Origin of the sequence: Actinoplanes regularis (genome assembly GCF_900188005.1) — a bacterium.
Classification (GTDB): domain Bacteria; phylum Actinomycetota; class Actinomycetes; order Mycobacteriales; family Micromonosporaceae; genus Actinoplanes; species Actinoplanes regularis.
On the sequence record NZ_FZNR01000011.1, the window covers coordinates 112555 to 170225 of the forward strand.

General features: G+C 69.7%; 48 protein-coding genes, 1 tRNA gene and 1 pseudogene (1 of these 50 running past the window's edge). 29 read left to right on the forward strand and 21 right to left on the reverse strand.

The features are described from left to right. Positions 1-218: 218 nt before the first annotated feature. Both CHC09_RS26750 and CHC09_RS26755 read right to left on the reverse strand, forming a co-directional pair. Positions 219-596, reverse strand: a complete 378-nt coding sequence (locus CHC09_RS26750; protein ID WP_089295967.1) for a phage holin family protein — start codon at positions 594-596, stop codon at positions 219-221. A gap of 92 nt (positions 597-688) precedes the next feature. Next, positions 689-2713, reverse strand: coding sequence for a hypothetical protein (locus CHC09_RS26755; protein WP_089295968.1), 2025 nt, complete (start codon positions 2711-2713; stop codon positions 689-691). 365 nt (positions 2714-3078) lie between these two features. Between CHC09_RS26755 and CHC09_RS26760 the strand changes: the two genes are divergently transcribed. The 4 genes from CHC09_RS26760 (at position 3079) to CHC09_RS26775 (ending at position 7839) form a co-directional block, all read left to right on the forward strand. Beyond that, positions 3079-3396 (forward strand): WXG100 family type VII secretion target, encoded by a 318-nt coding sequence (locus CHC09_RS26760; protein ID WP_089295969.1) that lies wholly within the window; start codon positions 3079-3081, stop codon positions 3394-3396. 25 nt (positions 3397-3421) lie between these two features. Continuing rightward, entirely contained in the window at positions 3422-3715 is a 294-nt protein-coding gene (locus tag CHC09_RS26765; RefSeq protein ID WP_089295970.1) for a WXG100 family type VII secretion target, read from the forward strand. Positions 3716-3994: 279 nt separating this feature from the next. Then, complete coding sequence (locus tag CHC09_RS47850) at positions 3995-7477, forward strand: SseB family protein (protein ID WP_239138622.1); 3483 nt, start codon at positions 3995-3997, stop codon at positions 7475-7477. After that, positions 7474-7839, forward strand: a complete 366-nt coding sequence (locus CHC09_RS26775; protein ID WP_089295971.1) for a hypothetical protein — start codon at positions 7474-7476, stop codon at positions 7837-7839. Before CHC09_RS47850 ends, CHC09_RS26775 begins: the two co-directional genes overlap by 4 nt. A gap of 209 nt (positions 7840-8048) precedes the next feature. Here the strand turns inward: CHC09_RS26775 and CHC09_RS26780 are convergent, their stop codons facing one another. From CHC09_RS26780 to acs, 4 genes are all read right to left on the reverse strand, one after another. Then, positions 8049-8963: an alpha/beta fold hydrolase gene (locus CHC09_RS26780; protein WP_089295972.1), complete on the reverse strand. Its 915-nt coding sequence runs from the start codon at positions 8961-8963 to the stop codon at positions 8049-8051. Between the two features lie 59 nt (positions 8964-9022). Further along, positions 9023-9433 carry a hypothetical protein gene (locus CHC09_RS26785; protein WP_239138619.1) on the reverse strand — a complete coding sequence of 137 codons (411 nt, stop codon included), beginning with the start codon at positions 9431-9433 and terminating at the stop codon, positions 9023-9025. Positions 9434-9565: 132 nt separating this feature from the next. Beyond that, positions 9566-11959 (reverse strand): immune inhibitor A domain-containing protein, encoded by a 2394-nt coding sequence (locus CHC09_RS26790; protein ID WP_179277300.1) that lies wholly within the window; start codon positions 11957-11959, stop codon positions 9566-9568. Between the two features lie 249 nt (positions 11960-12208). Continuing rightward, positions 12209-14194, reverse strand: coding sequence for an acetate--CoA ligase (acs, locus tag CHC09_RS26795; protein ID WP_089295975.1), 1986 nt, complete (start codon positions 14192-14194; stop codon positions 12209-12211). A 200-nt stretch (positions 14195-14394) separates the two neighbouring features. Here acs and CHC09_RS26800 point away from each other — a divergent pair, with 200 nt between their 5' ends. Together CHC09_RS26800 and CHC09_RS26805 are read left to right on the forward strand one after the other, a co-directional pair. Next, on the forward strand, positions 14395-15126 hold the full coding sequence (locus CHC09_RS26800; protein WP_239138618.1) for a Fic family protein: 732 nt from the start codon (positions 14395-14397) through the stop codon (positions 15124-15126). A gap of 33 nt (positions 15127-15159) precedes the next feature. Further along, the gene (locus tag CHC09_RS26805; protein WP_089295977.1) at positions 15160-15636 is read left to right on the forward strand and encodes a PH domain-containing protein; all 477 of its coding nucleotides are present in this window, start codon (positions 15160-15162) and stop codon (positions 15634-15636) included. Between the two features lie 469 nt (positions 15637-16105). Here CHC09_RS26805 and CHC09_RS26810 read toward each other — a convergent pair whose 3' ends face one another. Both CHC09_RS26810 and CHC09_RS26815 read right to left on the reverse strand, forming a co-directional pair. Then, positions 16106-16909 carry an HAD family hydrolase gene (locus tag CHC09_RS26810; protein WP_089295978.1) on the reverse strand — a complete coding sequence of 268 codons (804 nt, stop codon included), beginning with the start codon at positions 16907-16909 and terminating at the stop codon, positions 16106-16108. A gap of 305 nt (positions 16910-17214) precedes the next feature. After that, positions 17215-17580, reverse strand: a complete 366-nt coding sequence (locus tag CHC09_RS26815; protein ID WP_089295979.1) for an STAS domain-containing protein — start codon at positions 17578-17580, stop codon at positions 17215-17217. Between the two features lie 204 nt (positions 17581-17784). Between CHC09_RS26815 and ssd the strand changes: the two genes are divergently transcribed. The 7 genes from ssd (at position 17785) to CHC09_RS26855 (ending at position 23263) form a co-directional block, all read left to right on the forward strand. After that, a complete protein-coding gene (ssd, locus tag CHC09_RS26820) occupies positions 17785-18855 on the forward strand; it encodes a septum site-determining protein Ssd (RefSeq protein ID WP_089295980.1) in 1071 nt (356 codons plus the stop codon). Next, positions 18852-20051 (forward strand): TadA family conjugal transfer-associated ATPase, encoded by a 1200-nt coding sequence (locus tag CHC09_RS26825; protein ID WP_089295981.1) that lies wholly within the window; start codon positions 18852-18854, stop codon positions 20049-20051. The genes ssd and CHC09_RS26825 overlap by 4 nt, the downstream gene beginning before the upstream one ends. Continuing rightward, complete coding sequence (locus tag CHC09_RS26830; RefSeq protein ID WP_089295982.1) at positions 20048-20845, forward strand: hypothetical protein; 798 nt, start codon at positions 20048-20050, stop codon at positions 20843-20845. Before CHC09_RS26825 ends, CHC09_RS26830 begins: the two co-directional genes overlap by 4 nt. A 301-nt stretch (positions 20846-21146) precedes the next feature. Beyond that, positions 21147-21905: a type II secretion system F family protein gene (locus tag CHC09_RS26840; protein ID WP_089295984.1), complete on the forward strand. Its 759-nt coding sequence runs from the start codon at positions 21147-21149 to the stop codon at positions 21903-21905. 327 nt (positions 21906-22232) lie between these two features. Continuing rightward, positions 22233-22388, forward strand: a complete 156-nt coding sequence (locus CHC09_RS26845; RefSeq protein ID WP_275407911.1) for a DUF4244 domain-containing protein — start codon at positions 22233-22235, stop codon at positions 22386-22388. An 87-nt stretch (positions 22389-22475) separates the two neighbouring features. Next, positions 22476-22838, forward strand: a complete 363-nt coding sequence (locus tag CHC09_RS26850; protein ID WP_089295986.1) for a TadE family type IV pilus minor pilin — start codon at positions 22476-22478, stop codon at positions 22836-22838. A gap of 14 nt (positions 22839-22852) precedes the next feature. After that, on the forward strand, positions 22853-23263 hold the full coding sequence (locus CHC09_RS26855; RefSeq protein WP_089295987.1) for an Rv3654c family TadE-like protein: 411 nt from the start codon (positions 22853-22855) through the stop codon (positions 23261-23263). A gap of 276 nt (positions 23264-23539) precedes the next feature. Here CHC09_RS26855 and CHC09_RS26860 read toward each other — a convergent pair whose 3' ends face one another. Next, a complete protein-coding gene (locus CHC09_RS26860; RefSeq protein WP_089295988.1) occupies positions 23540-26014 on the reverse strand; it encodes a DEAD/DEAH box helicase in 2475 nt (824 codons plus the stop codon). Positions 26015-26072: 58 nt separating this feature from the next. On the opposite strand from CHC09_RS26860, the gene CHC09_RS26865 reads away from it, so the two are divergent. The 6 genes from CHC09_RS26865 to topA all read left to right on the forward strand — a co-directional run bounded on the left by CHC09_RS26865 (position 26073) and on the right by topA (position 34219). Continuing rightward, complete coding sequence (locus CHC09_RS26865; RefSeq protein ID WP_089295989.1) at positions 26073-26429, forward strand: STAS domain-containing protein; 357 nt, start codon at positions 26073-26075, stop codon at positions 26427-26429. Then, positions 26426-26866, forward strand: coding sequence for an ATP-binding protein (locus CHC09_RS26870; protein WP_089295990.1), 441 nt, complete (start codon positions 26426-26428; stop codon positions 26864-26866). The genes CHC09_RS26865 and CHC09_RS26870 overlap by 4 nt, the downstream gene beginning before the upstream one ends. A 516-nt stretch (positions 26867-27382) precedes the next feature. After that, complete coding sequence (locus CHC09_RS26875; RefSeq protein WP_089295991.1) at positions 27383-29803, forward strand: sodium-translocating pyrophosphatase; 2421 nt, start codon at positions 27383-27385, stop codon at positions 29801-29803. Between the two features lie 102 nt (positions 29804-29905). After that, positions 29906-30436, forward strand: coding sequence for a hypothetical protein (locus CHC09_RS26880; RefSeq protein WP_089295992.1), 531 nt, complete (start codon positions 29906-29908; stop codon positions 30434-30436). After that, a complete protein-coding gene (locus tag CHC09_RS26885) occupies positions 30433-31200 on the forward strand; it encodes a hypothetical protein (protein ID WP_089295993.1) in 768 nt (255 codons plus the stop codon). Before CHC09_RS26880 ends, CHC09_RS26885 begins: the two co-directional genes overlap by 4 nt. Before the next feature lie 199 nt (positions 31201-31399). Next, positions 31400-34219: a type I DNA topoisomerase gene (topA, locus tag CHC09_RS26890; RefSeq protein ID WP_089295994.1), complete on the forward strand. Its 2820-nt coding sequence runs from the start codon at positions 31400-31402 to the stop codon at positions 34217-34219. Between the two features lie 53 nt (positions 34220-34272). Here topA and CHC09_RS26895 read toward each other — a convergent pair whose 3' ends face one another. Then, on the reverse strand, positions 34273-35571 hold the full coding sequence (locus CHC09_RS26895; RefSeq protein WP_089295995.1) for a D-arabinono-1,4-lactone oxidase: 1299 nt from the start codon (positions 35569-35571) through the stop codon (positions 34273-34275). A gap of 115 nt (positions 35572-35686) precedes the next feature. Between CHC09_RS26895 and CHC09_RS26900 the strand changes: the two genes are divergently transcribed. Continuing rightward, on the forward strand, positions 35687-36316 hold the full coding sequence (locus CHC09_RS26900; RefSeq protein ID WP_089295996.1) for a TetR/AcrR family transcriptional regulator: 630 nt from the start codon (positions 35687-35689) through the stop codon (positions 36314-36316). Positions 36317-36329: 13 nt separating this feature from the next. Here the strand turns inward: CHC09_RS26900 and CHC09_RS26905 are convergent, their stop codons facing one another. Further along, entirely contained in the window at positions 36330-37535 is a 1206-nt protein-coding gene (locus tag CHC09_RS26905; RefSeq protein WP_089295997.1) for an amino acid deaminase/aldolase, read from the reverse strand. A gap of 233 nt (positions 37536-37768) precedes the next feature. Here CHC09_RS26905 and tmk point away from each other — a divergent pair, with 233 nt between their 5' ends. Continuing rightward, entirely contained in the window at positions 37769-39835 is a 2067-nt protein-coding gene (gene tmk, locus CHC09_RS26910; protein ID WP_239138614.1) for a dTMP kinase, read from the forward strand. On the opposite strand, the gene CHC09_RS26915 is transcribed toward tmk, so the two are convergent. Next, the gene (locus CHC09_RS26915; RefSeq protein ID WP_089295999.1) at positions 39825-41045 is read right to left on the reverse strand and encodes an SGNH/GDSL hydrolase family protein; all 1221 of its coding nucleotides are present in this window, start codon (positions 41043-41045) and stop codon (positions 39825-39827) included. The genes tmk and CHC09_RS26915 overlap by 11 nt on opposite strands. Positions 41046-41242: 197 nt before the next feature. Here CHC09_RS26915 and CHC09_RS26920 point away from each other — a divergent pair, with 197 nt between their 5' ends. Beyond that, the gene (locus CHC09_RS26920; protein ID WP_089296000.1) at positions 41243-42289 is read left to right on the forward strand and encodes an endo-1,4-beta-xylanase; all 1047 of its coding nucleotides are present in this window, start codon (positions 41243-41245) and stop codon (positions 42287-42289) included. Between the two features lie 64 nt (positions 42290-42353). On the opposite strand, the gene CHC09_RS26925 is transcribed toward CHC09_RS26920, so the two are convergent. After that, positions 42354-43553 (reverse strand): DNA polymerase III subunit delta', encoded by a 1200-nt coding sequence (locus CHC09_RS26925; RefSeq protein WP_239138613.1) that lies wholly within the window; start codon positions 43551-43553, stop codon positions 42354-42356. A gap of 208 nt (positions 43554-43761) precedes the next feature. Between CHC09_RS26925 and CHC09_RS26930 the strand changes: the two genes are divergently transcribed. From CHC09_RS26930 to CHC09_RS26940, 3 genes are read left to right on the forward strand one after another with little or no spacing between them, the layout of a single operon-like run. After that, positions 43762-44088, forward strand: a complete 327-nt coding sequence (locus CHC09_RS26930) for a hypothetical protein (RefSeq protein ID WP_089296002.1) — start codon at positions 43762-43764, stop codon at positions 44086-44088. A 44-nt stretch (positions 44089-44132) separates the two neighbouring features. Beyond that, positions 44133-44429 carry a hypothetical protein gene (locus CHC09_RS26935; RefSeq protein ID WP_089296003.1) on the forward strand — a complete coding sequence of 99 codons (297 nt, stop codon included), beginning with the start codon at positions 44133-44135 and terminating at the stop codon, positions 44427-44429. Continuing rightward, positions 44429-45037, forward strand: coding sequence for a hypothetical protein (locus CHC09_RS26940; protein ID WP_089296004.1), 609 nt, complete (start codon positions 44429-44431; stop codon positions 45035-45037). The genes CHC09_RS26935 and CHC09_RS26940 overlap by 1 nt, the downstream gene beginning before the upstream one ends. A 192-nt stretch (positions 45038-45229) precedes the next feature. On the opposite strand, the gene CHC09_RS26945 is transcribed toward CHC09_RS26940, so the two are convergent. Further along, positions 45230-46852, reverse strand: coding sequence for a hypothetical protein (locus CHC09_RS26945; RefSeq protein WP_143232569.1), 1623 nt, complete (start codon positions 46850-46852; stop codon positions 45230-45232). Positions 46853-47008: 156 nt separating this feature from the next. Here CHC09_RS26945 and CHC09_RS26950 point away from each other — a divergent pair, with 156 nt between their 5' ends. After that, positions 47009-47851, forward strand: coding sequence for a PSP1 domain-containing protein (locus CHC09_RS26950; protein ID WP_089296006.1), 843 nt, complete (start codon positions 47009-47011; stop codon positions 47849-47851). A gap of 30 nt (positions 47852-47881) precedes the next feature. Here CHC09_RS26950 and CHC09_RS26955 read toward each other — a convergent pair whose 3' ends face one another. The 4 genes from CHC09_RS26955 to CHC09_RS26970 all read right to left on the reverse strand — a co-directional run bounded on the left by CHC09_RS26955 (position 47882) and on the right by CHC09_RS26970 (position 53302). Continuing rightward, on the reverse strand, positions 47882-48478 hold the full coding sequence (locus CHC09_RS26955; protein ID WP_089296007.1) for a recombinase family protein: 597 nt from the start codon (positions 48476-48478) through the stop codon (positions 47882-47884). A 435-nt stretch (positions 48479-48913) separates the two neighbouring features. After that, positions 48914-49252: a PCC domain-containing protein gene (locus tag CHC09_RS26960; protein ID WP_089296008.1), complete on the reverse strand. Its 339-nt coding sequence runs from the start codon at positions 49250-49252 to the stop codon at positions 48914-48916. A 9-nt stretch (positions 49253-49261) separates the two neighbouring features. Beyond that, entirely contained in the window at positions 49262-50056 is a 795-nt protein-coding gene (locus CHC09_RS26965) for a helix-turn-helix domain-containing protein (protein WP_089296009.1), read from the reverse strand. Between the two features lie 1701 nt (positions 50057-51757). Next, positions 51758-53302, reverse strand: coding sequence for a recombinase family protein (locus CHC09_RS26970; protein ID WP_089296010.1), 1545 nt, complete (start codon positions 53300-53302; stop codon positions 51758-51760). Between the two features lie 33 nt (positions 53303-53335). Between CHC09_RS26970 and CHC09_RS26975 the strand changes: the two are divergent. Further along, positions 53336-53563 (forward strand): annotated as a pseudogene (locus tag CHC09_RS26975) (regulatory iron-sulfur-containing complex subunit RicT); the annotation flags it as partial. Between the two features lie 22 nt (positions 53564-53585). Here the strand turns inward: CHC09_RS26975 and CHC09_RS26980 are convergent. Then, positions 53586-55376, reverse strand: a complete 1791-nt coding sequence (locus CHC09_RS26980) for a metallophosphoesterase (RefSeq protein WP_179277296.1) — start codon at positions 55374-55376, stop codon at positions 53586-53588. Positions 55377-55443: 67 nt separating this feature from the next. Here CHC09_RS26980 and CHC09_RS26985 point away from each other — a divergent pair. After that, a tRNA-Thr gene (locus CHC09_RS26985) sits at positions 55444-55517 on the forward strand. 231 nt (positions 55518-55748) lie between these two features. Here CHC09_RS26985 and CHC09_RS26990 read toward each other — a convergent pair. After that, on the reverse strand, positions 55749-56066 hold the full coding sequence (locus CHC09_RS26990; RefSeq protein WP_089296011.1) for a hypothetical protein: 318 nt from the start codon (positions 56064-56066) through the stop codon (positions 55749-55751). An 11-nt stretch (positions 56067-56077) separates the two neighbouring features. Continuing rightward, positions 56078-56368: a hypothetical protein gene (locus CHC09_RS26995; protein WP_143232571.1), complete on the reverse strand. Its 291-nt coding sequence runs from the start codon at positions 56366-56368 to the stop codon at positions 56078-56080. 681 nt (positions 56369-57049) lie between these two features. Between CHC09_RS26995 and CHC09_RS27000 the strand changes: the two genes are divergently transcribed. Beyond that, positions 57050-57671, forward strand: partial view of a helix-turn-helix domain-containing protein gene (locus CHC09_RS27000; protein ID WP_203833269.1) — the start only. It continues 794 nt past the right edge of the window; the window shows 622 of its 1416 coding nt (coding positions 1-622); the start codon lies at positions 57050-57052; its stop codon lies off the right edge, out of view.

Below are 57671 nucleotides of genomic sequence, written 5' to 3' on the forward strand. Positions count from 1 at the left end.
CGTATGTCCCAGGTCACGTGGCCAATCCGAACCCGCTGGCCTTTGTCAGCACGGCCGGCACCGCGTTGCCCGGCCAGCACCCGTCTCGTCCGGTCGGCGCCCGCGTGCGATTGGCCGGAATGCAATTCCCCGCGTACGGGAATGGCGTCGTCGCACCCGTATGCGGCTCAGCGGGCGCGATGGCCCGCTGAGCCGAGAGTGCTGCCGGTTGTCCGGGCTCAGTCGTCGCCGTCGGGGACGAGCATGTTGAGGAGCCAGCTGACGATGCCGACGAGCAGCGCGCCGAGGACCGCGGAGGGCCAGAAGCTGTCGACGTGGAAACTCAGGTCGAGCTGACCCGCGATCCAACTGGTCAACATGAACAGCAGGCCGTTCACGACCACCGCGATCAGGCCGAGGGTGAAGACGTAGAGGCCGCAGCCGATCGTTTTGATGATCGGCCGGAGGACCGCGTTCACCAGACCGAAGATCGCCGCGACCGCGAGGAGCGTGCCGGCCTTACCGGCTGCGGTGCCCGAGACCTCGATCCCGTCGATGACCAGAGTCGCGATCCACAGTGAGACTGCCGTGATCGCGAGCCGGATGATGATGCCCATGGCAGGGGATCGTGCCACGGCCGTGCCAGTGGTGGGTACGACACGCTGCGATCTTCATCCGGCCGCCGCCGGATATTCCGACATATTGCTATCTACTGCGCACCTATTGATCGGCTCGGATCCCCGATCAGGACCTTCTCCACAGGGGTGGGGGAGAGCGTCGCCCATCGAACCGCCTGCCGGTTGACGACGCCGATCATCCCGGGGCGCATCCGGGTGAGCAGGCGGCCGACCTCGCCGAGGTTGAGGGTGGTGCCGATCAGCTCGGCTTGATCAGCTCCCGTCGGTTGCAGCAGAACCAGGTCGGCCTTGACCGCCGTTGCCACGTCCCTGGCCCTGAACTCGTCCCGCAGGGTCAGCGTCGCCTCCCATGGCCGGCCCTCACGCCCGTTCCCGTTCCCGTTCCCGGTTCTGCTCCCGTTCCCGTTCCCGGACCCGTTCCCGGTTCTGCTCGCATTCCCGCTCCCGTCGCCGCTCCTGTCCCCGGGCGCAGCTCTCCCGATGCTTGCCGTGACTTCTTGACGGGTCGGCGCGGGACCGATGCCGCCGTTCGTACGCGGCCGCACGTCGTACACGCCGGAGGGTTGGGCGGTGATGGGCCCTGGTGAGGGCCCTGCCGCCCGCCTGAGGTCGAGGACGGTCAGCAGCGGCCGCAGCGGAGCCCCGGGCGGCATCTCGACGGAATGACCGGGTGGCGCCAGAAGGATGGAGTCGCTGGCGGCGGCCGTGCCGCGGGCGAACGGCACCCACTCCTGCGGCCGGCGAGTGCGCACCAGCACCCGTGCGCCGACCGCCAGCGCCCGAAACGCCAGCAACTGCGCGCACTGGAGCCCACCGACCAGCATCACCTGGGTCGGCTCGGGCCGGAACAAGCGGACCTGCAGCGGGCGGCCGTGCCGATCGCGGCCCACCACGACGCCGGCCCGACCGGTCGGCAGCACGAGCCGGCCGAACCGCTCGGTCGGGGACAGACGCCGTCTCGACGACCCCTGCGGCCCTGCGGCCGAGCCGCTCGCCGACGTGCCGTGGTGCCCGGATGGCCACCTCGAAGGTCCGTGTGGCCAGTCCGGCCCGGCCCGGGGCGGATCGCCGGACGTGCCGAGCGGCAGTGTCGCCGCAAGCCCCTGGAGATGTTCGCCGTCCCGCCGCCGGAGCCGGAGGCGCTCCCCGGCAGCCAAGGTGTGCAGGGCACCGGTCGCCATCTCCAGCAGGGCCGGGTCTGGGGCGGTCAGCCTTATGGAGAGGCTGATCAGCGGCCGATCGGTGGACTCGGGTCCCGGCAGGTCGGCGGTCAGCGCCACCGTGGTCGCCGCGACCGGAAGCAGGAGCAGCCGAGTCATCGACTCGGCGGACGGCGCAGCCCCGGCCTCGGGCCGGGCCTGGAACGTCACTTGGGACAGCTCGCCGGCCCGCAACCTCGTCCACTCCTCGCGGACGGCAGCGGGCGGATCGGCATACGCGAGATCGGTCAGCGTGCGCACCGCCGCGGCACGGTCCAGCGGCCGCGCGTTCAAGCGTTTGGCCAGCTTGCGCACCAGTCCGGTGAGGGCCCCACGCAGGTCTTCGTCCGCCCAGCCCTCGGCGCGCAGCACGCGGACCGCGAGAACTGCCCGGGCGTGCCCGAGCACCGGGCCTCCGGCGAGCGAACGGTAGGAGATCCCGACCGGGCCGTCCCCCGCCGTGATCGCAGGCGCGGGCGCCCCGGCCAGCAGGAGTTGAACCCGGCACGGTGGCCGCTCCCGGCCGTCCGCGGGTAACAGCTCCCAGGGCGCGGCCAGCTCGGGCTGGGCCTCGACCAGCACGCCGACCGGATCGCCCAGCTCGAGAAGCATGGTGAGCCCGAAGTCATCGGCGAGCATCGCGCCCGGACCGCCGGGGAGATCTGCCGACGTCATCTGAGTGCCCGGGGCGGCGAGGTCGAGCACCGTGGCGGCGGCCCGGCGGCGGATGCCGAACCGCAGAGCGGCGACGATCCACTCGAATGCCCAGCGCTCGCCGGTGCGCAGCCAGGTCAGCGTGAGCAGGAGGGCGGCGCCGACCGCGGTGAGGAGGAAGGTCGGACCGCCCACGACGGCACCGACCAGGACGAGGGCGGCGGCCGCCTGGGTGGTGATCACCTGATGGAGGCGAATGCCGAGGGTCCGCGCCGGGCGGGCCGTGGGCGTGCGGGCTGCTCGCCGTGTCGCCAGATCCGCTGCCACGCGCACCCCCTCGATCGCATCGATGGTCTTGCGCGGCTCATGGTAGGGCGAAATTCGGATCGGCCGCGCCCGTTGTCCACAACAGCGAGTTATCCACAGGCCAGGATTGGGGGGTTCCGCCGCCGTCCGCCCATCGCCTAGCGTCGAGCCCGGAACGTGACCAGGCGATCACATTGAGGTTCGACGCCTGGTCGCGAGCCCGATCAAACCCGATGACCAACGTCGATGCGTAAACCACTGCGACAAGCGTCGACAACAGAGACCAGGGGGTGATTTCAGAAATGGCGTACACCAAGGCGGACTCCGCGGCAATGAAGAGCGCCGCCGCGAAATTCGACCAGGCGAACGGCACGCTGCAGTTGATGCTGAGCACGCTGATGTCCGAGCTTTCGGTCCTCAGCGGGTCCTGGAAGGGCCTCGGCGCGAGCGCTTTCGAGCAGGTCAAGACGCAGTACGCGGCCGACCTGCGGAGCCTCAACAACGCGCTCGCCGAGACTGCCGAGTCGATTCGGGCGTCCGGAGCCGGCTACCACGCCACCGACTCCGACGCCGCCAGTCGTGTCGCCCGCAGCGGCGGCACCTTCACGCTGCCGCTCTGACTTCCCGCTTCCAGGAGGATTTCTCGTGAACGACGGAGTTCTGCTCGTCAACTTCGGCGCCCTGAAGCAGGCCGGCGCCGACATAGACAAGGCGCTCGGCACGCTGCGATCGCAGCTGGACCAGCTGGAACAGGACGCCGCGCCGCTGGTGGCGACCTGGGCTGGTGATGCCCGTGAGGCGTATGCGCAGCGTCAGGCCAAGTGGCGAGCCGCCTCGGCCGACCTGGAGGCCATCCTGCGCGGGATCAAGCTCGCGGTGGACGAGTCGGCGGCCGACTACGTGGCGACCGAGCGGGCGGCCACACAAAGGTTCCAGTGACGAGATGGTGTACCCGTTCGGGCGCTCCTTACGGCCCGATCCGGGTGGGTTGAGGTCGCCCGTTCGCGTGCTGCTCCGAGCGGTTGACACGGCTACCATCGGTTGTTGGATCATTGCGCCGGGCGATTGGACCGCCTGGAGCGGCTCGGCGCGGCCGTGGATCGGACATGTCCGGATACAACTCGGCCATCAGCGCACAGCCGCCCATTGTCATTGCGGTCTGGCCTTGTAGGTTATACGCGTTGAGATGGCTCAGTCGCACGTATGGGAGAGGTGGACGTGTCCGAGTGGGAGCCGGTTACGGACGCTGAGGTTGCGATGCGCGACGCGTTGCGTATCGACGACCAGGAGTCCTATTTCCGCATTCTCGCCGGTGTCGACCTTCTGTTGCCGGTTTCCGCCGACGCGCTCGCCGGTGTGGCGCCGCTCGGCTGGGGCACCTGGAGCACCGGTGGGCGCACACATGTGCTGGCGTTCACTTCGCAGGAGGCGTTGCACTCCTGCCTCTCCGACTACACCGGCTCGTCGCGCCGGGTGCCGTACCCAGAGCTCGCCAACACCTGGCCCAACCTGGAGTGGTGGCTGGCGGTAAACCCCGGCCTGCCGATCGAGGGCTACCTGCCGGCCTGGTTCGTCGCTCAACTCGCGCGAGGTGATCTGCGGCTTCCGACCCGGGGACCGGGGCGGGAAGTGCACACCACCTCCAAGATCCAGGAGCTGGGCGCGGCCGCGCTCGCGGCCAACCGGTCCGGTGACGGCTCCGGCGGCCCTACCTACGACAACTCGGCGACGGCGGCGGCCGCGCCGGGATATCCGGTTTCTCCCGCCGCGGCGTCGACTGCCGCCGGTGCTCCGGCCGGCCCGTCGGGCATGCCCGGTGTTCCGGGCGGTTCGGTGCCCCCTCAGGTCGATTCCGGCGGCGCGCCGCAGCCTGGTCCGCGGCAGCCAAGCGCTGCCCAGCCCGGACCGGTTCCCTCCGGCCTGCCGCGGCGTGATGCGCCGCAACCCGGCCAGACCCAGCCCGGCCAGCCTGGCCAGACCCAGCCCGTTCCGGCGGCTGCCGCGCAGCTCAACCCCGGTTCTGGTCCGGGCATCGTGCCCGGCGGGCCTCAGCCCGGCCCCGGCACCCTGCCCAGTGGGCCTCAGTTCGGTCCGGGCGCCGGCCCGCTGACGGCGCCCGTGCCGGGCGCTCAGCCGACGGGGTCCCCGATGGTCCAGCCGAGCGGCCCTTCGACGCGGGCGCCGAGCATGCCCACCCGGTCGGCCACGCCGTCGGGGCTGCCGATGCGGACCCCGGCCTCGGCGGATCCGTCCGGCCAGCCGGTCGCTCCCGTCGTTGCCTCGAGCCGCCCGGCGGAACAGGTTCCGGCCGCCTATCAGGCGCCGTCCATTCCGCGGGACTTCCCGGGCACCCCCAGCGCTCCGGCTGCTTCTCCGGCGGCCGCAAGCCTGCCCAGCCGGGTTCCCATGGGTAGCGGCACGGCCACCCCCGGCTGGAATTCCGACTCCATGCCCTTCGGGCCGGACAACGACCCGCGCGGGCCGTTGCAGGACCTGAACGCGCCGCTTCCGGTGCGCACCCCGATGGCGAACACTCCGCCGATTCCCGAGCACGTCAAGCCGTATGACCCGGCCGAGGCCCAGGTCGACCCGGGCTGGGCGGCGATCGGCAGCGGGCGTAACCCGAGCCTCACACCGCCCGCCGGCCCACCGGTCGGACCCGGCGTCGGCATGCCCGCTGGTTATGGCGCCGGCCTGCCCGCTGGGCAGGGCATGGGCGCGCCGGCCGGTCCGAGTGCCAGCTCGCTACCCACCCGGGGCGGCACCGACCTGCCGCGGCGTCAGCCCGGGCAGGCCGCCGGTCCGAGCCAGACGACGTCGTTCTCCGGATTCACCAACGCCCGGACGATGCCGGCGTCCGCGCCGGCTCCGAGCTTCCCGCAAGGTCCGGCATCGCCGCAGGCCGCCGCCGCGCAGGGTGGCCTGTCCGAGGCTGCGCCGGCCCTCGGTGCCCCGCTTGCGGGTGCGCCGGCTCCGGGGGCCCCGGCCGCGTCGGACGGGCCGGGTAACTCGCTGCCTCGCCGCCAGGTCACCCCGCCGTCGGAGCGGCCGTCCTCGATGGCGGCCGCGGCTCAGGCGATCACCGGTGGGCGGACCCCGGCTCCGGATCCGAGCCTCGCGCAGCGCGATGTTCCGACAGCGGCAGACCGGTTCGGTCCGTCCGGACCGCCTCCGGCGCTGCCGCGATCCGACTTCGGCCGTCCCGGCGGCCAGTCGGCCCCGCCCGCGCCGAGTGGTCGACCGGGTCTGCCCCCGCCGGTGATTCCGGGAGCTCCCGGTGCCGGCGCTGCTGCTCCCGGCCCTGTCTCGGGAGCGGGCGTTTCCGGCTTCGCCGCCCCGGGCAGCCCTGCCTCGGCCTACCCGGCATCGGGCGGTCCCACTTCGGCTTATCCGGCTTCTGGCAGTCCGGCCTCGGCCTATCCCGCGACCCCGGGAGATCCGGCGTCCGGCTACGGCGCCCCGACCGGTGCTCCGGGGTACGGAGCACCGTCCGCGTACGCCCCGGCCGCTCCCGGCCACAGCGCCCCCGTGGCGTCCGGCTACGGCGCTCCGGCGGCTCCCGGTCCCGTGCTCGGCATGCCGCCGCAGGGCAGTCCGGCCTCGGCGTACGCGAGTCAGGCACAGACGACCCGAATCCCGTCGGCCGTCTCGCCGGCACCGACCTCCGGCGCCTCCGGGCTCGGGGTCACCGGTTCCTCGACCGGTGGCGGCCCGGGCCGGGAAAGCCGGGTCCACGACAACTTCGTCCCGGCCAACGACACCGAGCGGGAGCTGCAGGACGCCGCCGACGCCGGCAACACCGACGTCTTCCTCTCCACGCTGCTGCTGGCGAATGTGCTGGTCCCGGTGGCCCACCACTCCCGGCCAGGCAGCGCGCCCGGGGAGTCCGGCTTCGCGTTCCAGCCGGAAGAGGTCGAGGGCGACAAGTACCTGATCGTCTTCACCAGCAAGGACCGGCTCTCCGAGCACCACAGTGAGCCGACCCGCACGGTGGGCGTCCGGTTCTACGAGCTGATCCGCAACTGGCCCGACCCGAACTGGTCGTTCGCCGTCAACCCGGGCACCCCGGTCGGCGCGAAGTACCCGGGCGCCCAGATCATCGCCCTGGCGAACTGGGCTACCGAGGCCGGTCTCGGTGCCGATCCGATCGAGGGGCCCGCCGTCGAGGAGCCGGGCGCCACGGTGCCGGCGCCCGAGCCGGCCAGCGACGAGGCGCAGCATGCCACGGTGATGCAGAAGACGATCGCCGCCGATCAGGTCGATTACTACCTGGACCGGGGCTATGACCGGGTGGCGGGCTTCGTGCACCGGGCCTCCGAGGTCGAGCACCTGCGGACGCCGGCCGAGCTGTTCGGCGCCCTCGGGCTCAACTACGACGGCTCGCCGTTCCAGCTGGATGCCAAGGAGGCGTTCGTGCTGCGCTGGCCGGCCTTCCGGCCCAGCCTGTACCGGATCCCCTACGGCGGGCAGAACGAGCAGGCGCTGCGCGCGATGGACGGCTGGGTGATCGAGCGGCCGCCGTTCCGGGGCAACGGCTTCGCCCCGGGTGAGGGACGCGACGTCGTCGCCGAGTTCAAGGTGGACAGTGTGCGGTTGCCGCACGGTGCGCAGCTGTGGCGCACCGACGTCGACGGCAACGAGCGCATGGTGGCGATCTTCGACGCGGACGGTCCGCTCTGGCGCCGGGTGGGTGAGCAGTGATGCGCGACGGTTATGTGGTGAGCTGGCAGGGCCAGGAGTACGACGCGGTGCCGGACGGCGACAAGGTGCGGATCTACACCACCCGGTCGACGGAGGGCTTCACCGAGGTGAAGCCCGGGCGCTACGTGCAGGTGCTGAAACCGGGCGAGTTCGACGAGGTCGCATACGTGCGGACGATGTGCACCTGGCGCGGTGAGCCGTTCATCGTGCTCGCCGAGGCGGACACCTGGCTGCGGTTGGAGTACACCGGTGGCCGTGCCCCGGTGGCCCAGCGGCTCGGCCTGGAGGAGTTCGACTACGGCGTCTACCAAGGCTGGGCGCCGGCGGCCGAGGTGTCCGACATCTACGAGCACCGGGTCTGAGCGACAGCGGCGACAAACCGCGCCGGGTTTGAGTGACGGCGGTGACGAACGGCGCCGGGTTTGAGTGACGGCGGTGACGAACGGCGCCGGGTTTGAGTGACGGCGGGGACAAACGGCGACCGGGTCTGAGGGACAGCGGGGACAAACGGCGCCGGGTCTGAGCGACAACGGTGACGAACGGCCCCGGCGCGGGCCCGATGGAAAGCGGATCAGGCCGGGGTTTTCAGCCAGCGCAGGATCTCGCCGGTGATCAGGTCCGGCGCCTCCTGGTGGATGAAGTGGCCGGCGCCCGGAAGCAGGCGCCACTCGTACGGTGCGGACACGTAACGCCCCGAGCCCTGGGCGGTGCGGGGCAGGATCGCGGTGTCCAGAGCCCCGTGCAGCTGCAGGGTGGGCATCACGAGCGGCTGCTGCATCAGCTTGACGAACCGGTACCCCTGCAGCCGCAGCGCGCTGCGCGCCACCCAGCGGTACGCCTCCAGGGCGCAGAACGACGCCTGCGGGATCTGGATCGCCTGCCGGCACCGGTAGGAGTAGTCCGCGAACTCGGGGGTGCCCGCCCATTCGGGGCTGCTCCAGTGCTCCATCAGCTCGCCGATCAGCGCCGCGTCGTCCCGGGTCAGGACATGCTCGTACCGCGGAACCTGGAATTTGAGGATGGTGGCCGACGCCGCGAATTGACCGCGCGGGTCGGCGAAGAGGGCGGCCCGGAGCCGCAGCGGGTGGGCCGCGCCGAGCACGACCAGGCGGTTGACCAGCTTGGGATGGAACGCGGCCGCGGCCCAGCCGATCATCCCACCGGCGCCCGCGCCGACGATCGTGGCGGAGCGCTCGCCGAGGGCGCGGATCAGGCCGGTCACGTCCGCGGCCATGGTGTATCCGTCGTACCCCCGCGGGGGTTTGTCGCTCAGGCCGTAACCGCGCAGGTCGATGGCGGCGGCACGGAAGCCCGCGTCGGCGATCCGGGGCAGGATGTCGTGCCAGGCCCACCAGAATTCGGGGAAGCCGTGCAGGAAGAGGACGAGCGGTCCGGTACCGACCTCGACGACATGGAACCGGCTGCCGTTGGCGCCGACGAAGCGGTGCGTCCAGGGCCCTTCCTCCAGTACCACCGACTCGTCCATGCGGTCAGCCTATGCTCCGCTGTCATGACCGGCGCACGGCACTGTCAACCCGGTCAGGATCATTTGATCGGCTCCGCGGCGACCATCGCCATCAGCTTCCCCGGCCCGCAGTAGATCCGCAGCAGCGTGGACTCCAGTTTCACCCTGACCCGATCGTTCTGGGCCAGCGTGATCCCGCCGGCGTTGTAGAGGGCGTAGCGGGTCCCGTCGTCCGTGGTGAGGCCGTAGCAGGGGCCACTGCCGCCCTGGGTGACCATGCCGGCCACCCAGCCCGTCTCCGGCAGGTTGTCGGTGGGTTCCTTGGGCGGCTTCGGTGTCTTGGTGATGGTGGGCAGGTCGCTGGGGGCGGCCTGGGGTGGCGCCGTGGAGGGTGCGGAGGTGGGCGAGGAGCCGCTGGCGGCACCGCAACCGGCGGCCACCGCGATGGCGGCCACCGCGATGCCGATCCGGAACGTGTGAAGACTGCGCATCATTTCATCCTTCTCTCGCGAAGCGTCATCGGTGGGACGAATCGCGGCGCGTAACGGTTCCGGAAAAGGGGCAGCGCCCGGGGAGTAGGGTCCCCGGGCGCTGCTGGTGGTGCGGTTCGGATCAGGACAGGGTCAGTACACCGCGACGGTCATCGAGGTGCCGAGCTGGCCCAGCACCGCGATCTTGACGCCCACGCCGGGCAGCTTGACGCCGGCGTTGGGAGTCTCGTCGTAGTAGTACTTGTCCTTGTCGTTGAAGATCGGGTCACCGAGCTGCGGCTTGATGACCGACTTCGCGCCGTTCAGGTGCAGGGTCATGCCGTCGGTCGGGTACAGGCTGAACGGAGCGTCGTAGACCTGGACCCGGGCACGCCACGGAACACCGGTGGGGTTGTTGAACGGCTTCGGGTGCGCGTCGATGATCAGGTTCCGACCCGACCCCGGGTGCACGTTCGTGTTGTTGTCGACCTGGGAGGTGTCCCAGTACGAGACCAGCAGACCGGTCTGGTAGTTGTAGTGCTCCACCCAGTCCGGCTTGGTGGACGCCCACCCGAAGTTGTACGGGCCGGTCTCCAGGTACTTGTCGTACGAGGTGTAGCTCCGGTAGCCCGCGATGTAGTAGTTCGGGAAGTTGCTGGTGCTGGTCGAGCCGACGATGCTGAAGCCGGCCGCGGTCCACGTCGAGGTGCCCTCGGCGCCTTCCGTGGAGACGACCGCGCCGTCGGCGGTGATGGTCAGCTCGTCGCCGAAGAAGCCGCCCTCGGAGACACCACCGTCGGTCACGTAGTGCAGGCGGAACAGGATGCTCTTGCCCGCGTACGCGTTGAGCGGCACCTCGATCGGCTTCCAGGCGTTGTCCGAGGAGCCGGAGATCGCCGGAGCGCCGCTGCCGTCCTTGACGAACGCCTCGCCGCCGACCGTACCGTCGAGCTTGGTCCAGTTGGCGCCGCCGTCGGTGGAGGCCTCGGCGTACAGGTAGTCGTATTCCGCCTCGATCGCGTACCGGCCCGCGAGCGAGACGCTCGCGGTGGTCTTGCCGGTCAGGTCGATCGCCTTGGACAGCGACACGTTCAGGTCGTCCGCGTTGCCGGAGAAGAACTGCTTGCTGCCGGCGAACGGGGCGCCCAGATCCGTGGTGACCGCCTTGTCGGGCAGGTTCACCACCACGGCCTGCTTCTTGTCGCTGTTGTACTCCTGCGGCCCGAGGTTGACGATCTTCTTCTCGCCCGCCTTGACCGCCTGGTAGTTGAGCCAGCCGAGCTGCAGCTTGTTCCACGCGCCCAGGTCACCCGGGTGGGTGCCGATGGCCTGGTCGTTCTTGGCGCCGAGCCGGCTCTGCGCCATCAGCGTCCAGTACTCGTTGCTGTTGTCGCCGAGGCCGCTGGTGTCGTAGTCGTCCGGGAGGCCCAGGTCGTGGGTGTACTCGTGGACGAAGACGCTCAGGCCACCGTTCTCCGGCTGGATGGTGTAGTCGCCGACCCAGAGGCCGGTGTCGCCGACCTGGGCGCCACCGAGCAGGTTGCCGGTCGGGCCGGTGGCTCCCGCGTCGGACGAGTAGGCGTACCAGCGGTGGCTCCAGACCGCGTCCTCACCCTGCTGCGGGTCACCGTCGGCCTGGTCGCCGCCGGCGTGGACGATCTGGAAGTGGTCCAGGTACCCGTCGGGCTCGTTGAAGTTGCCGTCGCCGTCGAAGTCGTACCGGTCGTACTGGTCGTACGTCGCCAGGTCCGCCTTGACCTCGGCCGGGGTCTTGCCCGCGGCGATCTGGTCGGCGTACCACTGCGTGACGGCGTCCTTCACCAGCGCCCAGACGTTGGTGCAGTTGCTGCTGGCGCAGACCGCCGGGTCGTCGCCGTTGGCGTCGGTCGGGTTGTCGTTCGACCGGCCGTACCGGGCCTCGTTGTACTTGACCTTGACCCAGTCGGAGACCTCACCGTCGACGCTGTAGCGGCCGGACGACTGGGTCTCGAAGTAGGTCTTCACCGACTCGGTGTTCTTGCCGGTGCCGAAGTACAGGTTCCGGAAGTAGTCGGCCGAGTAGTTCGACTGCCACACGGTGGAGTTGTCCACCGTCCGGTCCGGCTGGGGAATGACGTTGTGCAGCGGACCCTCGAAGGTCGAGGGGCCGGCGGTCGCCGTTGTCGTGTCCTGGTCGGGGTACGACGGGTGCCGCTCGCTGCCGAACTCCGTGAGAATCACGAAGATCTTGTCGGTCCGTTCCCGGGCCAACTCGACGTACTGGTTCTTGCCGGGGTGGCCGAAGCCGCCATTCCCGTAGGTCTTACCGAGGTTGACGACCTTGCTACCGTTACGAATCTCTACTTTGGACTCGCCGCTGACCACCTGGGAGACAGCCTCCTCGCGCAGCGCGCGACGCTTCTCCTCGAGCGGGTTTGGCAGGTCATCGACCGGGGTGTTATCCCCGGTCTGTGCTACCGGAGCCAGATCCGCCGCCGGTGCCGCCATTGCCATCGTCGGAGCCATCGCTCCGACGGTGGTCACCATCGCGGCGCCGAGCAGTCCCACGACTACCTTGCGCACTACGTTTACCTCCGTTTTAGCGGCTGGGCACGGTGTGCCGAGCCCAGCGTCAAACGGCCCCGGGGTTCGGGACTACAGGTGAACGTATGCAAACAGACTGATGTTCGGGGAAAGCTCAGAGTATTGATGAACAACAGTTACGTGATATGACCTTGGCATAGCATGATAGTCGGCATAATGGACAAAAAGAGCTGGTGGCGCTCGCGCCACCAGCTCTTCCTTTGTGGATGATCGTCAGTCTTCGGCCGTTTTGGACTTCATGCCGGAACTGATCAGATCCATGACGTTCGAGTCCTGCAAGGTAGTGACATCGCCCAATGACCGATTCTCCGCCACGTCGCGCAGCAGCCGGCGCATGATCTTGCCGGAACGCGTTTTCGGCAATTCGGCGACGAGCATGATCTGCCGCGGCTTGGCGATCGGGCCGAGCGTCTTGGCCACGTGGTTGCGTAGCTCCTTGATCAGCTCCTGACCGGCCTCGCCGTCGGTCGCCACGTTGCCGCGCGGGATGGTGAACGCGACGATCGCCTGACCGGTGGTCGGGTCGGTCGCGCCGACCACCGCGGCCTCGGCCACCGCCGGGTGCGACACCAGCGCCGACTCCACCTCGGTGGTCGAGATGTTGTGGCCGGAGACGAGCATGACGTCGTCCACCCGGCCGAGCAGCCAGAGCGCGCCGTCCTCGTCCTTCTTCGCGCCGTCACCGGCGAAGTAGATCCACTTGTCGCCGTTGCCGGCGCCGGCCCCGAAGCGCGACCAGTACGTGTCGATGAAGCGCTGGTCGTCGCCCCAGATGGTACGCAGCATCGACGGCCACGGCTCGGTCAGCACCAGGAAGCCACCGCCACCGTTCGGCACCGACTCGGCCTGGTCGTCAACCACGTCCGCGCTGACGCCGGGCAGCGCGGTCATCGCCGAGCCGGGCTTGGCCGCGGTCACGCCGGGCAGCGGCGAGATCATCACGGCGCCGGTCTCGGTCTGCCACCAGGTGTCCACAATGGGGGTACGTTCCCGGCCGACGTGCTCCCGGTACCACATCCAGGCCTCGGGGTTGATCGGCTCACCGACGCTGCCCAGCACGCGCAGCGACGACAGGTCGTACTTGGCGGGAATGTCGTCGCCCCACTTCATCATGGTGCGGATCAGCGTCGGCGCGGTGTAGAGGATCGACACCTTGTACTTGTCGACGATCTGCCAGAACCGGCCGCGGTCCGGGGTGTCCGGGGTGCCCTCGTACATCACCTGGGTGGCGCCGTTGGAGAGCGGCCCGTAGACGATGTAGGAGTGGCCGGTCACCCAGCCGATGTCGGCCGTGCACCAGTAGACGTCGGTTTCCGGCTTGAGGTCGAAGACCGCGTTGTGCGTGTACGACGTCTGGGTCAGGTAGCCGCCGGTGGTGTGCAGGATGCCCTTCGGCTTACCGGTGGTACCCGAGGTGTAGAGGATGAAGAGCGGGTGCTCCGCGCCGAACGCCTGCGCCTTGTGCTCGGGGCTGGCCTGCTCGACCGTCTCGTGCCACCACTTGTCCTTGTCGGTCCAGGCGACCTCCTGGCCGGTGCGGCGGACGACCAGCACGTGCTCGATGCTCTCGCAGCGGGCCACCGCCTCGTCGACGGTCGGCTTGAGCGCGGACGGCTTGCCGCGCCGGTATCCACCGTCGGCGGTGATCACGACCTTGGCGTCGGCGTCCTGGATCCGGGTGGAGAGCGCGTCCACCGAGAAGCCGCCGAACACCACGCTGTGCGTGGCGCCGATCCGGGCGCAGGCGAGCATCGCCACCGCGGCCTCGGGGATCATCGGCATGTAGATCGCGACACGATCGCCTGCGGCGACCCCGAGCTCGGTCAAGGTGTTGGCCGCTTGCGAGACCGACTTCAACAATTCCGCGTACGTCACGGTCCGGCTGTCGCCGGGCTCGCCCTCCCAGTGGATGGCGATCTTGTCGCCGTTGCCGGCCTCGACGTGCCGATCCACGCAGTTGTACGCGACATTCAGCTCGCCGCCGACGAACCACTTGGCGAACGGCGGGTTGGACCAGTCCAGCACCTGATCCCACGGCTTCGCCCAGACGAGCCGTTCGGCCTGGCGCGCCCAGTAGGCGAGCCGGTCGGACGTGGCCTCCGCATACGCTTCGGCCTTGACGTTGGCGGCGGCCGCGAGATCGGCGGGCGGCGGGAACCGCCGCGTCTCGGAGGACAAGTTCTCCAGTGTCTCGCTCATGAGCGCGGCTCCTCTGCCGTGACCGGGGGTCTCTTTGTTGCACACTAGTTCTGACCGGAACCTCCGGCGAAAGCGAGCGCCGGATGGTGTCAAGCGCGCGCCGAATGACGCCCGCGTGATTGGTCTTGCGCGAATCTTGCCAGTTCCACTCGTATTTGTGCACCCCGTGTTGCGATCGTTTTACGGGTTACCTTGTTCAAGTGGATCCACTAGCACCCCTGCTCGACCTCGCTGATGTCGCTGCCGCCCTGGCCGCGGCCCGAGACAGTGTCGACGCCGCCATGCGGCACCGCGCCCTGCGCCGGCACGGCGGTCAGGTCGCCGCCGAGACCAGCCTGCGCGCCGCGGTCGCCAGCGCCGCCCTGGAGGGCAACCGTTACGAGTTGGACGACGTCCGCGCCGGCACGATCACCGACCCGGTCCTGCAAGGGGCCCTGCGGGTTGCCGAAGGGCTCGGCGGTCTGGTCGACCTCTGGCCCCGCGCGCCCCGTCAGGTCCTGGCCAAGCTGCACGTCCTCGCGGCCCGGGGCGTCGTGCCCGCCGACGAACTGGGCCGGCTCACCGGCGGCGCGGAGCGGATCGACGCGCTCGCCGGCCTGGTCGCGGGCAACGAGGAGACCCCGCCGCTGCTGCTGGCCGCGATCGTGCACGCCGAACTGATCACGCTGCGGCCGTTCGCCGGTCCGGCCGGGGTGGTGGCCCGGGCCGCCGCCCGGCTCACCCTGGTCGGCCGGGGCTTCGACCCCCGCGGCCTGGTCGTCGTCGAGCAGGGGCACCTGGCGAGAGAGCCGGAGTACGTCGGTTCCGCGGGCGCCTACGCCACCGGGACGCCGGACGGGGTCCGCTCGTGGCTGCGGCACTACGCCGCCGCGATCACCGCCGGGGCCGAGGAGATCACTACCGTCGGTGACCAGGTGTTGGCCTCCGTGTAAGGCGTGATCGAATGCGTGCCGCATAATTCTCGGGTGGCTGACAACTGGGTGCGTCCCTACGAGCCCGGCTCCGGACGTTGGCTGGTCATCGCGTGGGAGGCGTTCGCGCTGGCCATGCTGAGCTGGGCCACCGTCCGCCAGTTCGATCTGATCGGCCACGGCGTGCGGGTGGTCGCCGGCCTGCTCGCCGCGGTCTGGACAGTCGGCGCGTGGCGGATTCTGCGGCTCGGCGTCTACGTCAGCCCGGAAGGCGTGCTGATCCGTGGCCTGCTGCGGTCCCGGGTGATGAGCTGGCGGGAGATCGCCGGCGTGCGGCTGCATCGCGCCACTCACCGCCTCGGACCGTGGCGGATCGAAAGCGGGAACACCGTGCTGCTGGAGCGGCTCAACGGCGGCACGGTGTACACCGAACTATGGGAGAAGGGCCTCGACTTCCACTCCCAGCCCGGGGTGTTCCTGGCGGTCTATCACGAGATCCGCAACCGGCACCGAAGTGCCGCCCAGGAGTGAGGCGTTCAGAGGGTTGCAGAGAAGAGCCGGCGTCCCTCGCGGGGGGCGCCGGCTTTTGCGCGTCCGGACCGGGTTATCAAGCGTGCACCTGAGTCGTTGTCGACGGTCCAGCGACCTGGTGGCGGTAATCCCCGTGAAGGCGGAAGCACCACCTGTGGCGTAGGTCCCGTCGCAACGTGCCTGCCGTGGCTGATCGCGCGTGGGTTCCCGGTGGCCGTGCACAGGGCCTGATCTTCGGTCGTCCCGATTTCTCTTGGCCCCGCCTCTTCTTTTCTACGCCGCTTCGCGCATGATCGCCAGGTTTCAGCCCGGCAAATCTGACGTTCTACTATTACTCAGACTAATGCCATTTGCCCTGGTCGCTGCGATCCCGCGGGCGCGGCACCGCTGAAACCGGCTCGGTCGGACGCGGCAAATCAAGATCAAAATCTGGTTTGCGTACGTACATAGCGGAGCCTGACGTGGTGGGTCACGCGGCTGCGGAGCGGGCGCGGCGATGGCGGCCGTAGAGGGCGAAGCCGATGGCGACACCCACGCCGACGCCGAGGGCGGCCGCGGCGACCGGAACCGCCGGGCGGTCTCGCAGGCGTTTGGCGAGCGCGATGGGGTGACGGAACTCCAGCACCGGCCAGCGGCGTTCGACGGCGACGCGGCGCAGTGTGCGGTCCGGGTTGACGACGCTGGGGTGGCCGACCGCTTCCAGCATGGGCAGGTCACTGCTGGAGTCGGAGTAGGCGAAGCACTGGCTCAGGTCGTAACCCCGGGTGGCGGACAGCTCGCGGATGCCGGTGACCTTGGCCGGGCCGGCGGCGTAGAACTCGACCTCACCGCTGTAGCGCCCGTCGACGATGCTCATCCGGGTGGCGATCACATCGGTGATGCCGAGCAGCTCGCCGATCGGACGAACCATCTCGTCGCCGGAGGCCGAGACCAGCACGACGTCACGACCGGCGGCCTGGTGCTCGGCGATCAGCGCGGCCGCCTCGGCGTAGACATACGGATTGATCAGCTCGTTGAGCGTCTCGGCGACGACCTGCTGCACCTGCTCGACCCGCCAGCCCTTGCAGAGGGTGGCGAGGTAGTCCCGGGTGCGGGCCATGGCCTGCTCGTCGGTGCCGCCACCGAGCCGGAACATCAGCTGGGCGTAGGCGGACTTCACCACGTCACGGCGGGTGATCAGGCCATCGCGATAGAACGGCCGCCCGAAAGCCAGTGCGCTGGACTTGGCGATGACGGTCTTGTCGAGGTCGAAAAACGCGGCGCTGGGGCCCACGGGCCGAAAGTGTAGCCGCAAGGTGCTCGCCGGCGGAGACCCGATCAGGATGACGCGCTGTAAAAACGGTCAGACGGGCAGGGGCCTTGCAGCGAGCTACATTTCGGCACTCGACGGCCGCCTCAGTCTGAGGCAAACTTGTGTTTGCGACCGGGAATAGTGTTGTTACCGGTGCGTCCCGTAAACCTTAATGACACGACCCTCGGTGGCTGCGCCCCCCGCAGTTCACCGAGTCGATTCGGCTCGACCCCCCCGGAGCCGAATCCCAGGACGACCCCCGCCTCCCCCGGCGGGGGTCGTTCCCTTCACACCCCGGTCGCCTGTGGCGTCGCGGAGCCGGCTGCGGGCTCCTCGCTCTCGGTGATGCCGAAGAACCCGATGAGGCCGGTCACCGTGAGGACCCGGCGGAACGTCGAGCTGGGGTTGAGTACCACGTACCGGATGTTGCTCGCCGCGGCGGCGCGATAACCCTCGATCAAGGCGCCGAGGCCCGTCGAATCGATGAAGGACGCGCCGCGCAGATCCACGTAGACGGTCGGCGGCGACCAGCCCCTGATGGCGTCCCGGATTCCCTCGGCCACATCGTCCGCGTTGGCGTAGTCGATCTCCCCAGACACCATGACCGTGACCGTGCCGTCATCCTCGAGCGTGGTCCGGATCGAGTCATCCATGCCAACTCCATCGGTCCGTGTGGGGCACAACATACCCAGCACGGACCGGTTCATACGCCGGTGGCAGTAACAGATCCCGGCGCTCCGTGGGGTTCGTCCACAGCATCCGAGTTATCCACAACCCGAGGCCTCGGTGATTGCCCGAGCGGGGCCGGGCCGGGAGGTTGGGCAGGCCCCAATCGTGCCCGCCCATGGGAGACCGCGATGCCCCTGCCGCCCCGCCCCCTCCTGGTCACCGCCGACCCAGACCTGCTCGACGACCTGCTTCGGCTGGCCGCCGCGGCCGGCAGCGAGGTCGACGTGGCAGCCGATCCGGCCGCCGCCCGGCCACGGTTCCTGCCCGCCCCGGTCGCGCTGATCGGTGCCGACCAGGCCGCCGCCTGCCTGCGGGCCCGGCTGCCGCGCCGGCCCCGGGTGATCGTGGTGGCCCGCGGCGCGCCCGGTGACGAGATCTGGTCCACTGCCGAACCGCTCGGCGCGGACCATGTCGCGGTTCTCCCCGAGGCCGAGCCCTGGCTGGTCGAACAGCTCGCCGGAGGACCCCGCCCACCCGCGATCTCGCGCACCCTCGCGGTGATCGGCGGGCGGGGCGGTGCCGGAGCGAGCATCCTCGCCGCCGGGCTCGCCGCGATGTCCGTCGAGGCGCGGCATCGGACGCTGCTGATCGACGCCGACCCCCTCGGGGGCGGGCTCGACCTGGTCCTCGGCTGGGAACGGGTCGGTGGTCTGCGCTGGCCAGGGCTGGCCGGAGCCGGCGGCCGGGTGGACCCGCCGGCCCTGCTCGGCGCGCTTCCGCACCGGGGTGACCTGGTGCTGCTCTCATTCGACCGGGAGGAATTGGCCGGCGTGCCCGCCGAGGCGATGGCGGCAACCCTGGATGCCGCCCGGCGCGGCCGCGACGTGATCGTCGCCGACCTGCCCCGACAGCTCGACGACGCCGCGGTGCTGGCCTTGCAGGCTGCCGATCGGACGTTGCTGGTGGTGCCGGCGGAGCTGCGTGCCACCGCGTCGGCGGCGCGCACCCTGGCCCGGGTCCGCCCGCACTGCGAGGAGGTTGCGGTGGTGGTGCGCGGGCCGGCGCCCGGCCGCCTACGTCCCCGGGAGATCGCTCAGACGCTCGGACTGCCACTGGCCGGTTCGTTGCGGCCGGAACCGGCGATGTGCCAGGCCCTGGAGCGTGGCACCGCGCCGACCACGGGCGGGAAGGGGCCGCTGGCCGACCTCTGCCGCCGACTGATCCAGGAACTGGTGAGTCCGCGGTCGGTGGTGGCATGAGCGAGCTTGCGAGCGAATCGGTCAGCGGCGTGAGCGTGGTGGACCGGGTGCGGCGGCGGTTCGCGTACGAGGGGGTGGAGGCGACACCGGCGGCCGTGGTGAGCGCGGTCCGCAGGGAGAACGGGGTGCTCGGGGACCAGGCTGTACTACGGCTCGCCGACCGGGTGCGGGACGAACTGATCGGGGCCGGCCCGCTCGCGCCACTGCTCGCCGACCAGTCCGTGACCGATGTACTGGTCAACGGAGTTCAGGTGTGGGTCGACCGCGGGGCGGGGCTGCAACGGGCGGCGATCCGGCTGGGAGAGGTCGAGGACGTCCGGCGGCTGGCACAGCGCCTGGTGGCGGCCTGTGGACGACGGCTGGACGACGGGCAGCCGTACGCGGATGCCCGGCTGCCGGACGGGACCCGGCTGCACGCGGTGCTGCCGCCGGTGGCGACGCAGGGGCCGTACCTTTCGCTGCGAACCTTCCGGCAGCGGCCCTTCGCCCTCGGCGATCTGGTCACCCACGGGACGGTGCCGGCCGTGGTGGCTCCGGTGCTGGAGGCGGTCGTCGCGGCGCGGCTGGCATACCTGGTCACCGGCGGCACCGGCAGCGGCAAGACCACACTGCTGGCGACGCTGCTCGGGCTGGTGCCACCGACCGAGCGGATCGTGCTGGTGGAAGACGCCGCCGAACTCCGGCCGGTGCATCCGCACGTGGTCGCACTCCAGGCGCGGACTGCCAATGTGGAAGGTGCCGGTGCGGTCGGGCTGACCGACCTGGTCCGGCAGGCGATGCGGATGCGGCCGGACCGCCTGGTCATCGGGGAGTGCCGGGGCGCGGAGATCGTCGACCTGCTCGGGGCGCTGAACACCGGGCACGACGGCGGTGCGGGCACGCTGCACGCCAACGCGCCCGGGGACGTACCGGCCCGGCTGGAGGCGCTCGGACTGCTCGGTGGGTTGCCCCGGGCCGCGTTGCACGCGCAGGTGCTGGCGGCATTGCAGGTGGTGCTGCAGGTCCGCCGGACCGGGAGCGGACGGGTGCTGGAGTCGATCAGCGTGCTCGTGCCGTCGGGCGAGGAGCGCCTGACGACCGTGCTGCCCGCCTGGGATCGCGTGGCCGGCCCCGGCCCCGGCCCGGGAGCCGGGGTGCTGGGACGGATGCTGCGTTCGCGCGGGGTCGGGGTGCCGTCTGCGCTGGGGGCGTTGTGATCGGGGTGCTGGTCGGGTGCCTGCTCGGGTGCGTGGCGGTGATCGTTTGGCCGGCGGTGGGAGTGTTGACGCGGCTGTCCGGGCCGGCCAGTGGTCCCGCGTTCCGGATTCAGGGCTTGCGGCTGAAGCCCGCGGAGCTCATGGCTTCGCTCGGCCGGCGGTCGGTGTTCGGGGCGGCCGGATTGGCCGCGGCGGCGGGGCTGGTACTGGGCGGGCCGGTAGCGGCCCTTGTCGCAGCGGTCTATGCCGGGCTCGCGGCCGGGGAATGGATGCGCCGGGTTGGGCGGAAGCGGCAGGCGGCCGAGCGGGCGGCGACGCTGGATTGGTTGTCCGCGCTGGTCGCGGATCTGCGGGCGGGGTTGCCGCCGGCGCTGGCGGCTTCTCCGGCCGGTGCTCCGCCCGCACCTGCCGCGAAAGGGCTCGCGCCCGCCGCGAAAGGGGCGGGGAGGCCCGATGAGAACGGGCGCATTCCGCAGCTGACCGGGGCGGTATGGCGGCTCGCCGAGCAGACCGGGGCTCCGGCGGCGGATCTGTTGGAACGGATCGAAGTCGATGCCCGGGCCGCGGAGCGGGCGGCGGCCACCGCCGCTGCCCAGGCCGCGGGGGCGCAGGCGACTGCCTTGCTGCTGGCGGCATTGCCGGTGGGCGGGATCGGGCTGGGGTTTGCGATCGGCGCCGACCCGTTGCAGGTCCTTCTGCGTACGCCGGTGGGTGCGGCCTGCGCGGTCACCGCGGTGCTGTTGCAGTGCGGTGGCCTCCGGTGGGCGCAGCGACTCGTGGACGGGCCGGCCTGATGGGGGACTCATGTGCGACGCTGGCCGGGCTGATGAGGGAGTCGTGTGCGGCGGCGGCCGTGCTGCGGGCCGGTGGGCCGGTGCGGGTGCCGTTTCGGGAGTGCTGTGCGGCCGCGTTGTTCGGGGTCGGTGCCTTGACGGCCGTCTGCCGAGCGGTGGAAGCCGGGTCCGCTTCAGCCGATCCCGCGGACGATGGGCCCCTGACGGTGCCCGCCTCGCCAGGGATTCTCTCGCCGGGTCCGGCTCGTCCAGTGGAGGAGCCGTTGGTCGTGCTCGTGCCCGCCGAGGAGGTGGTCGGTGCATGACCGGGGCCTTCACGTTCGTGCTGGCGGCCGGGTTCGTGCTGGTAGCCGGGCTGGTACCGGTGGCGCCGCTGCTGCGTCGACGGAAGGCCGGGCGGCGCCTGGGGCGGCTCGACGTGACGTCCGGGAACTCGGGCGGACGGCGTGACCGGCGAAAACAGGTCGACCGGCGGAACCAGGTCCTGCTCGCGGCGCTGGCCGGGGTGGCGCTGGCGGGACTGGTCGGCGGCTGGTGGGGTGTAGCGGCCGGGGTGGGCGCCGGGATCGGCATCGAGCGGTTTCTGCGCCGCCGGGAACCCGCTGAGGTCCGCCGGGAGCGTCGGGACGTGCTTGCGGACCTGCCCCTCGGCGCCGATCTGCTGGCCGCGGCGCTGCGAGCGGGCGCGCCGGTGGACCGGGCGGCGGCCGCGGTGGCCGATGCCCTCGGCGGGCCGCTCGGCGCGCGGATGCAGCGGGCCGCCCGATCATTGCGGCTCGGTGCGGGCCCCGGCGAGGCCTGGGCGCACCTCGGTGACGTCGCCGGCGCGGAGCGGCTGGTCGTGGCGGCGGTGCGGTCCAGTACGAGTGGCGGCGCGCTCGCCGGGGCGCTGGAACGGCTCGCCGGTGACCTGCGGGCGGACCGTTCGGTCGCGGCTGAGGCGGCCGCGCAGCGGGCCGGCGTGCTGATCGTGCTGCCGCTCGGGCTCTGCTTTCTGCCCGCTTTCCTGCTCGCCGGCTTGCTGCCGGTGCTGGTCGCCGTGCTCGGCGACGTGCTGTGAACCCGGCGCGGCCCGGGACCGCCGCCGCGCCCGGAGTCCGGGCCGGTGTCGGGCTGGGGAGGTCGCGGGGTGGCGCTGGGCTGGCGTTTGTGTCCGGGGTTCGGGTTGGTGTCGGGCCGGAGAGGCCGCAGGTCGGCTTTGGGCCCGGGGTCCGGGTCGGTGCCGGGTTGGGAGACCGCAGGGCGGTGCGGGGCAAGCGTTGTGCCCCGGAAATCGGGGGTCGGCACCGGAAACGGTGTCGGCTCGGGAAGACGGAGGGCGCGGCGGCGGGCCGCGTCCCTGATCGAGGAGGACCACGTGAATCAACTAGTCGCAGCGTTTCGGCGGCTGCGCACCGAAGCGGCCGATGCCGGGATGAGCACCGCGGAGTACGCGGTGGGAACCCTTGCCGCCGTCGCCTTCGCGGGCCTCCTGTTCAAGGTCGTGACCAGTCCCGGGGTGCAGACCGCACTGTCCGGCCTGATCACCAAGGCACTGAAGTGAGGTTCGCCGGATGAGCGGGGTCGTGCGGGAGGGCCTTGCGGTGAGTGAGGTCGTGAGCGAGGACTTCGTGGTGAGCGAGGTCGTGACGTGAGACGGCGCCGGTGGCCCGGCCGGGACCGAGGCGCGTTCACGGCCGAGCTCGCGGCCGGGCTGCCGGCGCTCATGGTGCTGCTTTTCGCCGGGATCGCGGTGGTCTCGGCGATGCTGGCCAAGGCACAGTGCCTGGACGCTGCTCGGGAGGTGGCGCTGGCCGAGGCCCGAGGTGGGAAGTCGTCGGTGGCGGCCCGGGTCGCCCCGGAGGGTGCCGACATCCGGGTCGGCGGTGACCGGGAGAGCGTCACCGTGACGGTATCGGTGCGGGTCAGCGTTCTCGGCGCGCGCCTGCCCGGCATCACGGTCACGGCCACCGCGGTCGCAGCCCGCGAGCCGGGAGTCTCGGAAACGAAATGACGGGGGCGAGCGGCATGCGCGACGTGCGGGATCGGGGTGCGGCATTGCCGTTGTTCTGGCGAGGTCGGACGAGTGGTGACGTGCGGGATCGGGGTGCGGCGTCGATCTTTGTGCTGGCGGTGGGGCTGTTCCTGGTCGCGGCAGGTGTGGCCGGGGCGATGGTGGTGGCGGCCCGGGTGGCCCGGCACGCCGCACGCAACGCCGCTGATCTGGCTGCTCTGGCGGGAGCGGGTCACGCGATCGAAGGGGCCGCCGCAGCCTGTGCGGCGGCCGCACGATATGCCGTGGCGAATGGTGCCCGGCTCACATCGTGCGAGGTCAGCGGTCTGGAGGTGGTGGTCCGGGCCGAGGTGCTGGTCGCCTCGCCGTCGGTCGTGGCCACGGCCGTTGCCCGAGCCGGACCGGTTGCCTATCCCGGCTTTTGAAGCGGTCGAGCCGGGAGTTGGGCGCGGCTCGGGGCGGCGGAGCGGGAGTTGGGGCGCGGTTTTGGAGTGGTCGAGCCGGGAGTTGGGCGCGGCTTGGGGCGGCGGAGCGGGAGTTGGGGCGCGGCTTTCAACAGGCCGAGTCGGGAGCCGGGCCCCGGCTTTGCAGCGGCCGAGTCGGGAGCTGAGGCGCGGCTTGAAGCGGTCGAGGCGGGAGTTGGGGCGCGGCTTGTAGCGATCGAGGCGGGAGTTGGGGCGCGGCAGAACGGGAAGAGCGGGTCAGTCCGGAGGGAGGGCGGTGAGGACGGTGTCGAGGACCCGTACGGCGCCGCGCTTGTCGAGGGGGTTGTTGCCGTTGCCGCACTTCGGGGACTGGACGCAGGAGGGGCATCCGGCTTCGCAGCCGCACGAGGCGATGGCCTCGCGGGTTGCCCGGAGCCAGGCCGTGGCGGTGGCGTAGGCGCGCTCGGCGAAGCCGGCGCCGCCGGGATGGCCGTCGTAGACGAAGACCGTCGGGGCCTCGGTGTCCGGGTGGTTGGCGGTGGACAGGCCGCCGATGTCCCAGCGGTCGCAGGTCGCCATCAGCGGGAGCAGGCCGATTCCGGCGTGCTCGGCGGCGTGCAGCGCGCCTGGTACGTCGGCCGGCTCCACCCCGGCGACGGCCAGCGCCTGTGGGGAGACGGTGAACCAGACCGCGACCGTGCGCAGTTCACGCAGCGGCAGGTCCAGCGGGCGGGTGTCGATCACTTCGCCGCTGCCCAGCCGGCGTCGCTGATACGACACGACCTGGCTGGTCACGTCGACGTCGCCGAGGAACAGGCCGACCGGGCCGGCGTCCACGTACGACCGCACCCGCACCACCGACACGTCCGTCACGTCCCGGGCGTGCGTGGTCCAGTCCGGCTCCTCCTGGTGTACCAGGGCGATGGCGTCGTCCAGGTCCAGGTCGTCGACCACGTACGTCACGCCCTGGTGCAGGTATACCGCGCCCTGGTGCAGCATCACGTGCGACGACCCCTGATCGACGGTGCCCAGCAGCCGCCCCGTCGCCGCCTCCACCACCGAGACCGGCGCTCCGCCGGTGCCGCGGAGGTCCACGTCGGGCCGCCCGCGATCGGTCCAGTACCAACCCGACGGCCGTTTCCGCAGCGCCCCCTGGTCGACCAGCGCCTGCACCGTCGCGCGGGCCGGAGCGCCACCGAAGAGCTCGAGGTCGGCCTCGGTGAGCGGCGCTTCCGAGGCGGCGCAGCAGAGTTGCGGGCCCAGGACGTACGGATTGGCCGGGTCCAACACGGTCGCCTCCACCGGCCGGTCGAACAGCGCCTCCGGATGGTGCACCAGGTACGTGTCCAGCGGATCGTCCCGCGCGATCAGCACCGCGAGCGCCTCCCCGCCGGCCCGTCCGGCTCGTCCCGCCTGCTGCCAGAGCGACGCCCGGGTGCCCGGCCAGCCGCAGATCAGCACCGCGTCCAGCCCGGCCAGGTCGACGCCGAGTTCGAGCGCGTTGGTGGAGGCCAGCCCGAGCAACTCACCGGAGAGCAGCGCCCGTTCGATCGCCCGCCGGTCCTCGCGCAGGTAGCCGCCGCGGTACGCGGCGACCCGCGAACCCAGCCCCGGCACCGCCTCGTCGAGCGACCGCCGGGCCAGCGTGGCCACCACTTCGGCGACCCGCCGGGAGCGGATGAAGGCCAGCGTGCGGATGCCGGCGACCACTGAGTCGGTGAGCAGGTCAGCGGTCTCCCGCAGCGCCGACCGCCGGACCGGCGTCGCATCGACCTGATCGAAGGCGTCAGCAACGGAGGCGGGTGAGTTGAGGGACGCAGAGGAGGCGGGCGGAGCGGCCCCGCCGGCGGGCGGGAAGAACGTGGGTGGAACCGGCTCGGCCGGCGGCAACAGTGGTGGTTCCCAGAGTGCGAAGGTCACCGCCCCACGCGGCGAGGCGTCTTCGGTCACCGCGGTCACCGGCGCTCCGACCAGCCGTGCCGCGCTCACGGCCGGTTCGCCCGAGGTCGCCGACGCCAGGACGAAGGTGGGCGAGCCGCCGTAGCGTGCCGCCGTCCGCCGCAACCGGCGCAGCACGTGCGCCACGTGGGAGCCGAACACTCCGCGGTACGCGTGGCATTCGTCGATCACGACGTACGAGAGACGGCGGAAGAAGGTCCCCCAGCGGCCGTGACCGGGCAGCAGGCCGTGATGCAGCATGTCCGGGTTGGTCAGCACGAACCGCGCGTGCTGCCGGATCCATTCGCGCTCCTCACGCGGGGTGTCCCCGTCGAGGGTGGCCGGGCGCACGCCCTCCAGCCCGAGCCGGGCCACGCTCCGCGACTGGTCGGCGGCGAGCGCCTTGGTCGGGGCGAGGTAGAGCACGGTGGCCTTCGGATCGGCGGCCAGCGCGGTGAGCGCCGGCAACTGATATGCCAGAGACTTGCCGGAGGCGGTTCCGGTGGCCAGCACCACGTGCGTACCCTGCCAGGCGAGGGTGGCGGCGGCCGCCTGGTGTTCCCAAGGTGCGGTGATCCCCTGACGCACGAAGGCTTCCCGTACGGTCGCGTCGGCCCATGCCGGCCATCCGGTCCTCCGGCCGGGCCGGGCGGGGACCCGCTCGATGTGTGTGATCGGTGACTGTGCCGCCGCGGAACTCCGGGCTCGCAGGCGGTGCAGCAGTTCAGCGGGACCGGAGGCGGTTGCAGTCACGCCCTGCACTTTGGCACCGGTATGGGGTCGGCCCCAAACGGGTAGGACGGTGGGTGCCATGCGTCGCCCGCCGCCGGTCGGTGGTTAGATTCGCGGGGGAGATCAGGGAGGAGGACCGATGGAGCTGTCGCTGGCGACTCGGACTGTCGCCGACCACACGGTGGTCGAAGTCGGTGGCGAGGTGGATGTCTACACCGCTCCCCGGCTGCGTGAGCGCCTGATCGAACTGGTTGACGCGGGTGCCCGGGACGTCGTGGTCGACCTGGAGCGGGTCGAGTTCCTCGACTCGACCGGGCTCGGCGTGCTGGTGGGCGCGTTGAAGCGGCTGCGGACCGCGCAGGGCACCTTCGGCCTGGTCTGTGCCAAGGAGCCGCTCCTCAAGATTTTCCGGATCACCGCGCTGGACCAGGTCTTCCCGATCTTCCCGACCGTCCAGGCCGCCACCGAACGCGACGGCAGCGGTCTCGCTTCGTGATGGCTACGGTTCGGCTGTCCTTTTCGCCGGCGCCGGTGCATGTGCGCACCGCCCGGCTGGTCGGTGTCGCGGTCGCCCGGCGGGCCGGGGTCGACGAGGCGCTGCTGGACGAGGTGCGCCTGGCGATCGGTGAGGCCTGCACCCGGGCGGTCGCTCTGCACCGGCAGTACGGCCTGACCGATCTGGTGACAGTGGAGATGTCTGATTCCGGGTCGTACACGGTCCGGGTCATCGACCATGCTCCGATCGAGGCCAGTATCGGTCTCACCAAGCTGCCGCCGGACGAGTTGGCGGCCGAGTCGCTCACCGAGGACGATCTGACGACCGGTGTGGGTTTCGCGCTGCTCGCCGGGTTTGTCGACGATCTTCAGGTCCGGCCGGTCGAGGACGGCCCGGGCACCGAGGTCCGCATGGTCTGGCCGGTCGCCCGCCGCTGACGGAGCGGCGAAAACCCCAGACCCGCCCCTTGGGCGGGGGCTTGGCCCGAAAGGGCTGCAAACGGGAGGCGTAGGCCGTACCGGAAATGGGTAAAACGCTCCCGAGATGTGATCTACGCCTCACCGGCCAGCGGCATCCGAATTGAATCTTGGTCCTTCCGTGGTGGGAGTACGCGGAAGGTGGTTGGCGTGGCGGCCAAATGATCTCCGGACCTACCTCTATCCTCAATTTCGGACATTTCACTCAATTTCCGATTGGTTTGAGCTGGTCCGCCGCCCACCAGGCAAAAGATCAATCAATCCGGATGGCAGTGCTAACACAGCGGCAAACATCACCGCGACACGGCCGGGGCACCATGTGACGATCGCCACGCCGGGCCTATACAGTACGCGAGTTGTCAGCTACTCGCTGGTCCCGCGTCCGCGGGTCTGGTCGGTCTTTCCCCGGCTCGCCGGGGAAGGCGCCCGGGGGTTTCGTCCGCTGTCCGGGTGCGTTCGGTGTGTAGGAGGACATTGATGTCCGGGACCTCGATAAACCTCGCCGCCGAGGGCGGTGGAGTGTCCCTGAGCGGATCCAACATCGTATTCGTCGTTGTCGCTCTGGCGTTCGCTCTGATCGCGTTGGGCTTTGCCGCGATGTTCGTGCAGTCGGTGCTCCGCACCGGCCGTGGCACCCAGAACATGCAGGAGATCGCCGGCGCTGTTCAGGAAGGCGCGTCGGCGTACCTGATCAGACAGTTCCGAACGCTGGGCATCTTCGTGGTGATCGCGGTCGTGCTGCTGTTCCTGTTGCCGGTGCACGAAACCGACAATGAGACCTTGGTGAAGGTCGGCCGGTCGCTCTTCTTCATCGTCGGAGCGGTCTTCAGCGCGTTCATCGGCGGCGCCGGGATGGCCCTGGCGACCCGGGCCAACCTCCGGGTGGCCGCGGCAGCCGGCGAGCCCGGCGGCCGGGAGACCGCGATGGGGATCGCGTTCCGTACCGGTGGCGTGGTCGGCTTCCTCACCGTGGGGCTGGGCCTGTTCGGCGGCGCCCTGGTGGTGCTGATCTTCAACAACGACGCGCCGACCGTGCTGGAGGGCTTCGGCTTCGGCGCCGCTCTGCTCGCGATGTTCATGCGGGTCGGCGGCGGCATCTTCACCAAGGCCGCCGATGTCGGCGCCGACCTGGTCGGCAAGGTGGAGAAGCACATCCCCGAGGACGACCCGCGCAACGCCGCGACCATCGCCGACAACGTGGGCGACAACGTCGGCGACTGCGCCGGCATGGCCGCCGACCTGTTCGAGTCGTACGCGGTCACCCTGGTCGCCGCGCTGATCCTGGGCCAGGCCGCGTTCGGCCAGGACGGTCTGATCTTCCCGCTGATCATCTCCACGATCGGTGTGGTGATCGCGATCCTGGGTGTGTTCATCACCCGGCTGCGCCCGACCGACCGCAACGGTCTGACCGCGATCAACCGGGCGTTCTACCTCTCCGCGGTGATCTCGGCGATCGCCGTGGCCGTGGTGACCTTCCTCTACCTGCCGGACACCTTCGCGGGCTTCGGCAATGCGGGGATCGCGCAGGACATCGTGGACAGTGGCCGCAATCCGCAGTTCGTGGCGATCGGCGCTGTCGTGATCGGTATCGTGCTGGCCGCCGCCATCCAGGCGCTGACCGGTTACTTCACCGAGACCAACCGGCGTCCGGTGCAGGACATCGGCAAGTCGTCGCAGACCGGTGCGGCGACCGTGGTGCTGGCCGGCATCAGCGTCGGCCTGGAGTCCGCGGTCTACTCCGCGCTCCTGATCGGCGCGGGCGTCTACGGCGCGTTCCTGCTCGGCGGCTCCTCGCTGACCCTGTCGCTGTTCGCGGTGGCGCTGGCCGGCACCGGCCTGCTCACCACGGTCGGCGTCATCGTCGCGATGGACACGTTCGGCCCGATCTCGGACAACGCGCAGGGCATCGCCGAGATGTCCGGTGACGTCGACGAGAACGGCGCGCGGATCCTCACCGAGCTCGACGCGGTGGGCAACACCACCAAGGCGATCACCAAGGGCATCGCGATCGCGACCGCGGTGCTGGCCGCGACGGCGCTGTTCGGGTCGTACACGAACAGCCTGGTCAGCTCGCTGACCGACGCACAGGTCGCCGACGTGCAGGGCCAGATCTACCAGCTGCTGAACATCGCCAACCCGCGCAGCCTGGTCGGCCTGCTGATCGGCTCCGCGGTGGTGTTCCTCTTCTCCGGCTTGGCGATCAACGCGGTGTCCCGCTCGGCGGGCGCGGTGGTCATGGAGGTGCGGCGCCAGTTCCGCGAGTTCCCCGGGATCATGGACCGCACCCAGCGGCCCGAGTACGGCCGGGTGGTCGACATCTGCACCCGGGACGCGCAGCGTGAGCTGCTCACCCCCGGTCTGCTGGCGATCATGGCGCCGATCGCGGTCGGCTTCGGCCTGGGCGCCGGCGCGCTGGCGGCGTACCTGGCCGGCGCGATCGGCACGGGCACGCTGATGGCGGTCTTCCTGGCCAACTCCGGTGGCGCCTGGGACAACGCGAAGAAGCTGGTCGAGGACGGCGCGCACGGCGGCAAGGGCTCCGAGGCGCACGCCGCGACGGTCATCGGCGACACCGTCGGTGACCCGTTCAAGGACACCGCGGGTCCGGCCATCAACCCGCTGCTCAAGGTGATGAACCTGGTCTCGCTGCTGATCGCCCCGGCGGTCGTCTCCTGGAGCATCGGCGCCGACGCGAACACCCCGCTGCGGGTGACCATCGCCGTCGTCGCGGTGGCGATCGTGACCGCCGCGGTGGTCTGGAGCAAGCGCAAGCCGATCTCGATGGGCGAGGAGTCGGAGGCGGCCGCGGCCGGCGCCGCGGACACCGCCAAGGCGGTGCAGGACGCGGTGCACACCGACGCGGCCGCGCAGTCCCGGGTCAAGGACAACGTGGGCTGAGCGAGGTTTGTCCACGACGGGCACCCGGCGCTCGCCGGGTGCCCGTGCGTTTGCACCCATCGAGGCCTGTGGCGTGTCCTGCCGAAGCCGTACGCTGCTCCCATGCGCGTGGTCCGAACGATCTCCCTCGCTCTCGCCCTCGTGCTCGCCGGGTTCGCGGCCGCCTGTTCCGCCGGGCACGGTGCCGAGGCCTGGGCCGCCTCGGTGTGCACCGCGCTGTCGCCCTGGCGCAGCGAGATCAGCACCCTCACCACCCGTACCCAGGAGCAGATGACCACGCGAACCACGCCGGGCCAGGCGAGGGAGAACCTCGCCCGGCTCTTCGACGGTGCCCGGGTCGCGAGTGAGAAGGCTCGGGCCGGGGTGGAGCGGGCGGGCGTCCCCGACGTCACCGGCGGCGTGAAGATCGCCGCCGCCTTCGTCGGCTCGCTGGCCGGCATGCGCGACGCGTACGGGACCGCGCACGACGGCATCGAGGCCCTCGCCACCAGCCCGTCGAGCGTCTTCTACACCGGGGTCAGCAAGGTCGTCGACCGGCTCAACACGGAGTATGAGCAGAGCGGCCTGGACACCTCGAAGCTCGACTCGGTCGAGCTGAGATCGGCCTTCGAGTCCCTGCCCGAGTGCCAATGACGGAAACCGGGTGGCCGCTGATCCCGCGTGAGGTCCTGCCTCCACCGATCCCGGTGGAGCGGCGGTCTCATCAGCGCGGCGCGCCCGGGCGTCCGAACGGGCGACAGCTGCCGATGTTCGGCGCGGAGACCATCGAGCCGTCACCCGCTGATCTCACCGGGCTGCTCGCCGGCCCCGGCCGGCTGGGCCGGATCGGCGGCACCGCCCGGGTGTCGGTGATCGTCGACGACGCCTGGCGGGTCCACGTCCTGGTCGCCGAGCTGGTCGCCCGTGGCCTGGCCGCGACCTGGGCCCCGGTCGTCGAAGCGCCCCCGGCGGAGCCGGAGAAACCCGAAGATCAGGATCCGGTCGAGGTACGGGGTGAGCTGCCCGTCCCGGAGGAGGAGATCCTCGACACGCCCGTCGAGCCCCCACCTCCGCGCTTCGAAGTGCGTACGGCGTACTCCCGAAGGTTGAACGCCCTGGCCCGTGCCTGGCCGGAAGCCGCCGCCGAGCTTTTCCTCTCCGGGCCGCGCCTGCGGCTCTGGGTGGCCGCCGCGGGCAGCCCCCGGCCCGGTGGTTACCGCCTCGGTCTCGACCCGGCCCGGGACGGCCTCGCGGTCGACGCCGCGCTGGTCCGGGCCGGTCTGGCGGGCCGGGTGTCGGAAGACGGACGGTCGTATCTCATCACCGGCCGGCGACGGCTGACCCGCCTCGCGGAACTGGTCGGTGAGCGGCCCGAGGCGGCCCCGTCCGAAGTGTGGCCGGGTGGCGCGAGTGCGTGATCTTCCCGGATTGTGTCCGACATAACAGTGTCCTCCCGGTGTACGGTGTCGCGGTCGGACGCGAGCGGTGGCCGGACCGTTACCATCCGACTGCGGGCTATCCCGGGAATGAGAGCTTGTCCGGCGCGTTACGTTGAACATCTGTGCCTCGCCGGGTGCGACGCGGGGAGCGCCGAAGATCGAAACAACTGGGAGTGCCGTGCCGAGTGACGCCAGGACGACCCGTCTGGTCATCGTCGAGTCCCCGTCGAAGGCCAAGACGATCGCCGGTTATCTGGGGCCCGACTATCTGGTCGAGGCCTCGGTCGGCCATATCCGTGACCTGCCGAAGAACGCCGACGAGGTCCCGGCCCAGTACAAGGGCCAGCCGTGGGCACGGCTCGGTGTCGACGTCGACAACGGCTTCTCGGCGCTTTACGTGGTCGCCGAGAACCGTAAGCAGCAGGTTGCCAAGCTCAAGCAACTCGCCAAAGAGGTGGACGAGATCTTCCTCGCCACCGATGAGGACCGCGAGGGCGAGGCCATCGCCTGGCACCTGATCGAGACGATCAAGCCCAAGGTGCCGGTCAAGCGGATGGTCTTCCACGAGATCACCAAGCCGGCCATCCAGGCCGCGGTCGCGAACCCGCGCGACATCGACCGTTCCCTGGTCGACGCGCAGGAGGCGCGCCGCATCCTGGACCGGCTGTACGGCTACGAGGTCAGCCCGGTCCTGTGGAAGAAGGTCATGCGTGGCCTCTCCGCCGGCCGCGTGCAGTCCGTCGCCACCCGGATCGTGGTCGAGCGCGAGCGCCAGCGGATGGCCTTCCGCTCCGCGGAGTACTGGGACATCCTGGCCCAGCTCTCCGTGCAGGGACCGGCCGAGGGCGCCCGCTCGTTCCAGGCCACGCTGATCGCTCTGGACGGCGACCGGATCGCCACCGGTAAGGACTTCGAGCCCACAACCGGGCAGCTCAAGACCGGTTCCGGTGCGGTGCAGCTGGACGGCGCCGGCGCTCGCGGGCTCGCCGCCCGCCTGGAGGGCCGCCCGTTCACGGTCACCCGGGTCGAGGAGAAGCCCTACCGCCGCCGGCCGTACGCGCCGTTCATCACCTCGACGCTCCAGCAGGAAGCGTCCCGCAAGCTGCGCTCCTCCTCGAAGCAGACGATGCGCACCGCGCAGAGCCTGTACGAGAAGGGCTACATCACCTATATGCGTACGGACTCGGTGAACCTCTCCGAGACCGCCATCGCCGCCGCCCGCCGGCAGATCGCCGAGCTGTACGGCGCGAACAGCGTGCCGCCCCAGCCGCGCCGCTACACCACCAAGGCGAAGAACGCGCAGGAGGCGCACGAGGCGATCCGTCCCGCCGGGGACAACTTCCGCACCCCCGGCGAGGTCGCCAAGGAGCTGACCAGCGACGAGTTCCGGCTCTACGAGCTGATCTGGCGGCGGACGATCGCGTCGCAGATGACCGACGCCGTCGGTAACTCGGTCAGTGTCCGGATCCGAGCGGTCTCGACGGCGAACGAGGAGGCCGACTTCGCCGCCTCCGGCAAGACCATCACCGACCCGGGCTTCCTCCGGGCGTACGTGGAATCGTCGGACGACGAGACCGCCGAGGCCGAGGACGCCGAGCGCCGCCTGCCGAACCTGGTCAAGGACCAGCCGCTGACCGCCGACGACCTGAACGCGCTGGGCCACAACACCACGCCGCCGGCGCGGTACACGGAGGCCTCGCTGGTCAAGGCGCTGGAGGAGCTCGGCATCGGCCGCCCCTCCACGTACTCGTCGATCATGCAGACGATCCAGGACCGCGGCTACGTGGACAAGCGCGGCCAGGCGATGATCCCGTCGTTCCTGGCATTCGCGGTGATCGGCCTGCTCGAGAGCCACTACCCGCGGCTGGTGGACTACAACTTCACCGCCGCCATGGAGGGCCAGCTCGACGACATCGCCGCGGGCGAGGGCACCGCACTGGCCTTCCTCACCTCGTTCTACTTCGGCAGCCAGGCCAGCGGGGCGGACGAGGAGATCGCCCGGGCCGGCGGCCTGAAGAAGATGGTGACCGAGAACCTCAGCGCGATCGACGCCCGCGAGGTCAACTCGATCCCGCTCTTCACCGACGAGGAGAAGCGGAAGATCGTCGTCCGGGTCGGCAAGTTCGGGCCGTACCTGCAGCGCACGGCGGCCCAGGTAGCCGAGGGCGAGGAGGAACCGGCCGAGGACCGTGCCTCGATCCCGGAGGGCATGGCTCCCGACGAACTGACCCCGGAGAAGGTGGCGGAGCTCTTCCTCGCCGGGAACGGGGACCGGTCGCTGGGCGACGACCCGACCACCGGCGAGCCGGTGCTGCTCAAGTCCGGCCGCTTCGGGGCGTATGTGCAGAGCGGCGAGCGCAGCTCGTCCCTGTTCGCCTCCCACTCGCCGCAGACGCTCACCCTCGAGGACGCGCTGAAGCTGCTGTCGCTGCCGCGGGTGGTCGGCAAGGACGCGGACGGCAACGAGATCATCGCGCGCAACGGGCGGTACGGGCCGTTCATCCAGCGGCTCAAGGACTCTCGTTCGCTGCCGGCCGAGGATCAGCTGTTCACGGTCACCCTGGACGAGGCGCTGGCCCTGCTGGCCGAGCCGAAGGTCCGGCAGCGTGGGGCGGCCAAGCCGCCGCTGCGGGATCTGGAGGGCGTCGACCCGGTGTCGGAGAAGCCGCTGGTGGTCAAGGACGGCCGGTTCGGGCCGTACGTGACCGACGGCGAGACCAATGTGACGCTGCGGCGCGACCAGACTCCCGAGGAGTTGACCCTCGAGGAGGCGATTCAGATGATCGCCGACAAGCGGGCCAAGGGACCGGCGAAGAAGACGACCCGAAAGGTCGCGGCGAAGAAGGCCGAGCCGGCCGCCAAGAAGACCGCCGCCAAGAAGACGACGGCGGCCAAGAAGACCACGGCCGCCAAGAAGGCGACTCCGGCCAAGAAGGCGACCCCGGCGAAGGCTACGGCCGCCGCCAAGAAGACGACAGCCGCGGCCAAGAAGGACTGAGCTGACTGGCTCCGCTTCGCTCCGCGGCGAATCGCGAGCCGGCGCTGAGTGAGCTAAGCGCCCAGGACCCGGTCCAGGTAGTCGTTGGTGAAGACCCGGGCCGGGTCGAGGCGGTCGCGGACCGCCAGGAAGTCGTCGAATTTGGGGTACGCCGGACGCAGGTCCGCAGCCGTCCGATAGTGCAGTTTTCCCCAGTGCGGCCGCCCGCCCAGGGGCTCGCAGAGCGCTTCGAGGGCCTTGAAGTACGGCTCGTACGGGCTGCCGAGGAACTGGTGCACCGCGATGTAGGCGGACTCCCGCCCGTAGCCGTGCGACAGCCAGATGTCGTCCGGCCCGGTGAATCGCACCTCGACCGGGAAGAGGACCTTGAACGGCAGGGCGTCGATCACCCGGGGCAGCGCGTCGATCACCTCGGGCAGGGCGGCGCGCGGGATCTCGTACTCCATCTCGGTGAAGCGGACCCGGCGCGGGCTGCAGAAGACCCGGTCGGACCGGTCGGTGTAGGAGCGCGCGCTCAGGGCCCGGGCCGCGGCCGAGTTCAGCGTCGGCACCACGCCCGGGAATTTTTGCCCGATTCTGCAGACACCCTGAAAAACGGTGTTCGACAGAAACTCGTCATCCAGCCAGCCGCGGAACCGCGAGAGCGGCCGGTCGTGCGCCGGCACCCGATTGTTGATCTTCAGCTGGGCCCGATCGGTGTACGGGTACCAGAAGAACTCGACGTGATCGTTTTCCGGGATCCACTCCTCGACGCCGGCCAGCACGTCCGCCAGCGCCAGCGGTCGCTCCTCGGCGAGCAGGGTGAACTCCGGCACGCAGCGCAGCGTCACCTCGACCAGCACGCCGAGCGCCCCCAGGCCCACCACCGCGGCCGGGAACTCGGGGGACTCCCGGTCGTACCGCTCGACCTTGCCGTTCGCGGTGACCAGCGCGACCGCTTCCACGCACGAGGCGAGGGTGGAGTGCGCGATGCCGGTGCCGTGCGTGGCGGTGGAGATCGCACCGGCCACCGTCTGCGCGTCGATGTCACCCAGGTTGGGCATGGCCAGGCCGTGCTGGGCCAGCATCGCGTTCAGGTCGGACAGCAGCATCCCGGCCTGGACGGTGACCAGCGGTCCCGCCACCGATACCGGCTGGTTCAGCCGGTGCAGGAGCATCCGCTGGTCGTCGGCGACCGCGATGGCGGTGAACGAGTGCCCGCTCCCGACCGTCTTGATCCGCCGCCCGGTCTCCGCGGAGGCGGCTACCATGGCCGCGACCTCGTCAATGCTTCCCGGCGCGAGCACCTCCGCGACCGATTCCTGGTTCTTTCCCCAGTTGGTCCACCGACGTCCGTTAACGGGTGTAGTCATTCCGGCTTTTGTCCTCCGTCCGAGCGGACACCAGCACCTGGCGTCCCGTCGATGCGCCTCGCTCGTTGATCCGAGTAACGTTCGATTTATCACTGCTGAGAGGGAGTGGCGACGCGTGTCGACACCAACCGTCAGCACCGGACCGCTGCGGCGGGTTCCGGTGCAGGGCAGAAGCGTTGCCCGGGTCCAGCGCATGCTCGATGCCTGCGCCGAGCTGGTGGACGAGGTCGGCTATGAGGGCCTGACCACGACTCTGCTTGCTGAGCGAGCCGAGGTCGCCATCGGCTCGGTCTACCAGTTCTTCCCTGACAAACGGGCCATCGTCCAAGCCCTGGCTCTGCGCAACATGGACGCTTACCTGCAGAGCCTCTCCGACCGCTTCGCGGCGGAGACGTTCACGCACTGGTGGGACGCGGTGGATGCGGCGATAGACGGCTACATTCACATGCACCGCAGCGTTCCGGGCTTCCGCACGCTGCACTTCGGCGACGTCGTCGACCTGCACCTGCTCGACTCGGACCGGGACAACAACGCGGTAATCGCGGAGCGCCTGGCCGAGCTCCTGACGGAGCAGTTCCAGCTGATCGACCGGGCCAGGGTGTGGTTCGCCCTGCAGATCTCGGTGGAGGCCGCCGACGCGCTGATCAAGCTGGCCTTCCGGCGCGACCCGGGTGGAGACGAGGCGGTGCTGACCGAGGTGAAGGCTCTGATCCGCGAGTACCTGCACCGGCACGTCTCGGCCTGAAGCCCACCGGAGGTCAGCCGAGGAAGGCATGGCCCTCGCCCCGGTACGTCGGGGCCGGCGCCGCTGTGCTGCCATCGATCAACTGCAACTCGTTGACGTGCTCGCACAGCTCGCCGGCCTTGGCGTGACGGAACCACACCCGGTCGCCCGGGCGCAGCTGCTCGGCGGCCGCGCCCAGCAGCGGGGTCTGCACCTCGCCCGGGCCCTCGTCGCCCTTGAACGACAGTCCCTCGGGCAGGTACGGCGTGGGCAGCCGGGACGCCTCGGCCGGGCCGGAAGCGGTCCAGCCGCCGCCGAGCACGGTCGCGATCCTCGGCGCCGGGCGGCGGACCACGGAGAGCGCGAAGAACGCGGCCGGGGTGGGCCGCCAGTCGCGGTACGCGTCGAACAGGGCCGGACCGTACAGGCCGGACCCGGCGGTGACCTCGGTGATCGCCGGATCGGCGCTGGTCGTGGCGACGCTTCCGGTTCCGCCGCCGTTGACGTACTCGAGGTCGGCGTGTTCCCGGACCGCCCGGACCGCCGCGGCCCGCCGGGTGAGCAACTCCGGGAGGGCGCGGCGCTGCATCAGCCGGATGGCGCGGGCACGCAGTGCCTGGCCCGGCGGGTCGTCGCCGACGCCGGCGATGTGCGCCTCGTAGGACATCATCCCGACCAGTCGGAATCCCGGACGAGTGGCGATCTTGCGGGCCAGCGCGCCGGCCTGGGTGGCCGAGTGCACCGGGGAGCGGCGGACGCCGACGTGCAGCGAGCCGCCCGGCTTCCAGGAGGCGTCGAGGTCGATGCAGAGCCGGATCACCGCGCGGTCCTCCGGTGCCGCGACCTGGTCGACCAGGTCGAGCTGGGACGGGTGGTCCACCATGATCGAGATGGCGGCGGCCAGTTTCTCGTCCCCGGCGAGCCGGCGCAGCGCGGTCCGGTCCGCGGTCGGGTACGCCACCAGTACGTCGTCGGTCACGCCGGAGCGGACCAGCCAGATCGCCTCGGGAAGGGTGTACGCCATCACGCCGTGCCACCCCGGCCGGGCCAGCACCCGTTCCAGCAGGGCTCTGCACCGCACCGACTTGCTCGCCACCCGGATCGGTTTGCCCGCCGCGCGGGCGGTCAGCCGGTCCGCGTTGTCGTCGAACGCGGCCAGGTCGACCACCGCGATCGGGGTCTCCAGGTGGCTGGTGGCCTTGTCCAGTCGCTGGTGGAGGGCACTGCGGTCGGTGAGCACACCGGCACGCTATCCCGAAGCGAGGCAACGCGAAAGACATTCATTTCTGCTCCACTCGCAGGTGCGAACCCCCGATGACCTGGGGCGGCCGGTTACAGTGCTCCGAGCAGTGACCACGGGGAGGTAGGGCCATCAACACGGAAAGCCGCCAGGAGACCGCACCGGTCGACCTATCGGGTGCGGCCGCGCTCCGCTCCGTCCTCCGGATCCGCCCGTTCCGCCGGCTCTGGCTGGTGCTCGGCGCCGCCTCGTTCGGCGACTGGATCGGCCTGCTGGCCACCGGCCTCTTCGCGTCCGCGCAGTTCAGCAACTCGGCGGCGCAGGGCGCGGCGTTCGGCGGCACGATCGCGGTGCGGCTGCTGCCGGCGCTGCTGCTCGGTCCGATCGCGGGTGTCTTCGCCGACCGGTTCGACCGGCGCTACACGATGGTGATCGTCGACCTGCTCCGGTTCCTGTTCTACGGCTCGATCCCGCTGGTCCCGCTCTTCGGCGGGTCGCCCGCGCTCACCGTGACCTGGGCGACCATCGCCACCTTCATCGGCGAGACGATCACGCTGATCTGGATCCCGGCCAAGGAGGCCGCGGTCCCCAACCTCATCTCGAAGTCCCAGATCGAGGTCTCGAACCAGCTCACGCTCGTCACGACGTACGGGATCACGCCGATCCTCGCCGCCCTCGGCCTCTCCGCGCTCACCGCCGGCGTGCAGCATTCCGGCGTCTCGCTGCCGGACTGGGCGCAGCCGGTGCAGCTGGCGCTCTACATGAACGCGCTGTCCCGGCTGGCCACCGCGCTGGTGGTGTTCTTCGGCATCCGCGAGATCGGCGGTAAGAGCGCGGAGCGGCGAGCGGCCGCCGAGCAGAGCATGTCCCGCCAGTTCCTGGACGGATGGCAGTACATCGGGCGTACCCCGCTGGTCCGGGGCCTGGTGCTGGGGATCTTCGGCGCTTTCGCGGCCGGCGGCGTGGTGATCGGCGCGGCCCGGACGTACGCCACCTCGCTGGGCGCCGGCGAAGCCGCCTTCTACCTGCTCTTCGGCACCATCTTCCTGGGCCTGGCGGTCGGCATCGGGCTCGGCCCGATGATCGTCAAGGACCTCTCCCGGCGTCGCTGGTTCGGCATGAACATCGTGCTGGCCAGCGGCTCGGTGATGTTCCTCGGCCTGGCCTTCCACCTCTCCATGGCCCTGGTCGGCGCGCTGCTGGTCGGTGCGGGCGCCGGCATGGCGTTCCTGGCCGGCACCACCCTGCTCTACGGCGAGGTCGACGACGCGGTCCGCGGCCGGGTCTTCGCCGTGGTGCAGATCGGCGTCCGGATGGTGCTGCTGCTCGCGATCACTCTCGCCGGCCTGCTGGTCGGCCTGGGCAGCTCGCGGCGGGTCGACCTGGGCGCGATCAGCGTCGACATCTCGTCCACTCGGGTGCTGCTGCTGGTGGCCGGCGCGATCGGGATCTGGGTCGGCATCGGCTCCTTCCGGCAGATGGACGACAAGAAGGGCGTGCCGATCCTGGCCGACCTGATCGGCTCGGTGCGCGGGCGTCCGCTCGCCCCGCCGGAGGAGTTCGTCCGGACCGGGCTGTTCGTGGTCTTCGAGGGCGGCGAGGGGGCCGGCAAGTCGACCCAGGTGAACCTGCTGGCCGACGCGCTGCGGGCGGATCACCTGGACGTGGTGGTCACCCGGGAGCCGGGCGCCACCGAGCTCGGTGCCCGGATCCGCGGTCTGGTGCTGGACGCCTCCTCCCACGAGCCTTCACCGCGGGCCGAGGCCCTGCTGTACGCGGCGGACCGGGCCCACCACGTCGCTACGCGGGTCCGCCCGGCGCTGGAGCGGGGCGCGGTGGTGATCAGCGACCGGTACGTGGACTCGTCGCTGGCGTACCAGGGCGCCGGGCGCACCCTGCCGGTCCAGGAGATCGCCTGGCTCTCGTCGTGGGCGACCGGCGGGCTCAAGCCCGACCTGGTGGTCCTGCTGGACGTGGACCCCGGAGTGGGGCTGGGCCGGGTCAGCGCCCGCGGCGTGGGCACCGACCGGCTGGAGAGCGAGTCCAAGGCCTTCCACGAGCGGGTTCGGTACGCGTTCCTCGACCTGGCCGCCGCCGACCCCAAGCGCTATCTGGTGCTGGACGCGGCGCGGCCCGCCGAGGAGCTCGCCGGCGAGGTGGCGGCGCGACTGTCCGGGATGCTCGCCGGGACCCCCGCGCAGTCGGCGCCGACCTCCGCGTTCTCCAAGTCAGCCTCGGGGGAGTCACCGCTTGAGGAGATGGCCGAGGTCCTCGACCTCGACGAATCGCCTAAGTCCTGAAAAGTCGTAACGGCACGGCGGCGGCCATCACTGCCATCCCGGCATCGTTCGGGTGCAGGTGGTCGCCGCTGTCGTAGGCCGGGTTCAGCCGCAGCGGATCGCTCGGATCCTGTACTGCCGCGTCGAAATCGATCACGCCGTCGTACTCACCGGACGTGCGGATCCAGCGGTTCAGCGCGGACCGCTTGCGCTCGTTCTCCGGGCTGTAGAAGCCCAGGGTGTCGTCCTTGAACGGCAGCACAGTCGCGCCGTACGCCCGCAACCCGGCCTGGTGTGCCCGTGCGATCAACTGCCGGTGGCCCCAGATCAGATCGTCCGCCGAGACCACCTCGTCCGGCGGCGCTGCGGTCCCCGGATGTCCGAGATCATTCACGCCCAGCAGGACCACCAGGAATTCCGCGCCGGGCTGGGCGAGCACGTCCCGGTCGAAGCGGCGCAGGGCGCTCTGCCCGAAGTACGCCGCGTACGCCACCGCCGGGTTGCCGGCCGGCGGGTTCGGGTCGTGCAGCAGCCGGTTGCCGGAGACACCGACGTTCGCCACCCCGCGGCGGTGTCGTAGCCGGGCCGCGAGCAGGTCGGGCCAGCGGTGGTTGGCGTTCGCCACGGTGTTCGCGCCGTTCGTGATCGAATCGCCGAGCGTGACGATCGCCCCGCCGGACGAGCGCACGCTCACCCCGGACAGGAACAGGTACTGCTGGATCGTGCTGCTCGGGGTCACGTGCCGGGCCCCGGTCACGTTCCCGGCGGCGATCACGTTGTCCTGGAAGGCGAACGCGGCCAGTGTGCCGACCGGCGTCCGCTCCGGCAGGTAGACGCTGATCACCAGGTCGGTGCCGCCCTCGACACGCAGGCCGACCGGGTCGCTGACGATCGGCGCGCCGGCCGGGACGGTCACCGCGGCACGCCCGCCGAAGGTGACCCGCCGGTCGGACTCACCCTGCCGCGCGTGCACCTCGCCGATCCGCAGCGGGGTGTCGCCGAACTCGTTGGTGAGCCGGATCCGCAGATGGTCACCGCCGACGCTGAGGTGGACGGTCTGGCGCACGGTCTGATCGGCGAGGACCAGGGGAGCGGTGGGCGGAATGGTGGTGGGGACCGCCGCCCAGGTGGCGGTCTCGCGGACCGGAGCCGCGGAGGCGGGGCTCTCGTAGAGCGCACCGGCCGTTACGGCGCCGGCGGAGAGGGCCAGGACCTGGCGTCTTGTGGACATCACACGCTCCGAAAGTTTCGGAAATCTGTGGGACAGATCTTCGTAACGTAGAGCCGCCCATCTATGGCGTCAAGGGCGGAATATCGGCTGCCGCGTCATCCGAACGCTCCGATGCCGATCGATGGACATGGTTGACCGGATTCAGTCACTGTGCATAACGTTTCGGCATGTCCCCGTAACTTTCGGAGGCACCACAGATGAGATATGGACGCATCGCCGCGTTTCTCGCGGTCAGCCTTGCCGTGGCCGGCTCCACGCCGGCCGACGCCCACCCACGAGACGACGGGTCGCTGCGGGCCGCGGCGCGGGGCACCGGCGTACGGATCGGAACCGCCGTCGACATGTCGGCGCTCGCCGCCGACGCGCCGTACAAGCAGGCGGTGGCCCGCGAGTTCGACACGGTCACCCCGGAGAACGTGATGAAGTGGGAGGTCGTCGAACCGCAGCCCGGCGTCTACGACTGGACCGCCGCCGACCAACTCGTCGACTTCGCCCGGAAGAACGGGCAACTGGTCCGCGGTCACACCCTGGTCTGGCACAGCCAGAACCCATCCTGGCTCACCGAGGCCGCGTACACCCCCGACCAGCTACGCACCCTCCTGCGGCGGCACATCTTCGCCGAGGTGGGCCACTTCAAGGGCCGGGTCTGGGCCTGGGACGTGGCGAACGAGGTCTTCAACGAGGACGGCACGCTGCGGGACACCATCTGGCTGCGGGCGCTCGGGCCCGGCTACATCGCCGACGCGTTCCGCTGGGCCCACCAGGCCGATCCAAAGGCGGTGCTCTTCCTGAACGACTACAACAACGAGGGCGTGAACGCGAAGAGCGACGCGTACTTCGCCCTGGTCAAGCAGTTGCGGGCGGAGGGCGTGCCGGTGCAGGGCTACGGCATGCAGGGACACCTCGGGGTCCAGTACGGCTTCCCGGGCACCGTGCTCGAGAACGTGCGCCGCTTCGACAAGCTCGGGGTGAAGACCGCGTTCACCGAGGTCGACGTGCGCATGGTGCTGCCGCCGGACGCCGCGAAGGTGCAGGCTCAGGCCGAGGGCTTCGGGCTGCTCCTGCGGGCCTGCCTGCTGGCCGAGCACTGTGTGTCGTACACGGTGTGGGGATTCACCGACAAGTATTCGTGGGTGCCCGGTTTCTTCGACGGGCAGGGATCGGCCACCCCGCTGGACGAGAACCTGCAACCGAAACCGGCCTATGACACGCTGCGGGAGACCTTCCAGCTGGCTGGGCGCTGAGCCCCAGGGCCACACCCGAGGACCAGGCTGCGCCGGCACCGTCCGTCGGCGCAGCCTCTTGGGATCAACCCCGCCAGAGGGTGAGCATCATCGCCTCGACCGCGATCTCCGGCTTGACGTTCTGGTTGATCGACTCGCGGCAGGCCAGCACCGCCTCCAGTCGCCGCAGCGTGCTCTCCGCCGTCCATTTCCGGGCCGCGGCCTCCGACTGCGGCGCGGCGTCCCCGTGTACCACCGACACCGGTGCCTGAAACGCGGTGACCAGCACATCCCGGTAGAACCCGGCGAGGTCGACCAGGGCTCGATCGAGCGCGTCCCGCTGCGCCCGGGTGGCGCGCGACTTCTGCCGCTTCTCCAGGTCCTTGATCTGCCCCGCGGCGCCACGCATCGCGCCCGCCGCCCCGCGGCCGGTGCCGCCCGCGCCGAGCGCCTGCTCCAGTGCCGAACGTTCCGCGGCGTCGGACTCCGCCACGTTGTCGGCGGCCTCCGCCTTGGCCGCCGTGACCAGCGTCGCGGCCACATCGAAACAGGCGCCCACGCCAGTCAGCCGCTTCGGCACCGCCAGCACCGCCTCCCGCCGCGACCGTGCCTCCGGATCCGCGGCAAGCAACCGGGCCCGGGTGATGTCGCCCTGCGCCGCGGCGGCCGCCCAGGCGGCGGTCTCCGCGGCCAGCCCGTCCCGCTCGACCAGGGCCGTGGCCACCGCGTCGGCCGGCGGCTGCCGCAACGCCACCAGCCGGCACCGGGACCGGATCGTCACCGAGATGTCGTCGGGGTGGGTCGACGGCGTGCAGAGCAGGAAGACCGTCCGGGGCGGCGGCTCCTCGATCGCCTTGAGCAGCGCGTTGCCGGCCGCCTCGGTGAGCCGGTCGGCGTCCTCGATCACCACCACCTGCCAGCGCCCGCCGGACGGCGCGGTGGCCGCCCGCAGAACCAGCGCGCGCATCTCCCCGACCCCGATGGAGAGCCCCTCCGGAGCGACGAACCGCACGTCCGCGTGGGTCCTGCCGAGCACGGTGTGGCACCCGTGGCACTCCCCGCAGCCGGCTCCGCCCCGCTCACACTCCAGCGCCGCCGCGAACGCCCGAGCCGCCAGCGACCGACCGGCGCCGGGTGGCCCGGTGAAGATCCAGGCGTGGGTCATCGCCCCGCTGCCGACCGGCTCACCGGCGACCACGCGCGCGGCGGCCTCGGCGGCGCGGCGCAGCGTCTCAACCGCGTCGTCCTGCCCGACCAGGTCCGAGAACACTCCATGCCGACTCACCCGGCAATGGTATTGCCCCACCTCCGGTACGCCTCCGGACCGGTTGCCCCGCTTTCTCGATTACTCTCCGTCTCTTGATATGCGCTGAGCGTTGCCTCCTGTTCGAGGGCGAAAGTTATCCACAGAGGACACCAAGAGCATCGTGATGCCGGTAGATTCGGGTTTCGGAACGCGACGGCGACATGACGCGTGGTGAGGAGCCTGACGCATGGCTCGGGAGATCGACGAGGCCTGGATCGATGAGGCGATCGATCGCTACCGGCGTGTCGAGGGTCTGCGCGCCGAGTTCGACAAGGCCGTGGCGGCGCATCAGGTCTCGGTGCACTCGCCCGACCAGTCGATCGAGGTCGTGGTCACCGCGGCGGGCGACATCGTGGATGTCCGCGTGCACGGTGGCCTGAGCCGACGCGACACCGCCGAGTTCTCCCGTGAGCTGAAGGCCGTCGTCACCAGCGCGACCGAGGCGGCCCGCTGGGCGCGGGAGAAACTGCACGCCGAGGTGTTCGGTTCGTTCCGCTCCCTGGAGGCCTACTGACATGAGCCGGCCCCCTTTGAAAGGCTCGCTGGAGGGCCACTGACATGGACCGACTCGCTGACCAGATCGACCAGGCCGCCGCCGCGCTGACCACCATGGACAACCGGGTGCCACGGCTGTTGCCGGCGGCCGGGGCGTTCGGCGCTGACGACGCGGGGCGGCCCGGCCGGCTCGGGCGGCGGTTGCACGAGAGCTGGGCCGCGGTGCTCCAGGCCCGCGCCGACGAGGCGGCCGGGCTGTCCGAGCGGCTCGCCGATCTGGCGCAGTCGGTGCGCAGTGGTTCCCGGGACTATGCCGAGACCGACGAGGTGGTCCGGCGCCGCTTCCTGCGGGGGCTCTGATGGATCGGCTCGATCGTCTGCTGACCGCCGCGGAACCGTTGCTGAGCCGCGTCGATCAGGTGCTCACCGCGGTCGGCGCGCCCGAGCGGCACGAGGTCTGGCCCGAGCTGCGCCGGGTGCGCCTGCTGCCGGGTGACGCGGCGCGCGCGGTCGCCGCACTGCATCCGGCCGCGATCGCCGAAACCGTGCCTGAGCTGCGCGCCCAGGCCCGCGCCTGCGTCGACACCGCTGACACGCTGCCGCCGGCTACGAGTTGGACCGGGGACGCCGCCGAGGCGTACGAGGCCGCTCGCCGCCGCGCCGCCGAGCAGCTCAACGTCGGCCCGGACAGCCTGTCCCGGCGGATGAGCGCGACCGCCGACCTCGCGGACGCTCTCACCGACTGGATGACCCGCACCCGCGGTGAACTCGCCGGTGCCCTGGCCGGTGTGCTCACCTCGGCGGAGGCCCTGACGCTGGTGGCCGATGGCGGCTTTCCCGGGTCCGACGAGGTCCACGCCGCCGCCGATGTCGCCACGCTGCTGCTCCGCACGATCGGTGACAGCTACGACCGCGCCGAAGACCTTCTCGACGACGCCCTCCCCCTGAAGTCACCCCAACCCGCCTGACGCCGTCAGCTGGTTCTGGCTGGTGTGTCGGTGTGTTGGTTAGGGCTGTGGTGTCCAGCTCGGTTGCCGGCTGGTTCTGGTTGTTGTGTCGGTGTGTTGGATAGGGCCGTGATGGCCAGCTCGGTCGATCGCGCTGGTGGTCGCCGACCGGAACGGCCCGATCCGTCCGACAGGCGACCACCGGGGGAGAGGTCAGGAGTTCCGGCGACGCCTCCGGGCGCCCAGCAGGACTGCGAGCGCGCCGCCGACGAGCAGCCCGGCCCCCGTGATGACCATCGGTGCGACCCGTGGCCCGGTGACCGGCAGGGTCTCGCCCCGCACCCCGGACCCGCCGGGAGCCTTGCGGGGCTCCGGAGCCACCGCGGCCGCTTCCAGCACGCCGAACCCGAGTCGCGCGACCACTGCGGACGGTTCGTACCCCGCCCGGCCCCGGCGTCCGTCCGAGTCGGCCGCGTGCACCATCGTCACCCGGAGCGCGGTGACCCGGGCCGCGAGCGAATGCCCCTTCCGCGCCTGCCGGACGGCACCGAGCGACACCCGCACGATCGCCTTGGTCGAGCCGCTCTCCAGCACCGGTGCCCTGCCGTGGGTCTCGCCCGACGGCGCCGGCAGGCCGGGGATCGACGGCAACAATGACCCCCGAGACGGCAGCACCGGGACGACCGCCGACTCGGCCGCCGTTCCGATATCACTGACCGTGATGTCAACCTTGTCCCTGACGGTGTCCAGCCTCGTACGGGGAACGCCCGGACCGGACACCTCGATCACCGCGGGCTGATAGCGGACCTCGCCGCCTTCGGAGGTGTTCATGCTGACCCGCAGGATGGGCGCCCGCAGAACATGGATCCGGATCTCACCGCCGGCCAGCTCGATCCGGCTGGTGCTCACGGTCGCCGAGGCGACCGAGTTCGCGTCGCTTCCGCGCCCGCTCAGCGCGGTGCTGCTCAAGCTCGAGAAATTTCCCGGTACGCGAACCAGGTCGCCGTTCAGCGTGACCCGGTCGAGCCGTGCAGTGGCGCGGGAGATCTCGCCAGCGGCGCCCCCGCACCCCATCGCGGGGGCCCAGCGGGCGCGCGCGGACATCGCCCCGCCGCCCACCTGGATCGGCCCGAACCGCTTCGACCCGGTGCGCCGCTCGATCGGCTCGGAGTGGGGCGGTGCCTGCCGCACGACCTGCTCGGCCGCGGGTGCCCCGACGACCCGCCCGTTCAGCACCAGCCCGGCCGACGCCGACTTCACCGGCGCATCCGCGATCATGACGCTCCGCGTGTCGCCGATCCCCGCGCCGGCGGTCATCCGCCGCCCGCCGGACTCCGTCGTCGGATCCGGTGCCGGAGAAGCCGGATCGAGCTGCTCGAACACCTCGTCAGGAGTCGCCGGCGGCCCTGCCGGTCGCACCTCATCGAGTTGCGGACTTGTCGCCGGTGCCGCCGGTCGCACCTCGTTGAGCTGCGGACTTGCCGGCTTCTCTTCATCGAGCTGCGGACTTGCCGGCGGTGCCGAACGCTGCTCGAGCGCTTCTCCGGAGGTTGTCGACGGCGGCGCGGACGGCTGTTTCTCGCCCTCCCCTTCGGTGACCTCCGCGCCCTGTTCCGGTTTCACCGCACCCCGAAGGTTCAGCCGATCGATCCGGATCATCTCCGCCTCGCTCTGCGCCGCATACCGCTCGATCCGCGCGCATGGCGTCGGCGTGGCCTGCGCGAGCATCGAGGTATTCAATGCGGATGATGCGGCAGATGCCGGCAGCGGTGCGGTGAGCGTGCTCGCGACCCCGAGCGCGGCGACACTGGCAGCCAGCGACCTGACAGGTGCCATGGCGGTTCCTTTCGGCGCGGGCCGCTGCGGCGGCGTCTACGGGACTGGCCAACGAGGGTCGATTGGGGCGGTTGCGCAGCATCTATACGACAACCCGCCCGGGTAGCCCAAAACCGGCATTTGGTACGGCTTGCCGAACGTCGTAGGGTTGATCGCATGGGCATGCTGTGCGCGGTCAGCTTCAACCGGTACGGCCGTCTCTACTACCTCGATCCGGGTGAGTTCTCCCCGTCGGTCGGCGACCGCGTGCTGGTCCCGACCGACGACGGTCCCGAGGTGGCGGAGTGCGTCTGGGCGCCGCAATGGGTCAGCGAGGAGACCGACGGTTTCCCCAAGATCGTCGGCCTGGCCGCCGACGACGACCTGCGCCGCGACGAGACGCTCCGCAAACGCAAAGCCGAGGCCAAGGTCGCCGCCAAGAAGCTGATCAAGGCGCATGAGTTGCCGATGAAGGTCGTCGCCGTCGACCACGTGCTGGATTCGTCCGGCGGCAACGGCGACCGCACGACGATCTACTTCACCGCCCCGCACCGCGTCGACTTCCGTTCCCTGGTCCGCGACCTGGGCGCCACGCTGCACTGCCGCGTCGAGCTCCGCCAGCTCTCCGCCCGCGACTCCGCGCGCGTCCAGGGCGGCATCGGCTCCTGCGGCCGCGACCTGTGCTGCGCCACGTTCCTGACCGACTTCGAGCCGGTCACCATCCGCATGGCGAAGGACCAGGACCTACCGCTGAACCCGCTGCGCATCTCCGGCGCCTGCGGCCGCCTGATGTGCTGCCTCAAATACGAGCATCCTCTCTATGCCGAAAGCAGTACATCTAACTTCCATCAGGGGGAGCGCGTCGTCCTCTCGGACGGGACCGAGGGCAAGGTGATGGCGAAACATCCGCCATCCGACACCATCACTGTCCGGAATCTCGCGGACGGGCAGCCCCGACGCTGCCCCGTCGCCGACGTCTGCGGGTCGCGCCAGGCATACGAAAACCGGGCATCAAGCTGACACCCGGTTCGTTGACATTGTTCAGCCTGCTCAGGCGCTCTCTGGCACGTCGGCCTTGAGGTGGCGGTGAAGGGTAGGGCGGGAGACTCCCAGTGCGTCAGCGATCGAATTGACACTCTCACCCTTGGCTCGCCGGGCACGCGCTGCGCTGAGGATGTCGTCGTTCATCACCGATGGGCGGCCACCTGTGCGTCCCTGGGCCTTGGCGGCTTCGAGTCCTGCCCGAGTCCGCTCGCGGATGATGTCGCGCTCCAGCTCAGCAAAGGCGGCCATCATCGTGAAGAAGAACTTGCCCTCACCCGACGGCGTGTAGTTCCCCGCCAGCTTGCCCGTGAGGATGCGTAGTCCGATGCCTCGCCCGTGTAGGTCGTCGGCAATCGTCAGCACGTCTTTGACTGAGCGGCCAAGACGGTCGAGCTTCCAGACACACAGCGTGTCACCCGAGCGCGCCCAGTCCAGGGCGGCGGTGAGGCCCGCTCGGTCCGTGTTCTTCCCGCTCGCCTTGTCCTCGAACACGCGGGCACAGCCAGCCTCGTTGAGCGCGTCACGCTGGAGCTGAGCGTCCTGGCTGTTGGTCGAGACCCGGGCGTATCCGAAGAGCTGGCCGGTAGCGGCGTGCGTTGTCATGATCCGACTGTCTCATAACCCATCTCAAAACATCAAGCCTTGGAGCATGGTTATGAGATGGGTTATGGACATGGTTTAGCCCCCGAACGGGTTCCCTTGAAGGATGTGTCAAAACCCTTCGTTTTTGAGCAGCCTCGTGACCAGCACCGGCGCACCTGGGGGCATGACCCCTTCGGGGTTCGAGGAGGGACCGGCTGGTGATAGCAGCCAAAAATCTGCCACGGTTCCGAAGGGCGATTTATCGAGACCGGCCCGTCGCTCATGACACCCCGGCCTAGGGAAACCGGGATGTCGCTCATGACGCTGCGGTCGCGGAGAACCAGCGTTCCGCTCTCAGGAGGTCCCGGCCTAGGGCTAGGGAAACCGGGGTGTCGCTCATGACGCCCCGGTCACGGAGAACGGACCTGTCGCTCATGGCACCTGTCACCGTGGCGGCTACGCGCCAACGGCGGTCAAGTAGGCGCGGACAAAGAAGCCGCCGACCACGGCGCGGTGGAGGTGACCGGCGGCCGTGATGTCCTCACCGGCGAGGGTGACGTGTAGGTGAACCTTGCCCTCGACGACTTCCCCGGTGCCGGACAGCTCCATCGGTTGGGTATAGCGCCGGATGTAGTCGACGCTCTCATCCTCCTTGGCCATGACCGAGACCTCAGCCTCGTTGACAGCACCGATCAGGGTGATGACGGCGCTGGTGAGCCCGAGCCGGTCGGCTTGCTCCTGGACGGCCTGGAGGACTTCCTCATCCTTGTTGACCTGAACGACATAGGTGGACAAGCGGATCTCCTAGATCTTGAGCGGGTTGACGCCTGCAAGGGCTGCACCGATAGCCCGTAGGTTCTCGCGGCTGGACTCTGACCTGAGCGCCGAGAGCAACGCGTCCGTGATGTGCGGCTCTGCCCGCTGGTTCCTACTCAGGAGAAGGACAGAGCAGAAGCGCGCTCCGCTGTCATTGGGGTTCGACAGCTCCGCCTTGAGCACCTGGAGCTGGTCCGGGCTGAGCGGCGCAGAGGATGCGGCGAGGTTGGCTGAGGCGTCCCAGTCGAGCCCGAGGACACGGTGAAGGACTGCCGTCAGGTACAGCTCGCGTGACTCTCCATCGGCCTGAAGGACCGAGACAGCCTCGTTGTCGATGGTCGGGGAACCGACCTTGGCCAGAATGCCGGCCGCGTTCACACGAAGAAGCGCCTTGCCTGACCTGGACCATTTGGTCAGTGAGGCGATCGACGGAGAGTTCCTGGCGACGAGGGAGGCCACCGCCCGATCTGTGGCGTGGGTGGTCTGGACACCCGTCAGCATTCCCGTTCGTCCACCGTTGATGTCGTTGGCGATGGAGGCTGCGGTATCGGGTGCCGCTCCGGCGGCCAACGCAGAGATGGTGCCGAGCAGAAGCTGTCGCCGCTTCAAGTCCTCTCCCAGGACGCTCTCGTACTTTCGTATGACGTCCGGGGTAACCGCTCTGACGCCTGTCTCCACGTTGCCGATGTAGCCCCGGCTGTAGCCGGTTCGCTTGGCCATGCCAGCCAACGACAGACCCGCCTGTTCGCGGGCCTCCCTCAGTGTCCGCCCTAGATCACTCATTGCCCAGCCTCGTCCGGTTTTGGAGCGGGTTGGAGACAGCTCGATCCTTCCGCCCGAGTGATCACTAAGTAACCCTCGGTGTGTCGGGAATCCTAATCACTGGAGGAGTCGACTGTGGTAGCGGCGGCGGTGATTGCGGCTCTAGTGCTGGGGTTCCTAGCTGGGCTGCTGGCCTTCAAGGTCAAGACACGATGGTGTCCCGGTTGCGGGGAGAGGTTGGCCTGTATCCGGTGCGAGGAGGTGGATAGTGGAACACCGCGTCGCGCCCACTAATCGGGAGATCCTGCCGGGCGTCACCTTGAAGGTGAGCGTCATGGGTGGCTACTCCGTCGAGCGAGAGGGCGACTACATCGGCTGGATCCATGCCAGCATCGGTGACCGTTGGAACGCCTACGTCAGGCGACCCGGAACCAGCGGCGGATCCCTCGGCAGGTACACCCAAGAGGAGGCAGTGAAAGCCATCGTGACGGCTTGGGATGCCGGTACTGCCCTACCGAACGGATGTCGGCCATGACGGAGAAGCGGGAGTATTCACCGGCTGTCCTGGTCCATTCCGAGTCCTGCCCCGACGCGATCAGCTTGCGTGCACGCGGAGTCGGCTTGATTCCGATGGCCACCCCTGCAATTGCACAGGCTTACCCAAATGGCCGGATGCACAATTGCTTCCACTTCACCTTGCAAGCGCGCGGCCTAGTGGAGACCGTGCAATACCCGCCGCATGCATACGAAGAATCCTCGGTGATTTACCCGAACGCGAGCATGCCGCTTTGTGCGGTGTGCATGGGAACGCATAGCGCGCTCGATCGGCTAATCCTCCCCCCGGGAGTCCGCTAGCGATAAAGAAATTGCGGCGGCGAGTCGCGCCGGCGAATAGCGTCGGGAAAGGGATCTCTGGATTTGGAGGAAGTAAACGTGCACGGGCGTGGTCCGCGCGTCCTCTTGCCAGGGGCGATGATCTCTCGGTAGGCTGATGGGTTCGCATGCAACTGCGGCACCCTGATCTTGAAGGGCTTGTAAGCGCCCCTGAGATCCACGCTGAGCCCCGAACGGTCCCGCTGGGTACCTCGGTCTACCCTACCGGCATCCAACGCCCCTACGGCCTTCTGGGCGGGTTGGTGCCCTCGGGGTTGGCTCCGAACCCTTTTTGCGGCGGCGGAGATCAGGGAAGATGCTCCCTACTACGCGCACGAGCGTACGCGAAAACGGAATAACTACTTACGTAGTTATGCTGTCTCGCCTTAAGAGACCCCTTTGGGGTCTTCTACTGCTTAGCTGCATAGCTGTTATCGAGCGAACTGGTAGCCGGTTAATGCCCCCTCCGGGGGCCTTTACTTGTAGCTGCTTTGCGGGTTGCCGGAAGCCGGTTCTAGTATTGCTATTAGAGACCCCTTTGGGGTCTTCTACTGCTTAGCTGTATAGCCGCTATCCAGTGAACTGGTAGCCGGTCTCATGGTCCATTTAGAGGGCCTTTGTTGCTTACTGGTTAGCTGCTTAGCAGGTGACTTTTAGTATTTTTTTGGTATGGATTTTAGGGTTATCTAGGGTTGGTTGATTGAGATAGTTCACCGATGATGCTAATCAATGATAAAGGCCCCTCCTGGGGCCTATTAAGCGATCTTATCGGGCTATCAAGTTTGGGAAGATCTGCTGCTTGCTAGCTTTCTTGGCGGGAGGAGTAGCCCTAGCGTTGAGACGTGGGTTCTATGACCAAGCTGGCGTGAACTTTGTAGCCAGGTGCTCCGATCGCCAGATCGCTTCGCCTGCCTTTGGCCGTCCCTTCCCGCGTGGTAGTAGCCGGATGAACTCGAAGGCGGCGACCAGCACGCTTCGCTGTTCACTCAGTTCCATCTCGTCGAACTGGTAGTAGGCGTATTCGATGTCGACGTATCCGGGATCGCCATAGCTACCCGCCTTGGCAATCTCTGCCTGGACCTGTGCAAGTTCCTCACGCAGCGTCGCTGTCGCCGCGTGCAACTGCTGGCGCGTGATCTTGTTCGTCGCCTGGTCTACGGCCAGTTCGTTCATCTTGCCCTCGATCCGCGCCTCCTCGGTCAGAAGAGCGGGTACATCGATGTCCGATGGCGGCACGGGGTGGAAATAGGGCCGGTTCGTGTCCGTCATCTGCTTGATTAGCCGGCGCACGACCAATCCGTCGCCGTAGTCGATGGGAAACTGCGTGTGTCCACGTGACCGCCCGGGCTCTCGGCCCACACCTGCGCACAGGTAGAAAGGGATACCCTTCTTCTTCGTTGCCCGTACTGGTCCGCCGCACACACCGCAGTGCGCGATGCCAGACAGCAGGTTGGCCAGCTTGCCGCCTACCCAGTCCGGACGCTCTCGGTCCGCTAGGAGCTTGTCGACTTTGCGCCATGTCGGTTCGTCGATGATCGGCTCCCATGCGGCCTTACCCATGACTTCCCCGTAGAGCGTGATCACACCCATGTTCCGGGGGTTCCTCAGCAGGAGACGCAAGGCCACGCCGTTCCATAGGCCGCTTGGGTTGTAGTCCCGCTGGCGCGGAGCGCGGGGCCGGGCAGCCTCACCATCCGGCGCGCTGGTCCTGAAACCCGCCTCGTTCCACTCCCTAGCGACGGCGCTCAGAGACTTGCCCTTGAGTACGTCGTGGTACGCCTGCTTGATGGCCGCAGCCTCGTCGGGGACGTGCTCCAGGTTCTCCTTGTTGAAGCCGAATGGTCGACGAACCCAGTTCGGCAAGCCCTTCTCCACGCGCTGATCGTTGGCCAGCACCTGTCGTGCCGCCTTGCGTTCGCCTTCAGCAGTCGCCACAGCGGCAAGGATACGGGCGACCATGCGGCCCACGTCGGTTGTCAGATCGATGTCGCCTGTCGCGGTGGCCAACCCGATGTTGCGCTCGATCGCCAGTTCGATCAGCGACTCCAGGTCTTTCATTGAGCGGGTCACGCGGTCGAGGTGCCAGGCCACCACGAGGTCGGCCTCGCCCGCCTCGATCGTCTTAACAACCGTCTGCCACCCAGCCCGATCTTGGAGCCGGTAGTCCGTCGCCGAGATCGTGTCGTCGATTACGGCAACCACGTCCCAACCTCGGGCGAGACAGAGCGCGCGGCATGCTTGTTCCTGGCGTTCGAGTCCGGCACCCTCGCCGGTCCGGTCCATGCTCATGCGCAGGTAGATGACGGCCCGAGGCTGGGTCGTGGCCTGAGCGCCAGGCTTGGCTAGCGCCATCGCTCGACGGCGTGCGGCACTCTTGATCGGGGCGGTCGTCATGATCAGATAGTAGAATTAATGTTGCTTCCCGCAAAGTGTGAGCATCCGTTGTACGCCGCATTCCAGGCGAATGCCCCGGCTGTCGGAAGTCGAGTGACGACACCCGACGGTGACGGCCGCGTCGTCGCGCACAGCGTGCCGAAGGACGAGGTGGTCGTCCGCCTCGATACGGACGGTTCGCGCTGCTCGTGCTCCCGCGCCTCGGTCTGCGGCCCACGTCAGGCCCACGACGCCCAGTACAACCCGCCGCCCCAGCCGTAGTGACCGCCGATCCGGGTTCGCGTCAGTCGTAGGGGCTCTTCCGGGCGGCGAGCACGATCGGAGGCTCGATGCGATGGGTGGTCAGCGGCTCCTCCGGGCGTAGCCACGGTGCGTGTGAATCGCCGTCCGGGTCGGCGGACCACTTGCGGCAGACACGGTCGACGCCGAGTGGATGAATGGTCAGGGTACCGTCCGTGGCGATGTGCATCCGCAGGAAGCTCTTCGCGTCCTCGATGCCCTGTCCCGCGTACAACTCGTTGAGGTTGACGTCGAACGAACTCGCCACCAGCAGGTAAAGCGCGACCAACTGGGTCGCCAGGACGGCGATCAGCGGGCCGTAGAGGACTGTCGCCACCGCGATCTGCCCCGGCCAGGCCTGGAAGGGCAACCGCAACCACACCCAGGTGCCGCCGGCGGCCAGTGCGATCTGGGCCAGGCCGTGACCGGCCCCGAGAATCCAGTGCCGCGCGTGCCTCGCCGACGCGGCGCTCGGTGGCCTGGCGAACAGCACCGTACCCAGCATGATCAGCGTGAGCATCAGGACGAGCGGGATGCTGAACAGCCGCTGGAGGCTGCCGACCTGTCGGGCCGCGCCGGCCATCGGCAGCATGGTCAGCGTCTGAATGATGCCGAGCATGGTGGCGAATCCGGCGTTGCGCCGCGGCAACCGGTGAAACACGCCCCAGCCCAGCCTGCGGGAGATCTTCGGAGCGGGGAAGCGGGACACCAGCCGGTACTCCCGGCTGAGGCTGCGATTGCGGGTCAGCGTCTCCCGTGGTGGCACCACGAGCCGATCAGGGAGCTTGTGGGTGCCCAGCAGGTATGCCCCACCGCCGCCGCAGGTGATCAGCTCGCGGTCCTCGCCGGTGTAGCGCGCGTAGTGGTGCAGGTCGCCGGAGACGAGAACCCGCACCTGCGCCTGGGTCGGGGCCAGGATGGTGCGGATGAAGTAGTCGATCGCGTCGTACACCTCAGGGTGGTTCTTTGCTTTCACCCAGGTCGGTGACGGTGTCATCAGGATGATGCGGTCGTCCGGCGTGATCTCCCGGGCGGCCTTCTCGAAGTAGAGCAGCTGCGGGTCGTCGATGTACGCCCCGAACTGCTCGTCCACCGCGAACACCCACCAGTTGTGCGGCAGCTTCACGGCGAAGTACGACCGGCGTTGCTCGGTGCGCCATCCGCCGATGTGACCGTCCTTACGGCGCGCGAAGAGGCGCAGGAAGGCGGTGAGGCCGTCGTACCAGTCATGATTTCCCGGCAGGGCGAAGAGCGTGGGTCGCGGTTCCCCGGCCGGCGCCTCCGGCAACGCCGCGCGGTACGGCCCCTTCATCCGGCTCTCGTAACCGTCGCCGCTGGCCAACGGGTAGACCTGGTCACCGCCCATCAGCAGCAAGCGCCCGCGGGGCAGCGGGGCGCCGTCCACCGACAGCTCCGACTGGGCCAGCAGCCACGCGACCGAATAAGTCGCGTCGAAGCCGTCGCCCAGGTCGGCGACGTAATCCAGCCAGATCTCACCGTCGGCGGTCGTCGAGTGGTCGAAGAAGTCGTCGTCCAGCGCGTTCTGCAGCTCGCGTTTATCCATGTATGCACCGAAAAGGATGGCGAGCAGCGCGCGCAGCCCGGTGCTCAGCAGCAGGAGCGGCGAGAGCCAGCCGATCCGCCTTCTCGGGGTGAACCCGAGCTCTTGCGGATCGAGACTGATGGGGCGAGTCGGCGCGGTGTGCTCCGCGTCCGGAGCGGGGCGCGGTGGGGGAGCGACAGGCTTCGACTGATCGTCCGTCACGAAATGCACACTAGTCGTGAGGTACGACATCGGCTCGCCCAGCGAGTCCGGCCCGGGTTCGAGATCGCTCCGCCGGTGTCGTAGACTTGTGAGCGTTGCCGCCTTAGCTCAGTCGGCTAGAGCGACGCACTCGTAATGCGTAGGTCGACGGTTCGATTCCGTCAGGCGGCTCGGTAGAGAAAGCCCAGGTCAACGACCTGGGCTTCTTCTTTTGAACAGGTCGACGACGGTGTCCGGAGAGCCTGCGGTCCGCCGACGGACTCCGCCGCAGGCATGATCCGCCTGTCCCGAACCGCATGGTTGCGGATCATCGAGCGCATTCGGTGGCGTAGCGGACCGTCGCCGGAGCCAGCGCGCTTGTGCGGAGGCAGACCGAACAGAGGTAGTGAGGCTCCCGCCGACTCAAGATCGCCGCCTCGGTTCGATCCTGCGCAGGTCCGAGCGCACGACCCATTCCTCGGCTGCCCGGATCTGCTGCTGGCGTTGCTCGACGAGGTCGGCGAGCTTGTCGAGGTCGGTAGCGACCAGCGGAGGCTCACCCAGCCGATCGTGGACGGCGTAGAAACAGCTCTCCGGCACCTCGGCGCAACGCACCCATCGCCTCCGAAGCGTGTGCAAGATCTGCCAACCGGGGAAGCGGCCCTCCAATGCCAGCTGTGCCCGCAGCTGTTCTCGTAGCTCTTGCCCGTCCGGCCACGGTCCATCGGGCATCGTGTCCACTGCGGCGAACCTCAGCGTTCGCCCAGGAAATCGGCGGACGTTGAGCTCTGACCGTCACACCGACCGCTCGCGGCGAGAATCTGCCCGATCGCCTCCACACGGGTGAACTCGCCCAGCGGCGTGCCCAGGGTCAGCGGTCCCGTCCGCAGGTAGGCCCGCCAGGTGTCGTTCCTGCCGTGGATCCAACCCAGAAACGTGCCCTTGTACGACACGGCCACCCCGCCGAGCGACGTCCGTGACAGAGCGACACCGGAAGGAACCTCCGCAGAAGCCGGGATCTCGTCACGCCGTGACTGCTTCACGCCACCCACCGCCCCGCCTCACCAGACCCGCCACGAGCCCGGTACTCCTGCGCCGGCGTAAGGTTCCCGGCCCGGCCAACCTGCGGCACCGCCCAACCAGGCACAGCCGGACGCGGCCGACTACGGATCGCCGCCAACGTCAACTCCAGGCAGGGCCACGGCAGACCACACGTGCAACGGATACGACGGAACAACTTCCGCCTTGCTTTTCTATGCTGCATCTCGACCCCCAGTCGATCGATGAACAGAGGCGGCCACCCGCACACGGCCAGCAGAAAGACGCCAGCAATGCGTAGCGGCAGACGGGCGATTCGTCGGAGACCGGCACGGCCGACTACGCAACGCATCGCTGCGAGAAGTCGGACCAGTACACGGCTCTCGCTCAGGCGGTCCGACGCGACTGTCTCGGTGAGCAATCAGGGCAGGCCCGACGTACCAGCTGAACGGTGACCGCGTCGGTCCGGACCGTCCGGCGCGGCGATCCCAAGCGCCAACCGCGCCCCTCGCAACCACGACATGACTGGGCAACCTGTTCGTTGATCTGCGCTCGTCATGTGTAAAGGGTCGGCCGAAAGACTCTTTCAACCCATTCCGTGGCGGTATCCCTTGACGGGATAGGTCGTAGGCAGGCCACGATGGATCACAACGAGACGCCGAAGCCCCGTCGGAGGGACGCCGCCGTTGAAGTCCGAGATCCCCGGCTCTATCTGGAACCGGCCCGACATGCTCACCGCGTTGCGGACGCGCGACATCGCTTACGTATTCCGGCTGGTACGCCAGCACGCCGGGATGTCGCAGACCGCGATCGGAAGCCTGATCGGGATGAGTCAGGGCAAGGTCAGCGGCATCATGGCCGGAAGCCAGCAGGTCACCACGCTCGACGTCTACGAGCGCATCGCCGAGGGCCTCCAGCTACCGGACACCGCTCGCATGACCCTCGGCCTGGCGCCCCGCGGTATCTCGGCCCGGGATGGTTCGAACTCTGACGCACCGGGCACGGTCAACCCCACGCGTAGCGTGGAGAGAGATCCGCGATCGGGGGAGGGCAACACCGTGCGACGCCGCGAGTTCGTCGGCCTCACCGGGGCCGCACTCTTCGGCGCCATCCTGGCGGAAGCCGAGCCGACCCCCGAACCCGCAGCCAGCGGCATCGACGACTTGGCCGCGGCACTGACCGAGATCCCGGTGCCAGCGACCAGCCCAGTCAACCTCACTGGCCTGTCCGCGACAGTTGCCGCCGCCAAGCGCGACTACCAAGCGTGCAAGTACGGCGAAGTGCTCACGATCCTGCCGCCGCTCCTAC

Bases quoted from the DNA above. Each gene is read 5' to 3' on its own strand.
- CHC09_RS26750 (WP_089295967.1), bottom strand. From the start codon at position 596: ATGGGCATCATCATCCGGCTCGCGATCACGGCAGTCTCACTGTGGATC.
- CHC09_RS26760 (WP_089295969.1), top strand. From the start codon at position 3,079: ATGGCGTACACCAAGGCGGACTCCGCGGCAATGAAGAGCGCCGCCGCG.
- CHC09_RS26780 (WP_089295972.1), bottom strand. From the start codon at position 8,963: ATGGACGAGTCGGTGGTACTGGAGGAAGGGCCCTGGACGCACCGCTTC.
- CHC09_RS26785 (WP_239138619.1), bottom strand. From the start codon at position 9,433: ATGCGCAGTCTTCACACGTTCCGGATCGGCATCGCGGTGGCCGCCATC.
- acs (WP_089295975.1), bottom strand. From the start codon at position 14,194: ATGAGCGAGACACTGGAGAACTTGTCCTCCGAGACGCGGCGGTTCCCG.
- CHC09_RS26815 (WP_089295979.1), bottom strand. From the start codon at position 17,580: ATGGATGACTCGATCCGGACCACGCTCGAGGATGACGGCACGGTCACG.
- ssd (WP_089295980.1), top strand. From the start codon at position 17,785: ATGCCCCTGCCGCCCCGCCCCCTCCTGGTCACCGCCGACCCAGACCTG.
- CHC09_RS26825 (WP_089295981.1), top strand. From the start codon at position 18,852: ATGAGCGAGCTTGCGAGCGAATCGGTCAGCGGCGTGAGCGTGGTGGAC.
- CHC09_RS26840 (WP_089295984.1), top strand. From the start codon at position 21,147: ATGACCGGGGCCTTCACGTTCGTGCTGGCGGCCGGGTTCGTGCTGGTA.
- CHC09_RS26855 (WP_089295987.1), top strand. From the start codon at position 22,853: ATGCGCGACGTGCGGGATCGGGGTGCGGCATTGCCGTTGTTCTGGCGA.
- CHC09_RS26860 (WP_089295988.1), bottom strand. From the start codon at position 26,014: ATGGCACCCACCGTCCTACCCGTTTGGGGCCGACCCCATACCGGTGCC.
- CHC09_RS26865 (WP_089295989.1), top strand. From the start codon at position 26,073: ATGGAGCTGTCGCTGGCGACTCGGACTGTCGCCGACCACACGGTGGTC.
- CHC09_RS26875 (WP_089295991.1), top strand. From the start codon at position 27,383: ATGTCCGGGACCTCGATAAACCTCGCCGCCGAGGGCGGTGGAGTGTCC.
- CHC09_RS26880 (WP_089295992.1), top strand. From the start codon at position 29,906: ATGCGCGTGGTCCGAACGATCTCCCTCGCTCTCGCCCTCGTGCTCGCC.
- CHC09_RS26885 (WP_089295993.1), top strand. From the start codon at position 30,433: ATGACGGAAACCGGGTGGCCGCTGATCCCGCGTGAGGTCCTGCCTCCA.
- CHC09_RS26895 (WP_089295995.1), bottom strand. From the start codon at position 35,571: ATGACTACACCCGTTAACGGACGTCGGTGGACCAACTGGGGAAAGAAC.
- CHC09_RS26915 (WP_089295999.1), bottom strand. From the start codon at position 41,045: ATGTCCACAAGACGCCAGGTCCTGGCCCTCTCCGCCGGCGCCGTAACG.
- CHC09_RS26920 (WP_089296000.1), top strand. From the start codon at position 41,243: ATGAGATATGGACGCATCGCCGCGTTTCTCGCGGTCAGCCTTGCCGTG.
- CHC09_RS26930 (WP_089296002.1), top strand. From the start codon at position 43,762: ATGGCTCGGGAGATCGACGAGGCCTGGATCGATGAGGCGATCGATCGC.
- CHC09_RS26935 (WP_089296003.1), top strand. From the start codon at position 44,133: ATGGACCGACTCGCTGACCAGATCGACCAGGCCGCCGCCGCGCTGACC.
- CHC09_RS26940 (WP_089296004.1), top strand. From the start codon at position 44,429: ATGGATCGGCTCGATCGTCTGCTGACCGCCGCGGAACCGTTGCTGAGC.
- CHC09_RS26945 (WP_143232569.1), bottom strand. From the start codon at position 46,852: ATGGCACCTGTCAGGTCGCTGGCTGCCAGTGTCGCCGCGCTCGGGGTC.
- CHC09_RS26950 (WP_089296006.1), top strand. From the start codon at position 47,009: ATGGGCATGCTGTGCGCGGTCAGCTTCAACCGGTACGGCCGTCTCTAC.
- CHC09_RS26955 (WP_089296007.1), bottom strand. From the start codon at position 48,478: ATGACAACGCACGCCGCTACCGGCCAGCTCTTCGGATACGCCCGGGTC.
- CHC09_RS26965 (WP_089296009.1), bottom strand. From the start codon at position 50,056: ATGAGTGATCTAGGGCGGACACTGAGGGAGGCCCGCGAACAGGCGGGT.
- CHC09_RS26970 (WP_089296010.1), bottom strand. From the start codon at position 53,302: ATGACGACCGCCCCGATCAAGAGTGCCGCACGCCGTCGAGCGATGGCG.
- CHC09_RS26980 (WP_179277296.1), bottom strand. From the start codon at position 55,376: ATGTCGTACCTCACGACTAGTGTGCATTTCGTGACGGACGATCAGTCG.